This is a genomic window from Streptomyces sp. NPDC048420 (assembly GCF_040651535.1).
In the GTDB taxonomy this organism is placed as follows: Bacteria; Actinomycetota; Actinomycetes; order Streptomycetales; family Streptomycetaceae; genus Streptomyces.
The window spans coordinates 113528-169540 of sequence record NZ_JBEZKG010000011.1 but is presented as its reverse complement, the minus strand read 5'-3'; the positions used below and the strand labels follow the sequence as shown (position 1 = coordinate 169540).

The following is a 56013-nucleotide window of genomic DNA, read 5'->3' as shown; positions in this document are numbered from 1 at the left end:
CGTGGACGTGGGCCGGCTGGCCGCCGCCGTGACCGCCGTACTGGACCCCGGACTGCTTGTGCTGGGCGGCAGCACCGGTGCGTTTCCGCAGCTCCTGCCCGGTGTGCGGGCCGAGCTGGAGCGGCTCAGCTGGCCCACCGAGGTGGTCAGCAGCCAGGTCGGTGATCTCGGCACGGTCGTGGGCGCCGCCCGCCTCGCGGTGGCCCGAGGAGTCCAAACCGTGACCCAGGTGGCGCGGACGAAGGATTGACGGTTTCGGACTCGGTCTGCCAATGTCCGGACAAGCGCTTTCTAAGTCGGCCGGGACGCCGACTTGGCGCGAGCTTCCCGCCCGTACTCGACGTACGGCAACCGCACGAGGGCGTGCCCGTGCGGTGACGGCCACAGCGGCCGGGGATCCTCGCCCGTCAGGATGACGCGGCCGGGCGAGGCCGCGCCCTCGGAAAGCAAACCTCCTGCAAACTGCACCCGTGCCGCCAAGGTCGGCGCCGTGCTCCGTCCCCTACGACGAAAAAAAGGGATCGATGATGACCACTGTGGGTGTGCGGCGCTCTAGCCGTCTCGGCCGCGGCGGCATGCGCCGCCTGGTTTCCCTCGCTGCCGCTGTCACGGCGGGTGCTCTGACGCTCACCGCCTGCGGCGGGGACTCCGGTTCGGGTGGGACCTCCAAGTCCCTGACGTTCTGGATCTCCACGGTTCCGGGGCAGGACGCGGGCTGGAAGAAGATGGTGGCGCAGTACGAGAAGGAGACCGGCGTCAAGGTCAAGCTGGTCAACATCCCCTACGACGGCTACGCGACGAAGCTGCGCAACTCCGCGCAGGCGAACTCGCTGCCCGACGTGGCGGCCGTGCCGGCGCTCGACCCGATCTGGTCGAACAAGCTGATCGACCTCAGCGAAATCGCCAACAACAAGACAAACAAGATCAACACCAACTTCGTCGCCAAGGACTCCTCCGGGAAGGTGCTGTCCATCCCCTCGGACGTCACCGCGTCCGGCATGTTCATCAACAAGTCGCTGTTCGAGAAGGCCGGCGTCGACTACCCGACCTCGCCCGACAAGACCTGGACCTGGGACGAGTTCATCAAGGCGGCGAACGAGGTCCGTGAGAAGACCAAGGCCAAGTACTCCCTGACCTTCGACCAGTCGCCGTCCCGGCTGCGCGCCATGGTCTACGAGATGGGCGGCAAGTACGTCCACGCCGACGACTCCGGCAAGTTCTCGGTGGACGACGCGACCAAGAAGGCCGTGAAGACCTTCGTCGGATGGAACGACGACAAGACCATGCCGAAGTCGGTGTGGACCAGCGGCGCCGACCCGTCGGCCATGTTCCAGAGCGGTGACGTCGTCGCCTACTGGTCCGGCGTGTGGCAGGTCGCCGCCTACTCGGAGAGCATCACGAAGTTCGAGTGGGCGAGTGTCCCGACCCCTGCCCAGCCGGTGCAGGCGAGTGACGTCAACAGCGGTGGCATGACGGTCGGCTTCAACAACAACGCCGACGCGGCCGCCGCCGCGAAGAAGTTCCTCTCCTGGCTGTACGAGCCGGCCCACTACAAGACGCTGTGCGAGACGTCCGGCTTCCTGCCGGTCGAGAGCGGTCTGAACCCGAAGTACCCCTTCAAGTCCGAGGCGGCGCAGGCGGCGTTCAAGCTGTACAACGAGTCCATCCCGCTCTACGCCCCGATCTCCGGCTACTTCAACAGCGCGCAGACGAACTGGGTGCTGAAGGGCAAGAGCCTCGCCGACGACCCGACCAAGGCGGAGCTCGGCAAGGCGATCAACGGCGAGCAGTCCTCCGACAAGGCCCTGCAGAACATCGTCGACGGCTACAACCAGCAGGTCGGCGGCTGAGCGTAGGCCGGCAGTCCCGGGCGGCGGAGTCCCGACCCCGCCGCCCGGGCCCGCGGACATCACCCACGTGATGCCGGGCTCATGGCCTGAGCCTCCAGGCACCCATTCCACCAGCACGGAGTCAGGAAGATGACCAAACGCGCCCCGGACGTTTCGGACGTGTCCGTGAGCCCGCCCAGGAGACGAAGCAAGTACACCCTCGCCCCGCTCGTCCTCATCTCGGGCAACGTCGTGCTCTTCGCGCTGTTCTTCGTCTGGCCGGCGGTGATCGGGCTCGTCTACTCCTTCACGAACTACACGGGCGTGGGGGCGTTCCAGTTCGTCGGACTGGACAACTACCAGAAGCTGCTCGGGGACTCGACCTTCTACGACGCGACGACCCGCACGCTGCTGTACACCGTGCTCTTCGTTCCGCTGAACTTCGTGTTGTCGCTGCTCATCGCCAACGTGCTGGTGAGCAAGCACGCCAAGGGCGCGTCGGTCGCCCGCATCTTCTTCTTCATCCCGTGGCTGCTGTCGCCCATCATCGTGGGTGTCCTGTGGCGGTGGCTGTTCGGTGAGAACTTCGGACTGGTCAACTACTTCATCGAGAAGTTCGGCGGAAGCGCCGTTCCCTGGCAGTCGAACGCGGACCTGTCACTGATCGTGGTCGTGGTGGCGGCGGCCTGGGCCTGGACGGGCTTCTCCATGCTGCTGTTCATCGCGGCGATCAAGAACGTCCCGACGTCGTACTACGAGGCGGCCGCCATCGACGGCGCCGGTCCGTGGCGCCAGTTCTTCAGCATCACCCTGCCGAGCATCGCCCCCACGTCCTTCATCGTCATCCTGCTCAACACGATCCACGCGATGAAGGAATACGCGGTGTTCGCCTCCCTCAACAACGGTGGCCCCGGAACGTCGAACAACCTGCTGGTCCAGTACATCTACCAGACGGGGTTCAAGTCGGGCCAGATCGGCTACGCGAGCGCCGCGTCGTTCGTGCTCATGCTCATCCTGATGGCCGTCGCGCTCATCCAGATGATGGTCAACCGGCGGGTGGAGAACCGATGACAACCACAGACATGCCCCGCAAGGTCGACGCCAGGCCCGGACGGCCTGTCCGCAAGAAGCGGTCCCGTGGCTCGGCCACCGGTGGGATTCGGCGCGCGATCGCCCCGACGACACTGCTGTGGGTCCTCGCGGGCCTCTACGGTGTGCCGGTGCTGTGGTTCGTCCTCAGCTCCTTCAAACCGGCGGGAGACCTGTTCTCCCTTCCGCTGACGGTGTTCCCCGACGACCCCACCGTGTCGGGTTACAAGGAGGCGTGGGCGAGCGCCAACTTCTCCGAGTACTTCATCAACACGGCCATCGTGTGTGTGGTCGCGACGATCCTCACCGTGGGAGTCAGCTGCTGCACCGGGTACGCGCTGGCCAAGTACGACAACAAGTGGCTCAAGGCGTTCTTCCTCTGCATCCTGGCCACCACGATGCTGCCGGCCGAGGTCATGCTCGCCCCGCTGTTCCTGGTCGTTCGCGACCTCGGCTTCTACAACTCGCTCTCCGGCATCATCCTCCCGGCCCTGCTCACCGCGACCGGCTGCTTCATGTTCCGCCAGTTCTTCCTGACGGTCCCCGACGAACTCATCGAGGCCGCCCGCATCGACGGCGCGAAAGAGCTGTCGATCTTCCTGCGGATCATGGTGCCGCTCTCCCGGCCCATCATGCTGACGCTCGCCATCCTGTCGTTCCAGTGGCGGTGGAACGACTACATCTGGCCGCTGCTGATGCTGAACGACCCGGACAAGTTCACGGTGCAGATCGGCATCCAGAGCCTCGTCGGCGCGCAGAACATCAACTGGTCGGTACTGCTCGGCGGATCGGTCATCTCCATGATCCCGCTGATCGTCATCTTCCTGGTGTTCCAGAAGTACGTCATGAACGCCGACATCAACGCCGGACTGAAGGACTGATCTTGCCCCACCCGCTCGACCACGAGTTCGTCCGCTCGGCGGCCCGCGCCGCCGACCGGTCGGCCGCCCCCCTGGCGGCCGACCCGGACGTGGAACCCGTCGGCGTGCCGCACCGTGGTCTGGCGCGGCGGGTGAAAACCCTGACAGCGGCATACCGTTCCCCGGACTCGGCGCTGCACGGCAGCGGACAGGCGGTCGCCGCCGCGATGACCCACCTCCGCGCCCTGCGGGCCGTGCAGACGCCCTCCGGCCTCTTCGCGGGCGGCGACAACGTCCAGTCACCGCCCGACTCCGCGTTCACCGTCAACGACGTGTGCGACGCGTACGTCCTCGCCGCCGACGCGGGACCGGAACTGGCCGAGGTGACGGCCGCGCTCGCCGAGATCGCCGACGCCGCCACCGCCAGTCTCCTGACCGGTGGCGTGCACACCCCGAACCACCGCTGGGAGCTGAGCGCGGCGCTCGCCCGCCTGCACCGGTCCTTCCCCGACGACCGGCTGCTCGACCGCGTCGAGGAGTGGCTCGCCGAGGGCGTCGACATCGACGCGGAGGGCCTGTACTCGGAACGCAGCGCCGTCTACGCGTCCATCGTGACCAACCCGGCGCTGCTGTTGCTGGCCGAGGTGCTCGGGCGTACCGACCTGCCGGCCGCCGTCGAACGCAACCTCGCCGCGACCCTCGACCTGATCAGGCCGGACGGCACGGTGGAGACCGTCCACTCGCGCCGCCAGGACCAGAGGCTGTCGTTCGCGCTGTGGCCCTACCTGCCGCACTACCGGCTGCTCGCGATCCGTACCGGCCGGGGCGACTTCGCCCGTGCGGCCCGCCTGGCGGCCGCCGACGGCATCGACGACTCCGACCTGCTCGCCCAGACCCTCCTCACCCCGGATCTGTGCCGCGCCCTGCCGGCCCCGGACGCGGAGAAGCTCCCGCGCAGCCGGTTCCTCCCCACCGCACGCCTGGCTGCACACGTCTCGGCCACCGCGCACACCGTGGTGTACGGCGGCTCCGACGTGCCCGAGCACCGGCGCATCCGCTCGGGCCTCGCCTGCAACCCCACCTTCCTGCGCCTGTTCGCCGGTGCCGCCGTCCTCGACGCGGTCCGCCTCTCGCGGGCGTTCTTCGACCTGGGCCCGTTCCGTGCCGCCGACATGGAACAGCTCGCCGACAACCGGTACCGGCTCACCCAGACCCTCACCACCGCCTACTACCAGCCGCTCCCGAAGGACCGCAGGCGCGACGACGGTGCCTACCGCCTGGTGGACGAGGGCCGCTTCTCCGCGGCGATGGCCTTCCCCGACCGCCCTCAGGACGAGATCTCCCACACGACCCGAGTCGAGGTCGACCTGCGGGAGGACGGGGCCGACCTGCGGATCGACATCAGCGGCCCACCGGTGCCCTGGGCCCTCGAACTGACCTTCCGGCCGGGCGGCGAGCCGCAGGGCGCCGTACCGCTCGGCGACGGAAGCTGGTGCCTGACGACCGAGCCGTTGACCTACCGCGTCGGCGACGACGAGATCCGGGTCGAGGCCGCCGTCGAGAAGGGCGAGCCGCTCGCCGGACCGGACCGGACCGACGTACTGCGCTACGACCCGGGCCAGGACTACACCGTGGTCGGCGGCACCGACGCGACGACCGGACATCGCGTCTACCTCGGTGGGCACGGACCGCAGACACTGACCCTCACCCTGCGCGCCACGACCGTCCCAGTCATGAAGGACTGATTCCCGTGCACCTCCCTCGTCAGCTCGGCCCGTTGCACGACCTGCCGGACGCCCCGGAGGCCTACGACGCCGTCCTCGCCGACGTCACCGAGCAGGCCCTCGCCCGGCTGACGCCCGAGGGCAGTCTCGAACACCCCGACTGCGTCGACGACATCGGCGACACCTCGCTCGGCATCACCTCGCTGCTGGCGTTCGCCTGGCAGCGGAGCAAGGACCCGAGACTGCCGGAGGCGGTCGGCCGCAGTCTCGCCTTCCATCTGCGCGAGCGGGTGTACACTGACGACAACCCGGGCTACCCGAACCTGAAAGTCCGCAACTCCGGTCTGCCGTACGCCCGTTACACCCTGGCGGCGGGCGCGCACCCCATCGGTGACTGGCCGAGCACGGTGTGGGCGCTGCTCCAGGCGGTGAACGTCCTCGACGCGGCGGAGGGCCTGGTCGAGGACGAGCAGCGCGCCGAACTCCTCGACGTGGCGCGGGGCTACTGGCGCTGGCTGACCGAGGCGACCTTCTTCAACCCGCAGGAGGCCGGCAACCAGGCGATCGGCTGTGTGGTCGGCGGCCTGATGCTGGCGGCCCATCTGCCGGGTGCGGAGGGGGAGTCGGTTCGCGCGCGGGCCCTCAAGCTGTACAGCGACGAGATCCGCGCCCACCGGGTCACGGACCGCGGCGCGGCGCTGCCCCCCGAGCACGGCGGCGCCTACGACAACAACTACGGCCCGATCTCCCTGTCCTTCCTCGCCCAGGCCCACCGGATCAGCGGCGAGGAGATCTTCGCCGAGGACGGCGACACCCTGGCCCGCTACATCGACGCCCGCCTGACGGGCGGCGGCTTCGACAACGGCGGCCCGCGCTACAGCGAGCAGCACTCCGCCTTCGAGTCGGTCCTGGGCCTGCGCTACTTCGGCGCCCGCATCGACGCCGACCTCGGCCGCTACCGCGGCGACTCCCGCTGGGCCCGGCACGCGGTCAAGGAGGACGGCGGGGTGGACGGTCACTTCGCCTGGATGCTGGTCTGGCAGATCCAGGACACCACGCCCTGGCACCGGGAGCCGTCCACGACGACCGCACGCCACCAACTGCGCGCGGGCACGGTCTCGGTGGCCTTCGACTCCAGGATGACTCCGGCCGTGGTCGAGGCGGCGGGCACCTACTACCTGCCGGCGGCGGTGAACCGCCAGCACGGCTTCGGCCCGGTGGTCGACGGCTTCCTGCTGTGCCGTCCCATGGGCGAGGTCCGTGTCCGCGACGTCCGCGCAGACGGCCTCACCGCCAAGCTGGTCACCAAGCCGGTCGTCGGCCGCGACCACGTTCTGCGCCACATCCAGTCCCTGTACGTCACCGACGGCACCAACCTGTGGACCACGGTCACCGTGGAACGGCTCCCCGGCACGCCCTACCTGCTGGCCGGGCTGCCGTACGCGCAGGACGACGGCGACCGGGTGCGGCGGACGGCCGAGGGCCAGGTGACCGCCGTGGGGACGCTGCGGCTGACGCACCCCGAGGAACAGGGCATCGACCACTTCGACGCCCGCTCGGAGACGACCCAGGAGCTGGCCGCCTTCGCGCTGGCCGCCGACCCCCGCGGCTACGGCAACCCCGACGAGGGCTGGCGCCACCTGGTCAGCTCCACGGCCCTGGAGGCGGAGCCCGCCCCGGACGCCCCGGACGACCTGCACGCCTTCGCCGTCCGCTACGGCCCCGCGGGCGCCCCCTGCACGGCGGCCTTCGCACACGACGGCGCCGGACTGACCGTACGCACCGAGGCGTTCACGGCGAGGATCGGTGACCCGGCGGGCGACTCCCGGGGGGAGCCGGAACTGACGCTGGCGGCCTGCTGAGGCTCGGGGTGGTGCCGGCCTTCACGTCCGGCACCACCAGGTCGGCCCGGTCCCGAGTGGCCGCCACCGACTCCGCGTTGCGCTGGTCCGAGCGCAGCACCCATGCCACCGCTTCGTCGTGGGTCTTGCCGAACTCCTCGTGCCGGGCGACCAGCCGGCGCACCCGCTCGTCCTCGTCGAGTTCGCAGAACCACACCTCGTCCAGAGCGGGCCGGACTCGCGTCCACGAGCCGGTGCCGAGGAGCAGGTAGTTTCCCTCGGTCACGATCAGACGGGCGCTCGGGGGCACCGGGATCGCCCCGGCGATCGGCTGCTCCAGCACCCGCTCGAAGCCCGGGGCGTACACGATGTCGCCGTCCGGCTCCTCGCGCAGCCGCCGCAGCAGGGCCGCGTACCCGGCCGCGTCGAAGGTCTCGGGCGCCCCCTTGCGGTCGCGCAGACCGAGCCGGTCCAGCTCCACGTCGGCGAGATGGAAGCCGTCCATGGGGACGTGCGCCACCCACGGCTCACCGGAGCCGTTGAGCGCGCGCACCAGATGTTCGGCGAGGGTCGTCTTGCCGGCGCCGGGGGACCCGGCGATTCCGAGGACCGCCCGGCCCCCGGGGCGGCTCAGGGCACGGGCCCGGTTCAGGAGATCGTCGAAGGTCAGCGCCACACCGCAGAGTGTGCCATCCGGTACCGAGTCGATGACTTCGGGTCGGCCAGGCACCCTGGAGTACGGAAGGAGCCTCAGCCGTGCGCCATGACCCCCATGACTCCCGCGACCCCGACGACGAGGCGCAGATCCGCGCGCTCATCACGGGGTGGGCCGAAGCCGTCCACCGCGGTGACCTCGCCGGCGTGCTCGCCGGCCACGCCCAGGACATCGTGATGTTCGACGTGCCGCCGCCCCACCACGGCATCCGGGGCCTCGCCGCCTACCGCGCGCACTGGCCGCCCTTCTTCGCGTGGCAGGCCCAGGGCGCCCGCTTCGACATCGAGACCCTCGACATCACCGCGGGCACCGACGTCGCCTACGCCCACGCCCTGCTGCGCTGCGGCACCCCGGAGGAGTTCGACGCCCACCCCGGCTTCCGGCTCAGACTCACCTTCGGCCTGCGCAAGGAGCACGGCCGCTGGCTGGTGGCCCACGAGCACCACTCGTTCCCGCACGACTGAATCCACCTGCCTGCGACCGGGCCGACAGGGAACCGGGTGTGTATGACGGAGCTCGGTCTGCCAGAAGAGATCAAGGCCTGCCTGTTCGACCTCGACGGGGTCGTCACCAGGACGGCCGTCGTGCACGCGGCCGCCTGGAAGGAGATGTTCGACGCGTTCCTGCGCGAACGCGAGGGTGAGCACTTCCGGCCCTTCGACGACCACGACTACGACGAGTACGTCGACGGCCGCCCCCGCGCCGACGGCGTACGCACCTTCCTCGCCTCCCGCGGCATCGAACTGCCGGAGGGGAGTCCGAAGGACCCGCCGGGCGCCGAGACGGTCAACGGCCTCGGCAACCGCAAGAACGACCTCGTCCTGGAGAAGATCCGCACCGACGGGGTCGAGGCCTACGACGACACCCTGGCCTACATCCGGGCGGCCCGCGCACAGGGCCTGCGCACCGCGATCGTCTCCTCCAGCGCCAATTGCCGTGACGTACTGCGGGCGATCGACGCCGAGGACCTCTTCGACGTACGCGTCGACGGCGTCGTGGCGGCCGAGCGCGGGCTGCCCGGCAAGCCGCGCCCCGACACCTTCCTCGCCGCCGCCCACGACCTGGGCCTGGACGCACCCCGCTCCGCCGTCTTCGAGGACGCCCTCGCCGGCATGGACGCGGGCCGCGCCGGCGGCTTCGGATACGTCGTCGGCCTGGACCGCGTCGGACAGACCGACGCCCTCTACGCGCACGGCGCCGACGTGGTCGTGAAGGGCCTCGCCGAACTGGGAGGACACGCGTGATCACCCACCGCTCCTACACCGTCGAGCCCTGGGCCGTCCGCGAGACCGACCTCAACCTCGACGTCCTCGCGCAGAGCGAGTCCGTGTTCGCCCTGTCCAACGGCCATGTCGGCTGGCGCGGCAACCTCGACGAGGGCGAACCGCACGGCCTGCCCGGCTCCTACCTCAACGGCGTCCACGAACTGCACCCGCTGCCGTACGCCGAGGCCGGATACGGCTATCCGGAGTCCGGCCAGACGGTCATCGACGTCACCAACGGCAAGATCGTGCGGCTCCTCGTCGACGACGAGCCCTTCGACCTGCGCTACGGCCGTCTCGTCGCCCACGAACGCGCCCTCGACCTGCGCCGGGGCGTCCTGGAGCGGTCCTGCGAGTGGGTCTCGCCGGCGGGCTCGCGGATCCGGGTGCGCTCGACCCGGCTCGTCTCGCTCACCCAGCGGGCGATCGCCGCCGTGGCCTACGAGGTGGAGCCCGTCGACAGCCGCACCCGCGTGGTGATCCAGTCCGAGCTGGTCAGCAACGAGAGCCTGCCCGCCCCGAAGAACGGCGATCCGCGCGCCTCGAAGGCCCTCAAGTCGCCGCTGGAGCACGAGGAGGGCTTCGCCGACGGCACCCGGCTGCGGCTCGTGCACCGCACTCGGCACAGCGGACTCAGGGTCGCGGTGGCCGCCGACCACGTCGTCGACGGGCCCGAACGCACCACCACGAGCAGCGAGGAGACGGTGGACCTGGCCCGGCTGACCGTCACCTCCGTCCTGGAGCCGGGACAGCGGCTGCGGATGGAGAAGCTGGTCGCCCACGGCTGGTCCGGCGCCCGCTCCCGGCCCGCGATGAGCGACCAGGTCGACGCGGCCCTGGCGGCCGCAGCCCACAGCGGCTGGGACGGGCTCCTGGACGAGCAGCGCGGCTACCTGGACGACTTCTGGGCGCGCGCCGACGTCGAGGTCGACGGCGACGAGGAGATCCAGCAGGCGGTCCGTTTCGCCCTCTTCCACGTCCTTCAGGCGGGCGCCCGCGCCGAGCAACGGGCCATCCCCGCAAAGGGGTTGACCGGTTCCGGGTACGACGGGCACGCCTTCTGGGACACCGAGACCTTCGTCCTGCCCCTGCTCACCTACACCGAGCCGGGGGCCGTCTCCGAGGCCCTGCGCTGGCGTCAGAAGACCCTGCCCGCAGCCCGTGAGCGCGCCGAACAACTCGGCCTCCACGGCGCCGCGTTCCCCTGGCGGACCATCGAGGGCTCCGAGGGGTCGGCGTACTGGCCCGCCGGTACGGCCGCCTTCCACGTCAACGCGGCCGTCGCGGACGCCGTGGTGCGCTACACCGAGGCCACCGGCGACACCGGCTTCGAACGCGACACCGGCGTGGAACTCCTCGTGGAGACGGCCCGGCTGTGGCGCTCGCTCGGCCACCACGACCACCACGGCGTCTTCCACATCGACGGCGTCACGGGACCCGACGAGTACAGCGCGGTCGCCGACGACAACACGTACACCAACCTCATGGCCCGGGCGAACCTCCTCGCGGCCGCCGAGGCCTGCGGCCGCCACCCCGAGCAGGCCGCCGCGCTCGGCGTCGACGACGAGGAGAACGCCGCCTGGCGGGACGCCGCCGAGGCCGTGCACATCCCCTACAACGACGAGCTCGGCGTGCACGAACAGCACGCGGGCTTCACCCGCTACCAGCAGTGGGACTTCGCCGGTACCCGCGCCGACCAGTACCCGCTGATGCTCCACTTCCCCTACTTCGACCTGTATCGCAAACAGGTGATCAAACAGGCGGACCTGGTGCTGGCGATGTACCTGTGCAGCGGCTGGTTCGAGGAGTTCCACGACGAGGAGCAGATCGCCCGCAACTTCGCCTACTACGAGCCCCTGACCGTACGGGACTCCTCCCTGTCGGCCTGCGTCCAGGCGGTCGTCGCCGCCCGCGCCGGACATCTGTCCCTCGCCTACGCCTACACCGCCGAGGCGGCGCTGATGGACCTCGCCGACCTGGAGAACAACACCCGCGACGGACTCCACATCGCTTCCCTCGCCGGCACGTGGACGGCCCTGGTCGCCGGGTTCGGGGGGCTGCGCCGCGACGGCGACTCCCTCCGCTTCGCGCCCCGGCTGCCCGAGCGGTTCAGCCGCCTCGCCTTCAACCTGCGGCTCCTGGACCGCTGTCTGCGGGTGGAGATCGGCCCGGACAAAGCGACGTACACCCTGCTGTCCGGCACCCCGCTGACGATCCGCCACCACGGCACCCCGCTGACCCTGAACGGCGACGGCCCCGTCGTCCGCCCCGTCCCACCTTCCGACCACCGCCCGGCCCCGCGACAGCCCCGACACCGCGACCCGCACGCCCGCTGACCGCGCACGGGTGACCCCGACGGGCACCACTTGGCCGAACCCCACCCCGCGCTCCGTCCTGCAACGGGATACTTTGTCCGTGTTTCGCAGGCTTTCTGTGAGGGGTGGAGCATGGCGCACGGCGAAAGGGCACTGCTCGTCGGTACGCGACGACGTACGCCCGAGGCCCTGTTCGGCGCCTCCCGGCGGGCCGCGGGAGACCGGGCGATCGCCGCGGTGGCCGTCGCCTTCACCCTGGCCCAACTCGTCCTCGTCCGCCCCGGCATGGGCCTCGGCTGGGACGAGACCGTCTACGTCAGCCAGGTCGGCACCCAGGCCCCGGCCGCCTTCTTCAGCGCCCCGCGCGCCCGTGGGGTCCCGCTGCTGGTGGCGCCGATCGCGAGCTGGTCCACCTCGACCGAGCTTCTGCGCGTCTACCTCGCCGTCCTGTCCGGCGCCGGGCTGTACCTGGCCCTGCGCACGTGGCGGGGCCTCTTCCCGGCCCGCGTCGTCGCCGTCGGCGGCGCCCTGTTCGCCTCCCTGTGGATCACGCTCTTCTACGGCCCCCAGGCCATGCCCAACTACTGGGTCGCCGTCGGCGCGCTGGGCGTTGTCGGCTGCTTCCTGAAGGCCGGTGAGAACCCGAGGGCACTGTGGGGAGTCGTGGCGGGTGCCGCGCTCATGGCGTTGATGCGGCCCACCGACGCCGTCTGGGTCACTCTTCCGCTGTTCGGCGTCGCGGCCCTCGCCCGGCACTGGCGGTCCGTCATCGCCTTGGCGGCCGGGCTGGTCGTGGGGGGCGTCCAGTGGGTGATCGAGGCCTACGCCGACCACGGGGGCCTGGCCGAGCGGCTGCACGAGGCCTCCCGCATCCAGGGCGGCCTCGGCCTGCACCTCTCCGTCGACGACCAGCTGCGCAGCATGAGCGGCCGCACCCTGTGCCGCCCCTGCACCGGCCCCCTGCCCGACCTCGCCGTCATGGCCTGGTGGTTCGTCCTCCCGCTGCTGGCGGCCGCCGGCCTGGTGGTCGCGGTCAGGGCCCGGCGGACGCGGCGCACCCTCGTTCCGCTGGTCTGCGCCACCACGGCCGCCGTCCCCTACCTGTTCATGATCGGATACGCGGCTCCCCGCTTCCTGCTGCCCGCCTACGCGCTCCTCGCGATCCCGGTCGCCGACGCGCTGTTCCACCTCGCGACCACCCCGTCCGGCCGGTGGCGCCCGCTCGCGGCGACCGTGCTCGCGATCGGCCTGGCGGGACATCTCGCGGTGCAGTACGCCGTCCTGGAGCGCACAGTGCGTCGCACCACGGACCATCACCGCGACTGGGCCCGCACCGCTGCCGAGCTGCACCGCCTCGGGGTCCGCCCGCCCTGTCTGCTCACCGGCCATCTGTCGATCCCCGTCGCCCACTACGCCGGGTGCGCGTCGGCGGCGGCCGGCGGCCACAACGCCAACAGCACCGTGTCCGGGATCGTCGGCGCGTCCCGTCGTATCCCCGTCGCCGTACTCACCCGTCCCGGCGGCTCGCCACCCTCCTACGCCCGCGGCTGGCAGACCCTTCCCGCCGCCGCGATGGACATCCACCTCGCGCCCCACGCGGGCGGATCCGAATGACGAGTGAGCGGCTCGCCGTCACCCCCACCCGAAGACACGCCTACTGGCAGCTCGCGCTCACGTTCGCCGTCCTGGCCGCCGTGGGTGCTCTGGCCCGGCGTCACTGGCCGGTGCTGGAGACCGGGGCCGTGCGGCTCGCCGTCGCCGACCAGGGCTGGCTGCTCGTCGCCGCCACGGCGGCCGCCGCGACCTGGGCGTGCTCGGCGCTCGCCCAGCAGGGCGCGGTGCTACGGCCGCTGCCGCCGGGGCGCCTGGTCGCCGCTCAGTTCGCCGCCACCGCCGCCAACCAGTTGCTGCCCGCCGGTCTCGGCACCGGTGCGGTCAACCTGCGCTTCCTGATGCGCTGCGGGATCTCGGCCGGGCGCTCGGCGACCGCGCTCGCGGTCAAGGCCACGGCCGGCGGGCTGTCGCGGGCCGCCCTCATCGCCGTACTCGCGACGGCCTGGCCCGGTGTTCTCCGGCTTCCGCGTCCCGGCGCGGGGTGGCCGGCCCTGGTCGGGGCCGCCGCTGTCCTGGCCGTGTTGCTGACGGCCGCGCGGCGGCCGCGGTGCCGGACGGCCCTCGCCCTCGTCCTGGCCGACATCAAGGCGATCCACGCACGACCGCACCGGGCGGCGGCCCTGTGGGGCGGCTCGCTGGGCTTCGCCGTGCTGCACGCGCTCGTGCTGATCGCCGTGACCCGGGCCGTCGCGCTGCCGCTGGCCCTGCCGCTCGTGGCCCTGATCTACTTCGCCGCGAGCAGCGCGGCTGCCCTGCTGCCCACCCCGGGCGGACTCGGCTCCCTCGACGCGGCGCTCGCCCTCGCCCTCACCGCCGGGGGAGCGAGCGGTGCGGCGGCCGCCTCCGCGGTGCTCGGCTACCGGCTGCTGACCGTGTGGCTGCCGCTGATCCCCGGCCTGCTGGTGCTCGCCGTGCTCGTCCGCCGCAAGGCGCTGTGAGCGCGAGGGGAGTTTCCGGTCCTGGTGCTTCTGGTAGGACTTCGGATGTCGGTCCGTAGGCGAGGGGGAATGCCATGACGTGGAACGAGAACGGTGGACGCCTGGGGGAGGAGTTCTTCACCCCGGGGTCCTCGTCCTTCACCGAATTCCTGGCGGCCCACCGCCCCGAACTGCTCAGCATCCGCCGTATGTTGCCCGACGGCGTTCGGGCCGCACCGGACCAGGTGCCGCACGGCACCACCGTGCTGGCCCTGTCCTACCGCGACGGCGTCCTCATCGCCGGCGACCGCCGGGCCACCATGGGCAACCTCATCGCCCAGCGCGACCTGGAGAAGGTGCACCCCGCGGACGACTACACGGCCGTCGCCTTCGCCGGCACCGTCGGACTCGCCCTCGACATGGTCAAGCTCTACCAGGTCGAACTGACGCACTTCGAGAAGATCGAGGGCGTCGCCATGACCCTCGACGGCAAGGCCCGCAGGCTCGCCGGAATGATCCGGCAGAACCTCGGCCAGGCCATGCAGGGCCTCGCCGTGGTCCCCCTCCTCACCGGCTACGACCCCTCCGCGCCCGAGGGCGAACGCGGCCGCATCTTCAGCTTCGACGTCGCCGGCGGGCTCTACGAGAAGACCGACTTCCATGCCGAGGGCTCCGGATCGCCGTATGCCAGGGGCGCGCTGAAGAAGCTGTTCCGCAAGGGCCTCGACCGCCGCGAGGCCACCCTCGCCGCGCTCCAGGCGCTCTACGACGCCGCCGACGACGACTCCGCCACCGGCGGGCCCGACATCAACCGGCGGATCTTCCCCATCGTCTCCCTCATCACCGAGGACGGCTTCGAGCGGCTGCCGGAGACGGAGACCGAGGAACTCAGCCGCGAGATGGTCGAGCAGCGCCGCACCAGGCCGGACGGACCCAACGCGAGACCCTGACAGGGCACTTTCCCCGGCCGTGGGAAAGACGTGCCACGGCCTTTACTGCACGCTCCTTGCAGCTGCCGGTGGATGGAACAAGGCTGCTGATCGCGGCCGTACCTCCCGAAGAAGGATCCCCCGCCCGAACACGGCCGCCCCTGACCCCGCTCCGCCCCACCTCCCCGCCGCGTCCGTGGCGGCTCCATGACGCGGCAGGAGTGGGTCAGGGCGGGCGACGCGCCGGGTCCGCTCATGTCCGGCCAGGTGCGCACCTCTCAGGCCCGCACCTTGAACTCCTTGCGCCACTTGGTGAACTGCTGCTCCGGATCGCCGGTGTACGACCACGGAGTGCGGGTGCCGCGGCGGTCCAGCATCCGCAGCAGGGGCACGGCGATCTCGGCGAGGCCCGCGTGGCAGGCGGCGTGGGTGAGGTAGTTGAGGTCGCGGAGTTCGCCGGGGAGGATCTCCTGTTCGGTGCGGCCCATGATCCAGCGCTGGAAGGTCCGCCGTACGTCACTGACCGCGCCGTCGTGCCGCCAGTGCTGCCCCAGCGCCGCGGACGCCGACCGGTCCCCCTCGGCCGCGTCCACCGCGGCCCGGTACTCCTCCACGCGCGCGTACTGCACCAGCACCGGCAACGCGCACCCCGGCGGTGCCACCCCGGCCGCGTCACGGGCGAAGTCGTACATCAGACCGTGCGAGCCGTGCCAGCGGGACGAGTAGTAGTGCAGCACCTGGAGGTGTCCCTCGACGCTGTACGGATCCCGCGCGTGCAACTCGTCCCACCAGCGCCCCAGTTCCTGCCGCCGCACCCCGGACGGGTACAGCCGCGCCACCGAGATGAGGGAGGTCCACGGCGTCGGATCGTCCACGAACGCCTCGGCCGCCTGGAGACAGGCCATCACCGCCGCGTCGATACGCCGCTGGTCGATCGGCACCCCCCGCCCCGCGGCGATGGCCAGGTTGAACGCCCTGGCCGTCTCCGTGGCCGCCCGCAGCACCAGCGCGTCCCCGTTGTGCGGCTCGGCCGCCAGCCAGGACTCCACGGTCGAACTGCCCGCGCACGCCTGCCCCAGCACCCGCACCCGGTGGCCGCGCACCGGCCAGTCGGGCCCGGTCACCCGCAGCAGTTCACGCAGGCCCTGCCAGCGTCCGATGACGATGTCCTGGCGGGCGGTGGTGAGGGGGACGTCCCCGCAGTCGGGATCGAACTCGGGGGTGAATCGGTCTCTCGCCATCGCGCAACCCCTCAGAAGTCCGTGGGGAGACCCTCGTGGACGAGCGAAGGCCCGGCCGCCGGGCCGTCCGGAACGTAGTCCGCCTCGACAGTACGGCTCGCGTCGAGCCGCGCGGGCCGGTAGTAGTCGCTGCCCCGCCGCCAGTACCAGAACATCGGGACCAGCCCCACCGCCAGCCCGCCCACCCCGATCGAGATCGCGGCCGTGCTCAGCTCGCCCAGCGACTCGAAGAAGACCCAGAACATGAACAGGGCGCCCAGCAACGGCCACAGCCCGCCGAGCAGGAAGTCGGACGGAGACTTCAGCAGCATCTTGCGGTACGCGACGACGACCGCGAGCCCGGACAGGCCGTAGTAGACGGCGATCTGCAGACCGATTGCCGAGATCGCGTCGGAAAGGATGTCGCCCACCGAACCCAGGGCGTTGGAGGCGATGAACATCAGCAGCGCCACCGCGCCGACCACCACGATCGCCACCCACGGCGTGTTCCAGCGGCGGTGCACCCGGCCGAGGGCGGACGGCATCGTACGGTCCCGGCCCATCGCGAACAGCGAGCGCGTGACCTGGATCAGCGTGGTCTCCAGGGTGGCGATCGTCGACAGCATCACCGCGACGATCAGCAGCTTGCCGCCCCAGCCCGGCCAGATCTCCTCACCGAGCACGGCCAGTACGTTGGCGTCGTTGTCCTCGATCTGCTTCGAGGTGAGGATGACGTTCACCGCGATGGTGAACACCTCGAAGAGGAGGAAGACGATCCCGACGCCGATGAGGCCCGCGAGCCCCGTCGTGCGGCGGCTGTTGCGGGTCTCCTCGCTCAGGTTGCTCGTGACGTCCCAGCCCCAGTAGTAGAAGGCGGCGATCAGCGCACCCGAGGCGAAGCCCTGCATACCGTCGAAGTGGCCGAAGCCCAGCCAGGACCACTCGAAGGCACGCGCGTTGCCCGTGTGGAAGAGGGCGAGGATCGCGAACAGCGCCAGGATCGCGAGCTCCACACCCGACATGACGAGTTGGGCGCGCACGGTCAGCCGTGCCCCGCCCAGCACCACCAGCAGCATCAGCACGAACCAGGCCGCGCCCACGACGGTCGACAGCGCGGTGTTGTCCGCGAGGTCCTGGTCGAACAGGGCCAGCGTCATCGAACCGGCGGGCAGCGATCCGGCCACCATGAAGATGGTCGCCGAGATGACCAGCGCCCAGCCGCTGACGAAACCGAGAAAGGGGTGGAGCGTTCGCCCCACCCACGAGTAACTGGCGCCCGCGTTCACGTCGATCCGGCTGAGATAGCTGAACGCGAGCGCGATGCCCAGCATGGGTATCGCGCAGTACAGCAGAGCCGCCGGACTGGCCAGGCCCACCGCGCCGACCAGTACCGCGGTGGTGGCGGCGATCGAGTACGCCGGCGCGCTGCCCGCGACGGCCATCACCACGGTGTCGAAGGTACCGAGGGCATTGGCCTGCAGCCCTCTGCCCCTGCTGTTGCTCATGGTTGCGCTGCTTTCCGTAAGGCACGACGAACGGGCGGGGACGCCCGTACGGCGCAAGGAGATTGTGGGGAGTGGCTCCGCCCACGACCTCAGAGGGATGGCCTCGGCCGGGGCGGTGGAGAAACGGAGGGGCGTGGAGGGCCGTACGGTCGGTGCGTCGGCGGACGGTCACTCCGTGTGTGCGAGTGATGATAGCCCGATCCCTTGAGGCTTCAAGATTAACTGGGGGGTAACCTTCCGCACCGCCGACCGCCTTGCTCGTGCGGCCTTTTGAGGTTGGAGAGCGCGTACGGGGAAACGCGGATCAGGACCACGGATCAACCCCCTGCGCGAAGGAGGAGGCCCATGACCGGCGAACCGATGGCCGACGACGTCTACCAGCCCACCGGAACCAACGAGGAGCAGGAGGACGCGGCGCCGCTCGACCTCCAGGACGCCCTCGACGAACGGACCTACGACGACACCCTCGACGAGGGCTACTCGCCACCGGAGAAGCCCCTCGGCGTCACCCGGCACGGCACCACCGCCGCCGAGCAGCACGACGGCGAGACTCTCGACGAACGCCTCGCCCAGGAGGTCCCCGAGACGGCCGTGCCGGCCGGCGACGAGGTGGGCGACCTGCCGGACGGCGAGGGCGAGCCCGTGGACCCGCAGGCCGGCACCGACCGCGCCGGACGCCTCGTCGCCCCCGACGAGGGCGCCCACTCCGCCACCACGAAGGAGGAGGTCGCCACCGACGTCGGCATCGACGGGGGCGCGGCCGGCGCGGAGGAGGCCGCCGTGCACGTGGTCGAGGACCCAGAGGACCCAGAGGACCCCGACGGGCCCTGAGGGGGCTTCAGTCCCCGATCCGGTCGATCTGGCGGAGCTTGTTCGTGGCGTCCAGAGCCGCGACCTTGTAGGACTCCGCGAGCGTCGGGTAGTTGAACACCGCGTCGACCAGGTAGTCGACGGTGCCGCCGCAGCCCATCACGGTCTGCCCGATGTGGATCAGCTCGGTGGCCCCGGTACCGAAGCAGTGCACGCCCAGGAGGGTCCGGTCCTGCGGGGACACCAGCAGTTTCAGCATGCCGTGGGAGTCCCCGATGATCTGGCCGCGGGCGAGTTCGCGATAACGGGAGATGCCGACCTCGAAGGGCACGCTGTCCTCGGTGAGTTGGTCCTCGGTACGTCCGACGAAGCTGATCTCCGGGATCGTGTAGATGCCGATGGGCTGCAGGTGGTGCATCTGCCCGACCGGCTCGCCGAACGCGTGGTAGGCGGCCGACCTGCCCTGTTCCATGGACGTTGCCGCCAGCGCCGGGAAGCCGATCACGTCTCCCACGGCGTAGATGTGCGGCACCTCGGTGCGGTAGTGCTCGTCGACCGTGATCCGGCCGCGCCTGTCGGCGCTCAACCCGGCCTTGTCCAGGTCGAGTTCGTCGGTCAGGCCCTGCCGGCCGGCCGAGTACATCACGGCGTCGGCTGGGATCTTCTTGCCGCTCTCCAGGATCGTCAGCGTGCCGCGCGGGTGGAGTTCCACCGCGGCGACGGTCTCGCCGAAGCGGAACGTCACGGCGAGGTCGCGCAGGTGGTACTTGAGCGCCTCGATGACCTCGATGTCACAGATGTCGAGCATCCCGGCCCGCTTCTCGACGACCGTCACCTTGCTGCCGAGCGCGGCGAACATGGAGGCGTACTCCATCCCAATCACCCCGGCACCGACGATCACCATGGAGCGCGGGACGCGTTCGAGGGCGAGCACGTTGTCGGAGTCCATGATCGTGCGGCCGTCGAACTCGACGCTGTCCGGGCGTGCCGGGCGGGTGCCGGTGGCGATGACGATGTTCTCGGCGCTGAGCAGCCGTTCGTGGCCGGTGACCTCGCGCAGGGCGACGGTGTGCGGGTCGACGAAGCGGCCGGTGCCGGCGAAGAGGGGGATGTGGTTGCGGGAGAGCTGACTGCGGATCACGTCGACCTCGCGGCCCACCACGTGCTGGGTGCGCGCGGTCAGGTCGGCGACGGTGATGTCCTCCTTCAGCCGGTAGCTCTGTCCGTACAGATCCCGCTGGGTGAGGCCGGTCAGGTACAGCACGGCCTCGCGCAGGGTCTTGGAGGGGATGGTGCCGGTGTGGATGGAGACCCCGCCGACCATGTCGGGGCGGTCGACGACGGCGACCCGGCGGCCCAGCTTGGCCGCGGCGATGGCGGCCTTCTGGCCACCCGGACCGGATCCGATGACAAGCATGTCGAAGTCGGGCACCCTCGGAAGTCTGGCAGCCGCGGGGCCCCTTTCGAAAGGGTGAGCCGTAAACCGGTCGAACCCGAATCGGCCCAGGCTACGCGGAAGTTGCCCGGAGACCGCCGACGATGTTCCGCAGCCCGCGACAGCTCCGGCGGACCGCGGGACAATACGGCCATGGGCCACCGACTCGCCGACGCGAGCACCCCGTCCCGCCTCGCCGCCCCCGACGAGGGCATCGGCCGGGACGAACTGGCGCTCGCCACCCGCAACCACGGTCTGCCGCTCGAAGCGATGCGCCACGACCTCACCCCGCCCGGCCTGCACTACGTCCTCACGCACTACGACATCCCGTACGTCCCGGACGACATCCCCTGGCACCTCACCGTCGGCGGCCGGGTCCGGCGCCCTCTCACCCTGACCCCGGCCGACCTGCGGGCTCTCCCGCGGGTCACCACCCGGGTCACCCTGGAGTGCGCGGGCAACGGCCGGGCTCTCCTCATGCCCCGCCCGGTCAGCCAGCCCTGGCTGGTCGAGGCCGTCGGCACGGCGGAGTGGACGGGTGTTCCGCTGCGGCTGCTGCTCGCGGAGGCGGGCGTCGAGGCCGACGCCGTCGACGTGGTGTGCACCGGCGCCGACCACGGGGTGGAACGCGGGGTCGAACAGGACTACCAGCGGGCCCTGCCCCTCGACGTGGCGACCGGGACCGAGCCCGAGGTGCTCGTGGCGTACGAGATGAACGGCGCGCCGCTGCCCCCGCAGCACGGCCACCCGGTCCGGCTCGTCGTGCCCGGCTGGTACGGCATGGCCCATGTGAAGTGGCTGCGCGACATCACCGTCACCGACACGCCGTTCACCGGGTTCCAGCAGAGCGTCGCCTACCGGCTCAGGCAGCACCCCGAGGACGAGGGCGAGCCGGTCACCCGTATCGCACCGCGCGCCCTGCTGGTCCCGCCCGGATTCCCGGACTTCATGTCCCGCACCCGCGTGGTACGGCCCGGCACGGTGACGCTGGAGGGACGCGCCTGGTCCGGACGGGCACCGGTGACCCGCGCCGAGGTGAGCACCGACGCGGGGCACACCTGGCACACGGCCGAACTCGAACCGGACACCGGTCACCGGTGGGCGTGGCGGCGCTGGAGTCTGCCCTGGACCGCGGAGCCGGGGGAGTACGTGCTCAGCGCACGCGCCACCGACGCCGAGGGCCACACCCAGCCCCTGGAACAGCCCTGGAACCGGGGCGGTTTCGTGATCAACCTCGTGCAGCGGGTCGAGGTGCTGTGCCTGGACGAGGAGTCCGGGGAGCCGGGGGTTTGAGACGCGGCCACGTCGGTTCTACGACGCGTTGGTCGTCGTAGGGCCGACGGTGCCGGTGGTGGCTGGGGCGGGGGTCTGTCGAGTGCGGCCGGGGTCTTCGGGGCCCGGAGGCCGGGGTCTGGGGTGCGGGTGCGTTCGGCTCCGTGATGCCTTGTCGCTGTAGGGCCGACGGTGCCGGTGGTGGCTGGGGCGGGGGTCTGTCGAGTGCGGCCGGGGTCTTCGGGGCCCGGAGGCCGGAGCCTGAGGCGCGGGTGCGTTCGGCTCCACGACGCCTTGGTCGCCGTAGAGCCGAGACCGCCGGTCGTGGCTAGGGCAGCAGCTTGTCGAGTGCTGCCGGGCCCTCCGCCTCCAGCTTGCGCCGGGCCCATTCGAGACTGCGTGGGGTGATGTCCTTGCCCGAGGCAAGGACGAGGTCCTCCGGCGACACCTCGGTGCCGGTGCGGGTGTGGAGCAGGTCGTCCGGGGTGGCGCGGTCCTCGGACGGCCCGGACGCGTGGGGCTGTGACGTCGGCATGATCTCTGCTCCTCGGATCCGGATCGCTGTGCGGTCCCGGTGCTGTCAACGGGTCCGATATCACCATTCAACGCCCGGGCCGACCCTGCATCCGGAAGCGGTCCCGAACGCCGGAGGTTCCGGATGCCCCCATGACCGGACGGGCGTGTAATGGGGATATCGATCTCTCGGGGGCCCGACAGAGAGACGACGACATGACCACCACCCGAAACAGCACGAAGAAGGGCGGCCTGCGCGGACTGGGGGAATGGTGCGCCCGGCACTTCGTGATCGTCCTGGTGGGCTGGCTCGTGGCCCTGGTCGCCCTGCAGACCCTGAACCGGTCCTTCGGTGGGGACTACTCGGACAACTTCTCGCTGCCCGGAGTCCAGTCGCAGCAGGGCCTCGACGTGCTGAAGAAGCACGACCCGGCGGCCGGGGGATACGGCAGCCAGATCGTGCTGCACGACGGTGACAAGTCGCTCTCCTCGCTGTCCTCGCAGATGTCCACGACCGTCACCGATCTGCAGAAGCTGCCCCATGTTCTGTCGGCCCAGAACCCGTTGTCGACACCCGCCTCGAAGGTCGGGCCGCTGTCGTCGGACGGGAAGACGGCGTACATCACGGTCCGCTTCGACGTGCAGCCCTCGACGCTCGGTGACGGTTACCTCCACGGGGTCGACGACGCCGTACAGCCGCTGCGGGCGGCCGGTGCCGACGTCGAGTACGGCGGTCCGCTCGGCGAACTCGCCCGGCCCGCCGCCGACGACCGGGTGAGCGAGCTGATCGGATTCGCGGTCGCGATCGTCGTGCTGCTCGTCGGCTTCGGCAGTGTGATCGCTGCCGGAATCCCCCTGGTGACCGCCCTGATCAGTGTGATCGGTGGACTCGCCTGCCTGGGTCTGCTCGCCTCGGCGTTCACCTTCGCGACCGTGTCGCCGACCCTGGCCACGATGATCGGCCTGGGCGTCGGCATCGACTACGCGCTCTTCCAGCTCACCCGGCACCGGCAGAGCCTGATGGACGGCAAGGACCCGGTGCACGCGGCCGGCGGGGCCACCGCCACCAGCGGACGGGCCGTACTGGTCTCCGGCTGCACGGTGATCATCGCCCTGGCCGGACTGTCCGCCTCCGGGGTGTCCTTCATCGGGAAACTCGGGCTCGCCGCCGCCGTGACGGTCGTCTCCGCCGTCCTCGGTGCCCTGACCCTGGTCCCGGCCCTGCTGGGCCTGATCGGCACCCGCATCGACCGCTACCGGGTGCGCCGCCCGGTGGCCGAGACCGACGCCGCCGAGGGCGAGGTGCCGCAGGGGACGTGGCACCGCTACGCCCAGCGGGTCGAACGACGGCCGTGGCGCTATCTGGCCGCAGGTGTCACGGCCGTCGTGGTCCTCGCCATCCCGGTGTTCTCCATCCAGCTCGGCCATATCGGCGACGGCGCCGACCCCACTTCCTTCACCGACCGACGGGCCTACGACCTGATGACCGACGCCTTCGGCCCCGGCTCCAACGGCCCCCTCACCGTCGTCATCGACCAGACCTCCGTACCGTCCTCCCAGCGCTCCGACCTCAACACGAAGGCACAGAAGACCCTCGACGGCGTGTCCGGCGCGGCCGCGGTCACCCAGCTGACCCCCACCAAGGACGGGGACGTCCTGCTCGCCACCGTGTACTCGAAGCAGTCCCCGCAGAGCGCCACCACCACGGACCTCACCAACCGCCTGGTCGACACCACCCTGCCCACCGCGGTCTCCGGAACCGACGCCAAGGGATACGTCACCGGCACGACCGCCGCCCAGGTCGACTTCCGGGACATCGTCTCCAGCCGGCTGCCGCTGATCATCGGGGTCGTGGTCGCGCTGGCCTTCCTGATCATCCTCGCGGTCTTCCGCGGGCTGCTCGTCGCGGTGAAGGCGGCCGTCCTCAACGTCCTGTCGATCGCCGCCTCCTACGGCGTCGTCGTCGCCGTCTTCCAGTGGGGCTGGGGCGGTCCCGCGCTCGGTGTCTCCGGCAAGGTGCCCATCGAGAGCTATGTGCCGATGATGATGTTCGCGATCATCTTCGGACTGAGCATGGACTACGAGATCTTCCTGCTCTCCCGAGTCCACGAGGCCTGGCTGCGCACCGGGGACGCCAGGGCGTCCGTCGCCCACGCGCTGGAGATCACCGCGCGGGTCATCACCTGCGCGGCCCTCATCATGGTGAGCGTGTTCGCCGCGTTCATCGTGAGCGACAACATCGTGGTCAAGATGCTCGGACTGGGCCTCGCGGTGAGCGTGCTGATCGACGCGACCGTCGTACGGCTGCTGATGGTCCCGGCCGTGATGACCCTGCTGGGGAGGCACGCCTGGTGGACGCCCCGGTGGCTCGACCGGGTCCTCCCGCACATCGACGCCGAGGGGGAGCATGAGGCCGACGCGGCGGTCAGTGGGGCTCCCCGGGCGCGAGAACGAGCATCGTGACGTCGTCCTGGAGCTCCGGCGCGTAGTGCACGAGGTCGGCCCACACCCGCTCGGCGAGGGGCGGGTGACCGTCCGCGAACTCGGTGATCCGTTCGAGCAGCGGGTAGAAGGTCCCGGCGGCGTCCCGCGCCTCCCAGACCCCGTCCGAGGCCAGGAAGAGCAGGTCACCGGGGTGCAGCGGGACCGTGACCCCGGTCGGCGGCGACGCGTCCGCGAGACCCAGACCGAGCGGGGTGCCCACCGGGACGTCGAGCTCCACGGCCCGCCCGTCGCGCAGCAGGACCGGGCCCGCCTGGCCGCACGCCACGATCCGAACCGACCCCGCGTCCAGGCCGAACTCCAGCACCACCGCCGTCGCGAACAGCTCCGAGTGCCGTACGGCCGCCGAGTCCACCACCAGCCTGCGGTCGAGCCGCGCGGCCACCGACTCGGGGTCCGGCTGGTCCAGCACCGCCTCCCGGAAGGCCCCGAGCAGCGAGGTGACGGTCGCGACGGCCGACAGCCCGTGCCCCTGCACATCGCCCATCACCGCCCGCACCCCGTGGGGGCCCTCCCGTACGTCGAAGAAGTCACCGCCGACCAGCGTCCCGTGCTGTGCGGCGCGGTACAGGCCCGCACACCGCAGCGGGCCCACCCGCTCCGGCAGCGGTGGGACGACGGCCCGCTGTGCCGCCTCGGCGACGGCGCGTTCGGTCACCAGCTGGGCGTCGCGCCGACTGCGGACGAACGACACGAACACGCTGAGCGCCGCGACGAAGCCGACGGTCAGCACATCCGTGCTGCCGGGATCGTTCAGCCGGAAGGCGGGAATGTTCAGCACGGCCAGAACGGACCCGCCGAGCACGGCGGTCGCCGCCGGTCCGTACGACAGCACCGCGAGCGGCGGGATGGCGCCGAGCAGGAACCCGATGTCGAGCGGTTCGGGGCTCACGAGGGTCGCCACGCACACCCCGGCCAGCAGGGCGGCGGGCAGCACCCGCACCCAGCCCGGTGGCGGGGCGCCGCGCAGCCAGGTCCGCCGGTCCCGGTCGCGCGCTCCGCTCACACCACTACGCTGCTACGACCCGCCCGGCGCCGCACGCCGAGGCCTAGAAGGGCGTGAGCGTCAGCCGGATCCCCGTCGGCGCCGTGTCCTGGACGTAGGAGGCGAAGTCCGCCACGTCGTCGAAGGCGAAGCCGTACGCCCTGCCGTCCTCGGTGGCCGCGTGCATGGCCTTGGCGTAGTGGTTGGTGAGCGCGGTCCGGTAGAAGGACGCGGGGTCGGTGGTCGGCTGGGCGGAGGCGCTCACCAGCGTCGACCGGTTGAACCCGGCTCCGAGCACCGCGGCGACCGGCCCCGCCGTACCGTCGTTGGGCGCGGCGAGGGCGCCGTCGCAGAAGAGCACGTCCCGGGTCGACGGGCGGGCGAAGGAGACCTGCGCGGGCCCGTCGAACACGAGCTGCCCGCCGCGCACCCGGCCGGTGAACGTGCCCGCGTTCGTGGTGACGGACAGGTCCTTGCCGGTGTAGGCGCTCCACACCTCGTCGATGTACGGCGCGAAGTAGTCCGCCGGGAAGAGGCCGGCGTCCAGACCGTGACCGGGCGCGATCACACGCGTGTCGTCCACGACCAGCGGCGCGAACTCCTCGACCTGGCGCAGGGCGGCGAAGGCGTCGGCCCGGCCGGAGGCGCGTACGGTGCCCGTCGTCTGGTCCTTCGCCCCGGTCAGCCGGATGCTCAGGGGCACGCTGAACATGTCGACCATGGTGGTGTTGCAGAACATGCCGTCCGCGTTGTGGGTGAACTCGGCGCAGTCGTGCAGTACCGGGTAGTTGGGGTCCGAGGTCACCCAGCCGGCCGGGTACTGGAGGGCCGGGTTGCCGTTGCCGTCCGTGACGACCTTGAACTTCAGCTTCGCGCCCAGCGAGACATAGATCCGACCGGACAGGTGGGGGAGGGAGAGGCTGGTCTCGCCGTTGCCGGACAGGCCGATCGCGTAGTCGGTGTAGCCGTCGGCGCCGTTGTCCGAGAGGGCGACCGGAGCGAGCGTTCCGTCGGGGGTGACGCGGACCTGCCTGCCGTCCACGTTGCCCACGATGTAGACGTGGACGTTCGCGTTGTCGAAGGCACCGGTGTTGTTGACGACGGTCAGCGGCAGCGCCCCGGCCGCCGCTGTGCGCGTGGCGTCCGCGAAGGCGTGGGGGGCCAGTGCGGCTGCGGCGGGCGCGGCCACCATGGCGCCGCCGAGGGCGAGGAGGAGCTTGCGGCGGCCCGGGTCGCGCTGGTGACGAGGTGTCATGTGGGGGTCTCCTCGGGTCTGTTGAGAGCGCTCTCACGTCGTGGGCGAGGCCCGATGCTACGGACGGGCGAGGCTCCGGCAAACAGCGCTGACAGCGTTTAAGTCGGCCTTAAGGGCCCTTTAAACGGTGGGCACACGCGCGTGGACGAGCGGTGGGCACACGCGCGTGCATCGGAAAACCGATGGACGCGGTCCCGGAGAATCCCGTAGCGTCAGCCGCCACGCCCCGGAAACGACGGAAGGAGGCGAGCGCCGTGCAGTTCACCGCCATTCAGCGCTCCCCTGCCGTTGCCCCGGCGTGCCTCGTCTGACCGGGAGCGCTCCACGCAGTACGCATCCCGGAGGAATCCACCCATGACCGATCCGGTCATCCGCGCGCTCGGCGAGCGCGACGCCCATCTCTTCGACGACCTTCCCGACCCCCTGGGCGCCCGGGAGTCGCACCGGCGCACCCGCCACCGCCCCGACTGGAAGCGCGTCGCCCTGCGCGACGGCAAGGTCGTGGCCCGGGGCGCCTGGTGGGGCGGCCCCGACGACACCGAGCCCCTGACCATCAACTGGTTCGACGTGGCCGAAGGGGAGGAGGAAGCCGGCGCCGAACTCCTGCGCACCGCGCCCTGGCGGGTCGGACTCGAGATCGACCTCCCCGCCGGCTGGCGGGAAAACCCGACGTCGCGCGCCGCCGCCGAGACCCGCTTCACCGCCCTGCGAAAGGCCGGGTACGAGCCGCTGGTCGAGCGGTTCCTGTACCGGTGGACACCGGAGTGCGGGCTGCCCGAGCGGCCCGGGCGCCTGGAGTTCCGGCCGGAACCGGACGACGCGGTCTTCTTCGACCTGTTGCGCCGCATCCACTCCGTCACCCTCGACGCGCACGCTCTCAAGGCCGTCGCGGAGGGCGGACTCGACCGGGCCGCCCAGGAGGAACTCGACTTCTTCCACTGGTGCCCCTCGCCCCGCGAGTGGTGGCAGATCGCCTGGACACCGGAAGGGGACGCGGCCGGGATCCACATTCCGGCGCACAACCCGTCGGGCCCCTGCGTCGGCTTCATCGGCGTCCTACCGGAGCAGCGGGGACACGGCTACTCCTATGACCTCCTGGTCGAGTGCACCCACCATCTGGTCGAGCGGGGCGCCGAGTTCGTGTCCGCCGCGACGGACCAGGGCAACTTCCCGATGGCCGCGAACTTCGCCAAGGCGGGCTATCCCGTCGTACGGGAACGCCTGAACTTCGAGCCTACGCACACCGGCTGACCGGGGCTGCCGCCCGGTTGTCAGTGCCGGGTGCGATGCTGGGCGGCAGATCGGTCTTCGGTGCGTGGGTCACGGTCGGCTGCGTGTGTGGCTGATCGGGTTCAGTTGGAGCGACGAGCCGTTCGACAATGACGTCCCGGCAGCGTGAGCCGTTGCATTACGACGTGGCTCCACCGCCCAGCAGAGCCTCCGCCCGCGTGAGGATCTCGGTGACCCGCAGCCCGAACACGGCGTCGCACGCGTGTGCCTGCCCGGTGCGGGCAGCGTCGAGCAACGCGTCGACGGCCCGGAGCATGGCGGGGCCCACGCCCTCGGACGACTCCGGGAGCTGCGCGACTCCGCCCGCGCCCCGCAGCTCGACGCCGACTCCCGCCGCCGCCGTCGGCGCCGTGAGACTCAGCGTCAGAGTGCTCGAAGCGCCGCCGGTGTGCCTGAGGACCAGGTGGACGGTGTCCCCGGGACCGTCCGCAGCCGCGGCCACCTCACGGACCTCGCCCAGCACCGGCAGCAGCACCGACAGGGCATGCGGACCGACGTCCCACAGGGCACCCTTCTCGCGCCGCCACGGCGAGTCGGCGAACGGGCTCTCGCTGGTGAACACCGACCCGAGCCACTCGGCCCGACCGGTGAACCAACCCTCCACCCCCGCCTGTTCGGCGATCCACGCCTCGGTCTCGGCCAGGAAACGCGAGGTGAAGAACACCACCGAGGCGACTCCGGTCTCCCGTACGGCCTCGACGACCGACCGCCCCTCCTCGACCGTGGTGGCCAGCGGCTTGTCCAGCAGCAGATGGCATCCCGCCCGCGCGGCCCGCGCCGCAAGGACGGCCTGCACGGACGGCGGCAGCGCGACGGCGACGGCGTCCACGTCGGCGAAGAGCGCGTCGTCGTCGTCGTACGCACGCGTGCCGTGTTCGTCGGCCAACTCCTTGGCCGCATCCGTACGCCGGCCCCACACCCCGGCGAAGTCCAGCTCCGGATGCGCGTCGAGCGCGGGGGCGTGGGCCATCCTCGCCCAGGGACCGGTGCCGAGCAGTCCGATACGCATACCGCCGCCTCTCTCGCCTCACTGCCGAACCTCACGAGGACCGGTTCCGGATCGCCGGCCGGTCGAGGCGAGGGTGTCACAGGCTCACCGTCGCCACGCAACCCGCTCCCGCACCTCGGACGGCCGTGAGCGACACGGACCGCGATTCAGCTGCCCCATCGCTGAATCCGTTCTCATTCTTCTATTGGACCTTCGGCGCGGGAGACGGCCACCCTGGTACGAGCCAGGCTCCGCCGCGTGACAGCCGAAAGAGGTCCAAGGCCATGCACACCCGCCGCATCGGTGATGTCGAAGTCAGCTCGATCGGTCTGGGCGCGATGCCCATGTCCATCGAGGGACGGCCGGACGAGGAACGCTCCATCGCCACCGTTCACGCCGCGCTCGACGCGGGCGTGACCCTGATCGACACCGCCGACGCCTACCACCGGGACGCCGACGAGGTCGGTCACAACGAGGCCCTGATCGCCAAGGCCCTCGCCTCCCACGAGCGGGGCGGTGACGTCCTCGTCGCCACGAAGGGCGGTCATCTCCGCCCGGGCGACGGCAGTTGGACGCTCGACGGCAGTGCCCGGCATCTGAAGGAGGCCTGCGAGGCGTCCCTGAGCCGCCTCGGCGTGGAGGCCATCGGGCTCTACCAGTTCCACCGACCCGACCCCCGCATCCCCTACGAGGAGTCCGTCGGCGCCGTACGGGACCTGCTCGACGAGGGCAAGATCCTCATGGCGGGCGTCTCCAACGCCAACCCCGAGCAGATCCGGCTCGCCAACGACATCCTCGGCGGCCGACTGGTCTCCGTGCAGAACCAGTTCTCCCCGGCCTTCCGCTCCAGCGAGCCCGAACTGCGCCTGTGCGACGAGCTGGGCATCGCCTTCCTGCCCTGGAGTCCCCTCGGCGGCATCTCCCGCGCCGGTGAACTGGGCTCGGCGCACGCCCCGTTCGCGCTGATCGCCGAGAAGTACGGCGTGAGTCCGCAGCGCGTCTGCCTGGCCTGGATGCTCGCCAAGTCGCCGGTGGTCGTGCCGATCCCGGGCGCGAGCCGGCCGGAGACGATCCGTGACTCGCTCGCCGCCACCGACCTCGTGCTCGGCGCGGACGAACTCGCGGAGCTCGACGCCGCGTAGCACCACCCCGGTCCAGCCCTCGCCGGTGCCGTCCGCAGCGTCCGCCACGTCGCTCCTCCGTGGCCGCGACCCCGCGCGGACTGGCACCGGCGATCGTGGTGTCTCTAGGATGGACTCCGCGTCCTGCCAGGCCAGTTGGCGGCAATAGCTGGGGGAAAGATGAGCACCGGTAAGAAGCTGTCCACGTCGATCGACGCCTCCGTACCCACGGCCGCGCGCATGTACGACCACTATCTGGGCGGCAAGGACAACTACGCTGCCGACCGGGCCGCCTGCGAGGAGCTCGACAAGGTCGTCCCCAGCACCCGTCGGCTCGCTGTGAACAACCGGCGTTTCCTTCAGCGGGTGGTCAGGACCCTGACAGCGGAGCACGGCATCCGGCAGTTCCTCGACCACGGCTCAGGCCTGCCCACCCAGGACAACGTCCACCAGGTCGCCCAGGCGATCGACCCCACCTCGCACGTGGTCTACGTCGACAACGACCCGATGGTCCTCGTCCACGGCCGCGCGCTGCTGGAGCAGGACCAGCGCACCACCGTCATCCACGCGGACATGCGGGAGACCGAGGCGATCTTCGCGCACGAGGACACCCAGCGGCTGATCGACTTCTCGCAGCCCGTCGCCGTCCTCTTCAACTCGGTCATGCACTGCATCCCCGACAGCGACACGGACGGGCCGGCCGCCCTGGCCCGCCGGGTGCGCGAGAAGCTCGCACCGGGCAGCTTCATGGTGATGTGCCAGCTGGTCAGCGAGGACCCCGAAGTCCGCGACTTCGTCACCAACTTCATGGACCAGGCGACCCAGGGCCACTGGGGCCGGGTCCGCCAGGAGAAGGACGTCGCCGAGTGGTTCGCGGGCCTCGAGATCCTCGACCCGGGCCTGGTGGAGGTCTCCACCTGGCGCCCCGACTCCGAGGTGGCCCCCCGCCAACTGACCCACGAGTGGATCGAGTTCGGCGGCGTCGCCCGCCTTTCCTGACACGACGACGAACGCCCCCGGCAGGACGCGCAGGTCCCCTGCCGGGGGCGTACGCGTGTCGGCGGGACCTCGCGCACGGAGATCGGCAAAAAAGTCACCGCAGCGACGCCGAGGAACGCCCCACGGCGGCGCCAGGCGTTGCCGCGAACGCCGTGGACCGGGGTCCCGGCCACCGTGCCCCACGGTCCTGTCGCGAAGCCCGCCACGCGCCCGGCAAAGCCTCCGAACTTCCCCGGCGAACTGGTCCTTCGCGCAGGTCAGCCCTACGATCGAGGCAGCCGGGAAGGGGCGCGAATGGACCGCACCATGCGCACGATGGAAGACGTTCTCCAACTGCTCGACGGGCTGTTCGCTCCCCAGGCCGACCGCTGGACCGCGGACGCCGGTTCCTGGTGGGACGGCTTCTACGCGGACCGCGCCAAACCTGTTCCCTTCTTCGTGGCGAAGCCGGACGAGAACCTGGTGTCGTACCTCGACCGCGGTCTCGTCCCCGGGGGTCGCGCCCTCGATCTGGGTTGCGGTCCGGGCCGCAACGCGGTCCACCTCGCCTCCCACGGCTTCGAGGTCGACGCCGTCGATCTCTCACCCGGCGCCATCGCCTGGGCCCAGGAGCGGGCGCAGGAGGCGGACGCGACCGTCCGCTTCCTTTGCGGGGACGCCTTCGTACTGTCGGACACCGAACTCCGGGGCACCTACGACCTGATCTACGACTCCGGCTGCTTCCACCATCTGCCGCCGCACCGCCGCGTCAGCTACCTGGCACTCCTCGACCGCCACCTCGCACCCGGCGGCCGCTTCGGCATCACCTGTTTCGCCGACGGTGCCATGGGATCGGAACTGCCGGACGCAGAGCTGTATCGGCGGGGGGGACTCGACGGCGGGCTCGCCTACACGGCCCAGTCCCTGCGCCGGATCTTCTCCGACCTCGGCGAGATCGAACTGCGGCGCATGCACGACGAGCCGCCCGACTCCCCGCGCTTCGGTGAACCCTTCCTCTGGGCGGGCCTGTTCGGCCGCGACGGGTGACCGGAGTGCTCAGCCGCCGTAGCGCTGCTCCATCGTCTCGCGCAACAGCCGCAACGAGTCCCGGGGTTCGAGGGCGTCATCCGCCAGCCGGTCCAGGGCGAGGCGGTACTCCTCCGTCTCGTCCCGATCCTCCAGGAAGTTGGCGCTCTTGATGTGCTCCAGATAGACGACGTCCGGAAGATCGAGGCCGCCGAAGCGCAGATAGGTGATCGGGATGGCCGGCGCGGAGGCGTTCGTCACGTCCAGCGGCACCACCTGCACCGTCACATTGGGACGCTGGGCCATCTCGACGAGATGGGCGAGCTGTGCCCGCATGACCTCCCGGCTGCCCAGCACCCGCAGCAGCACCGACTCGTCGATCACCGCCCACAGCTGCGGGGCGTCCGGGCGCAGCAGCAACTCCGCGCGCCGGGTGCGCAGTTCGACGCGGCGCCCGACCTCGCTCGCCGCGGCGGTCGGCAGGCCGCGTTCGACCACCGCGCGTGTGTAGTCCGCGGTCTGCAGCAGACCGGGGACGTACTGGATCTCGAAGGTACGGATGGCCGCGGCCGCCTCCTGGAGCCCCACCAGCCGGTCGAACCACTCGGGCATCAGCCGCTTGTCGTACCGCTGCCACCAACCCGGTTCCCCGGCCCGCTGAAGCAGCTTGAGCAGCATCGACGACTCGTAGTCCTCGGTGCCGTAGAGCTTCAGCAGGGCGCGGACGTCGTGCTCCGTCGGGGGCCTGCGGCCCTTGCCCGACTCGATGCGGGACAGCTTCGCCGGGCTGAACCCGAGCGCCCGCGCCGCCTGGTCCTGGGCGAGTCCGGCATCCTCGCGGAAACCCGCCAACTGGACGCCGACCAGCATCTTCAGCAGCGTGGGAGCCGGTTCGGACCGGTCCAGATACGGTTCCAGGCGGGAGATGCGATGGGACGCGGCAGACATCCTGACTCCCAGTAAACCGGCACAGAGACAACTCACACTATCGCACGCAGCGTGGCCGTACCGCATCATTCCGTAGACACCGGTTGGGGCAGGGGAGTTGGGGCCAGCCGCGCCTCAGGTCTCCGGGAATCTCACAGGAGGTGGTCGAACTCACCGTCCTTCGCGCCGGCGACGAACGCCGCGACCTCGGCCGGCGTGTAGACCAGCGCGGGGCCGTCGGGATCACGGGAGTTGCGCAGCGCGACAGCGCCGTCGACCAGTGAGGCCACTTCGACGCAGTTGCCCTCGGCGTTGCTGTGACGGCTCTTGACCCAACGGGCGTCGAGCGAACTCGCCCGTACTCCGTTCTGCACTGCTGGCACCGCAGTCTCCTTGCTGTTCACGTTCTGCGCCGGGTGCTTGTCCCGGCTGCCCGGACGGGCCGGAGCACACCACCGCAACCTCCGTGGCCCCACCCGTCGTTCGCGCAATTTCTCGTGCAATTGCACGCGGGCGCCTTCAGCGTGGATAATAGCTCCAGCGTCAACCCCCGTGGTTGCGCCCCCGCCTTGACGTCGCATCAGGGAGATGCCGTGTCATCACCTGCGAAACATGTGCTCCGGCCGCGGAGCCAGGCTGTGCCGGAGGCGGGTGGTGCGGACACGGCCGGTGAGCCCGTGCGGCGTCCGAGTCCGGTCGGCGCTCGGCAACAGCCCTCGGCGCTCGGTCCCCTCGTCTCCGCCGCGCTGCTCATCAGCTGCAGCGCGGAGGGATTCGCCCGCGCCCGCGCCTTCACCCGCGAGACCCTCAGCCGTTGGTCCCTCGACCATCGCAGCGACGACGCGACCCTCGTGATCACCGAACTCGCGGCCAATGCCGTGGCCCACGCGGTGCTGGCGCCCGCGGCGGGTGGTGCCGCCGAGGTGTGGCTGGGGCTGGCGCTGGACCCCGCCCATCTACTGGTGTCCGTCTCCGATCCCGGTGACACGCCTCCCGCGTACACGCCCGCCGACGTCTCCGCCCTGCGCGAGCACGGCCGTGGCCTGTACATCGTCGACGCCCTGGCTCAGGAGTGGGGCTGGACCTCGCGGCCCCCGGCCGGCAAGACCGTCTGGGCCAAGCTGTCGACCACCTCCCCTCCCTGACATGACTGCCATGGAAAGGTCTGACGCCATGCGCACCGCTCCGGACCAGCCGAGCAACGAGCGCACCAGCCACCCCGCTCCCGCCACCGGAGTGGCGCGAACCGCGCCCCTCGTGGCGCTGAACGGGGTCCCCTGGAGCGAGATCCAGGACTCCACCGGCTGTGCGGCGGCCATCCCCCTGCTTCTCAACAGCGTGGCCTGGGGCGACCCCGACACCGCCAGCGCCGCACTCGGCGACCTGCGCAAGCGCATCTGCCAGTACGGCTTCGTCGTCGAGCAGGCCACCGCCGCCACGGTCCCCTTCCTCTGGGAACTCGCCCAACTGCCCCAGGTGACCTGCCGGGCGGAGATCATCCAGCTGCTCAGGAGCATCGCCGGGGCCCGTCAGTGGGAGAGCACGGCGGCCGTCTATCCCAAGCTGCTCAACCACCGTGAGAACCCGGTGGTGTGGGAGCGTCAGGCCCGCCAGGCGGTGCGTGCCAAGAGCGGGGCCATCGGGCGGCTGATGGCCGACGACGACACCGCGATAGCCCACGCCACCTCGGAACTCGCCCGCACCCTAAACGAGTAGAAGGCCTCGCCGAGTACCTGGTGTACTCCTTGTCGACGAGGGGGAGAAAGCGCTTGCCCCTCACATCGGCAACCGGGGAGGACCACCGACGATGGCATCGTCGCCGGCGCAACCGCTCGACCATCGCTACCGGGGCGAACACCCCGTACGCACACTCGCCTACCTGCTGCGCGCAGACCGCCGCCGACTGGCCGCCGCCGTCGTGGTGTTCACCGTCAAGCACAGCCCGATCTGGCTGCTGCCCCTGATCACCGCGACGATCATCGACACCGTCGTCCAGCACCAGCCGATCTCCCGGCTCTGGACGAGCACCGGCGTCATCCTGTTCATCCTGCTGGTCAACTACCCCCTGCACCTCCTCTACGTCCGTCTCCTGTACGGCAGCGTCCGCCGCATGGGGACGGCCCTGCGCTCCGCCCTGTGCACCCGCATGCAGCAGCTGTCCATCGGCTACCACTCACGGGTCAGCGCCGGAGTGCTGCAGGCCAAGGTGGTACGGGACGTCGAGACCGTCGAGCAGATGGTGCAGCAGACCGCGGAGACCGGGCTCGGCGCGACCACCGTGCTGATCGGCGGACTGGTCATCATCGCCGTACGGACACCTGAGTTCGTGCCCGTCTTCCTCGTCGTCGTGCCCGCCGCCGCACTCGTCGTGGCCCGCCTCCGGGCCCGGCTGCGCACCCACAACGAGCACTTCCGGCACGAGGTCGAGACCCTCTCCTCCCGTGTCACCGAGATGACCCGCCTCATCCCGGTCACCCGCGCCCACGGCCTGGAGGGCAAGGCGCTGCGCCGCATGGACGGCACCCTGCGCCGGCTGCTGACCTCGGGGATGCGCCTCGACCTGGTCAACGGGCGCTTCGGCTCGCTGGCCTGGGTCGTCCTGAACGTGGTCGGCGTGCTGGTCCTGACCGCCGCCGCGCTGGTGTCGTACTACGGCGTCTGGGGCGTGACCCCCGGTGACGTGGTGATGCTCAGCGCTTTCCTGACCACGCTCACCAACTCCACGACAACGTTGGCAGGGCTCGCCCCCGTCATCACCAAGGGCCTGGAGTCCGTCCGCTCGGTCGGCGAGGTGCTCCAGGTGCCCGAACTGGAGGACAACGAGGGCAAGACGGAGGTCGACTCGGTGCGGGGCGCCGTCGAGTTCCAGGGCGTGGGGCATGTGTACGACAGCGGCGCGGCCGCCGTGCGCGACTTCACCCTGTCCGTGACACCGGGCGAGACCATCGCCCTGGTCGGCGCGTCCGGCGCGGGCAAGTCCACCGTCCTCAACCTGCTCATCGGCTTCATCCGGCCCACCTCGGGGCGGCTGCTGCTCGACGGAACCGACATGAACAGCCTGGACCTGCGCACCTACCGGCGCTTCGTCTCGGTCGTACCGCAGGAGTCCATCCTGTTCGACGGCACGATACGGGAGAACGTCGCCTACGGCATGGACGACGCCGACGAGGAGACGGTACGGGCCGCCCTGCGCGACGCCAACGCGCTGGAGTTCGTCGACCGGTTGCCGCAGGGCCTCGACACCCTGGTCGGCGAGCGTGGCGCCCGGTTGTCGGGCGGGCAGCGCCAGCGTCTGGCCATCGCCCGGGCCCTGATCCGTGATCCGCGGGTCCTGGTCCTCGACGAGGCGACCTCGGCCCTGGACACCCGTTCCGAGGCACTCGTCCAGCAGGCGCTCGCCCGGCTGCTGCACGGACGTACGACCTTCGTGGTGGCGCACCGGTTGTCGACCGTGCGGGGCGCCGACCGGATCGTGGTGATGGGGGAGGGCCGGATCCTGGAGACCGGCACCCACGAGGAACTCCTGCACCGCGACGGGGCCTACACGGCGCTGCACGCCGGTCAGGTCGCCTGAGTCCTGCCACGGGTGCAGTTGTGCGTACCGGCTCTGGTCGCGGTCTCGACGGTGGGCGCGGCCGTGGGGCCCCGGCCGCTGTGAACTGAGCGCCGTTCAGGGCGGCACACACCCCTTGGCGTGCGTGAGCGGGCCTGGTTTCGGTCATCGCGAAGACACTCGGCGGGGGCACGTGGGGGCGTGGTCGGCCCTGCGGGCTCGCCAGGGCGGGGACGTGACCGCTCCGGAGGTGCGAGGGCCTTTCGGTGGCCGGTGGGGGCCGTAGGGCGTGTGGGTGGCTCAGGTCATTCGGCGTGTGAGCGAGGCGTCATGCCGTGCTGCTCCTGGGCGTGCGGCCGGGTCCGACAGGGCGGGACGTGACCGCCACGGAGGTGCGAGGGCCCCTCAGCGGCCGGCGGGGCCCGAGGGCCGTGGGTGGTCCGGTTCTGGGCCGGTCACCGCCTGCCTGGGACGTCACGAAGCCCGATGGCCCGCCACCGCCGGAGGCGTCACGCCGCGCTGCTCCTCGGTACCCGGCGGGGGCATGTCGAGTCGTGGTCGGTGCCGCAGCTCGTCCACCAGCGCTCGCAGCACGCGGTGTCGAGTTCGGCGCGGACGATGTCGTCGGCGGCCCCCGCACCGGACCCGCCGGGACAGACCGCCGGCCTGCGGATTTCGGCCAGCGCGCGGCGCTGGTCGCCGAGCACGCTCTCGCGTACGACGGCGATGACCGGGACCAGGGCAGCGGCGGCGAACAGGCACGCGGCCCACGGGGGGCCTTGGCGCAGCGCGATCACCGCGGTCCAGGCGAGTCCGGTGCTCGTGGCGAGGTAGAGGGCGCTGAGGAAACCTGCGGAGCGGTTCATGGGCGTATACCGTTCATGGTGCGAGGGATGCCCCTTGTTCAACGGTTTGCGGCCCTTGGGGAAGCGGGTCCGGTCGCACGCTATTGCGCCAATCGCGTGTCCTCGGGCACCCGATGGGATTGGTCCCGGGGGGACGGGGCATAGGCAGCGAAAATCGAGAGAGGGGCGCTACGTGCTCGTTCCGGACCCGAAGGTGGTCAGACGGCTGCTGACCCGCTACGCATCGCTGAGGATCGCCCAGGCGGAGAGGGATAGGCCTGCGACGGCTCGTGAGCTGGACGACGTCAGCTACACACTGTGCGTGATGATGGGGACCACCGACGTCGGTGAAGCGGTCGCCAGGGCGGACGCCCTGCTGCCGGCCGCCGGGCGTACGGAACCGGAAGGCGAGAGCGGCCTGCCACTGGCCGGCTGACGCGATGCCGGCCCCGGCGGACGGTCAGGATCGCACCGCCGGGGCGGCGTCCTTCGCGTGGAAGGCCGCGCGATACGACTGCGGGGTGGTGCCGACCACCTTGCGGAAGCGCTCCCGGAACGCCGTGGGGGAGCCGAACCCCGCCTGCCGCGCGACCCGTTCGACCGGATGACCGGTGTTCTCCAGCAGGTACTGTGCGCGCCGCACCCGGGCCCGCAGCAGCCACTGCAGCGGAGTGCTGCCCGTCTGCTCGCGGAAACGGCGGCTGAAGGTGCGCTCGCTCATGCCCGACCGGGCCGCCATCTCCCCGAGGGTGATCTCGTGGGCCAGGTTGTCCCCGATCCACTCCAGGAGCGGTTCCAGCGTCGAACCCCGGGGCACCGGCGGGTGGTCGTACACGATGAACTGGGCCTGCCCGCCCTCCCGTTCCAGGGGCATCACCGACATCCGGGCGGCGTGCGCGGCGACCGCCGACCCCAGGTCCCGGCGGATCATGTGCAGACACATGTCGAGGGCCGCCGCAGCCCCGGCGGAGGTCAGGATCTGGCCGTTGTCGACGTACAGCACGTCCGGCTGGACCTCGACGGCCGGGAAATTCCGGGCGAGTTCGTCCGCGGCCACCCAGTGGGTGGTGGCGCGCAGCCCGTCCAGCAGGCCGGCCTCCGCGAGGACGAACGCGCCCACGCACACGGACGCGATCCGGGTACCGGCCGCCGCCGCTTCCCGCAGTGCGGCCAGGACGCGCGGGGAAGGCGGTCCTGCGGCGGGTGAGCAGCCCGGCACGATGATCGTGTCCGCCTCGGCGAGAATCTCCAGGCCCTGATCGATCCGCAGGCCGAAGCCGCCGTCCGCGCGCACCTCGGGCGACTCGGCGCACACCCGGACCCGGTACGCGGGGCGGCCGTCGGGCAGCCGTGTCCAGTCGAACGCCTGCATGGGCGCCGCCATGTCGAACGGCACCACATCGTCGAGAACGAGGATCGCCACGGAGTGCATGAACGCCACGATAGGTGGATTCCCGCCAGAGCCGAAAGCCAGGGCACACGGAGAGAAGCAGTGCCTGTCGTGTTGGCGGGAATCCGTTGGAACCTGTCGTTTCAGCCCCTGTGTGATCATCGGGAGCCTTTCTAGGGTGGGCGCACCGCCGACCGCACCGGAGAAGGACACCCCACCCCATGACCAAGTTCCTGCTGACCCTGCACGTCCTCGCCGCCATCGTCGCCGTGGGGCCGGTCACCGTAGCGGCCAGCATGTTCCCGCCGGCGGCCCGCCGGGCCCACGAGGACGAGGCCGGGGTCGGCACGGTGCGGCTGCTGTACCGCATCTGCCGCGTCTACGCGGGCATCGGCATCGCGGTGCCCGTCCTCGGCCTCGCCACCGGTGCCGCCATGGGTGTCCTGGGCGACGCATGGCTGACCACGTCCATGGCCCTGACCGCCGCGGCCGCCGGAGTCCTCGCCGCTTTCGTCCTGCCCCGGCAGGGCGAACTTCTTGAGGAGCTGACCGGGCAGGGGAGCGTCGAACGCCGGAGCACTGTCCAACTGGCCATGTTCACCGGCGTCTTCAACCTTCTGTGGGCCACCGTGACCGTCCTGATGATCGTCCGCCCGGGGTCCACCACCGGGGCATGACGGCTCGGGGCCCGTCAAGCCCGACGCCGGAATTCGCACGTCGGTGCGTGGGGGCGCCTAGACTCGTCAACGGTGCCCATGCGCGTGGGCCGCGAAGAACGAAAGGCGCGTTGACGGGTGTTCCAGGATTCCCCCATCTACGACCGACTCGTCGCCGAGCGCGGCGACGTCCCCGCTGTAGCCCGCAGGGAGGCCGAGCGCGTACGCAGGGAGCTGGAGTACGTCATGCGGCCGCTGCAGTCCCTCATGCCCCCGCCCGTCCCCGAACGCCCCGCGCAGCCGGGGCAGGGATGGATGCCCGCCGCCCTTCCGCCCGCCCCGCGGCCCTACTGATCCGGAGTCAGGACACCGCCGTGTTGGCGCCGTTGGCCGAGGAGCGGTGGTCCGGGCCGGGCCAGCCACTCGGCGATGCTGCGCGCTATCGGCTGGCCCGTCTCCACCTCGACGAACCCGAACTGCCCCGACTGGTTGCACTCCAGAAACCACCAGGTCCCGTCCCCGTCCTCGGCGAAGTCGAAGGCGCCGTAGGCCAGTTCGGCCGCCCGGAGATAGTCCTGGACGGCCGAGGCCACCCGTGGCGGGACGTCGGCGGGGTGCCAGGACGACGTGGGCGGGGCGAAGCGGACGTCCACCTCGTCGTCGGCCCCGGTGACCTTCCGGGCGGCCAGCATCGTCTCACCGACGGCGGTCAGGCGTATGTCGGCCCGTTTGGCGACCCGGCGCTGCAACAGGGTCGGGCCGAAGGCGACGGCCGCGAAGTCGGTGTCCGGGTCGACCCGGCTGGTCGGCACCGCCCGCGGCGGGTCCTGCGGATGCGCGCCGGAGACCGGCTTGACCACCAGGTCGGGGTAGCGCTCGGCGAACTCGCGCGCGGCCTGCGGGAACGTCGTCACGATCGTAGCCGGGACGGGCAGCCCGCAGCGCTGGGCGAGCCGCAGCTGCCAGGGCTTGTGCCGGGCCCGCAGGGCCGCGTCGGGGTGGTTCATCCAGCGGGCGTCACTGCCGCGGAGCATGCCGTACAGCGCCTGGGCGGACTCCTCGGTCAGCCACTCTGAGGGCACGGCGGCCCGCGCCGCGGGGCTGCCCGGGCGGCGGACCCAGATCGAACGCAGGCCGGAGATGCCCACCAGGCGTCCGCCGACCGACAGGTGGCCGCGGAAGGATCCGTGCACGTACTCACCGGACAGCGCCACCCCGTCGGTCAGGTCGGCCGGGTCGAGCCGCACCACCGGTATCCCCGTGGCGTTGAGGTGCACGACGACCATGTCGGCCGTCACGTCCTCTTCGCAGGTCAGAATCAATACGGTCATCTTCGGCGACCTGTGTTCAGTCGTCGAAGTGAGTCTTGGAACCCGCCGTGGACGTGGTGGTCCCCAGTTCTCTCATCAGGGCGTGGTCGCGGGCGGCGACCCGGCCGTCCATGAGCACGTTCAACTGCAGCCCGGAGTCGTAGACGTACGGAGTGGTCGACTCCAACGTCACTGCCGGACGTGCGTAGTTGAGCGCGAACGGTTGCATCGTCTCTCCCTCGCCAAAACTGCCTCTCACCGACGGCCGTCTCCCCACGACGCCGTCAGGTCAGCCGAATTGCTTCGGCTTCCAGAGACTTATACGAATCGAACGAGTGATTGGTTTCCTTACGCTGCGTAGTCACGGGCGGCGGGGCACCTCATGCTCCCGTTCGGCGAGCCGTAGCGCGGCACGGTCGCTGGGAGAGCCGCGCAGGGTGCGCAGCGCGAGCAACAGCACCCCGATGTCGTCGAGATACACCGGGTCCGGCAGCAGATCGGTGGGCAGTACGAAGTACAGCAGCGCGCCCCAGAAGACCCAGCGGGGCCCGGTGGGAAGTCCCGCCCGCCGCAGACCGCGCCGGGTTCTCACCAGCCGTACCAGCAGTCCCACGGCCACCGCCAGCGCCAGCGCCGCGAGCACCGCGGCGACGACGATCAGTGCTGTGGTCGAATCCACGGGCCGACCTCCTCCTCCGGGCGCCGTGCGGCGCGCTGTCTGACGGATTCCCGTATCCGGCCCTGCTAGGCGCGCGGAAGGGCGGCACTCACACCCGTGGCCCATCCAAGTGGCACGCCGTCGCGCACCCGCTTACGCATGGGTGACCTGAATGTCGCGGTCGCACGACGGGGGCGTGCAGGAGCGACCGCACTCTTTGTCTGGAGCACAGCATGACCACCGGTCCGTCAGCAGATCGCCCGAACGAACCCGTCATATCGAACGAACCGTCGTACGGCGATCCCGTCGGCGACCTGGTGCGCGCAGCGGTGGCCGACCGTCCCCTGGAGGACGTCGTCCACCTCATCACCCTCCTCGAACACTCGCCCCAGTACGCCGAGGCCACGGTCGAGGCACTCCGGGCGATCGGCGTCGACCGGTCCGTGGAGGACGTCACCCGGCTCGTGGCCCTGCTGACCCGGCCGCCGCGGGACGCGGACAGCGCCGACGAGGCGATCCGGGCCGCCGCGGAGTCCCGTCCGGTGGAGGACGTGACCCGGCTGGTCGCCCTGCTGAACCGGTCCGAAGTACAGCCGCACTGCGGCCAGGAGGCGGTGCGCGCCGCCGCGACCGGCCGTCCGGTGGAGGAACTCGTCGAGCTGATCGGGCGGCTGGCGGCGGAAAGGCCCCAGCAGCCGTCGTACGGGCCGTTCGAGGCGCACGAGCAGGACTGGCGGCAGGAGCCGGAGGCCCCGGGCGTGGACGCCCTGCCGGCCCCGCCGCCGCATCCCCCGACGCCGAGCCGGGCCGTGCGTACCTCGGTCGGGCCGAGCCGGCTCGCCGCACTGGTTGTGCTGGTGTGCGGTCTGCTCTGCTTCCCGGCGCACCGGGACGGGGCCTCCTTGCAGGTGTACGGGTTCGCTGTCGGGGTGTCGGCCCTCTGCGGCGTGCTGGCGCTTCTGCTCGCGATCCGGCCCGTGGTCGCGCTCCTCGCCCTGGCGGTGGTCGTACCCGCCGCTGTGGCCGCGGGCCAGCTGTTCGACGGCCGTTTCGGCTCGGCGGGTCTGTCCCGGGCCCTGGAGCTCCCGCTCGCCCCGGCCTGGCTCGCCGGTACGGCGGCCGTGTGCGCGTCCCTGACGGCTCTCACCGTGCTTGTGGTGCACCTCGCGGTACCGACACGGCCGGAGCGTGTGCTGACGCAGCGTCCGATGGCGGAGGCCGTGCGCGAGGCGGGCTGACACCGCCGCGTCGGCGGGCCACGAGCGGAGGCGCGTCGGCTTGGGCGGGGCCTCGCGGACCGGGAAGCCGGGGCGCGTCTGCCGGGCCCGGGGGCGCTGCGGTATCGGAGGTGCGGCGTCGAGCGTGCGCCGGCCGACCAGGGCTTCTCGGAAGGGGAGCCGAGTGCGCGTTCGGCGTGGCGAGAGGTCGCAGTGCGGCGTCGAGTCGAACGTGGGCCGACCAACAAGGCTTCTTGAAAGACAGGTCGAGCGCGCGTCCGGCTTGGCGGGGACCCGTAGTGCGGAGTTGAAGGTCCGCCCGGTCGGCAAGAGCCCGCGCTGCAGCCTCGGAGTTGCGCCCGCCGGACAACGGTTCCTCGCTGCTGGAGTCGAGGGCGACGCGCCAACCCCGGCAGCCTCGCCCCCGCGCCACCCCAAGCCGCTTCCCCCCTCAGCCGCTCTGCTGGTCCGGGGCCTCGTCGCGGGTCGTGGGGCGCCGGGTGCCCTTCCAGCGTTCGAACGTCCGTGAGAGCTGCTGCAGCGGTGACGTGGCCTGCGGATCCGTCGGGAGCTCGGGTGTCGGGGCGTTCTCGCGGTAGATGGCCAGCGCCTCGTTCGCGCGCTCGGCGGCCTCCCGGTACAGGTCCCGGGACTTGGTCATGGCCTCCAACGCCTCGGAGTACATCGTCACGAGCGCCCGTTCACGCGCGAGCTGCTCCTCCAGCGTCAGCAGCTGCCACTGCTCCCGCAGCGCGGTCACGGCCGCCTGCCCGCCGTCCGGCAGCGGCTTCGGCATCGCTGCGTAGCGCGTCACGGTCGCGATCAGCTCGGAGGGTTCCGAGCCGTCGAGGAACACACTGCGCACGGAGAAGTCCCGGGTGTCGTAGCCGGGCGGCACCGGCGTCCCGGGCAGCACCACGGCACCGCCGCGCGGCACCTCCACGCCGAACTCCTTCACCGCCCAGTTCAGGACCCGCAGCTGGTGCGGCTCCGCCCGGTGCTCGACCACCCGGTGACGCAGGCTCGGCGGCAGCATGTCCGCGAGCGGGCGGCGACCGCGCTGATCGGTCGTCATGGCCTCGTGGACGACGACATGCACGGCCCAGCTGCCGCGCACGGCCTGCCGCAGCACCCGCCGTACGTCCTTGTCCTCCTCGGGCAGCACACTCAGGTCCCGCAGCCGCAGCCCCGTGGCGGCATCACGGTCCCAGAAGACGTCGTCGCTCTCGGGCCAGAACATGGTCGCGGGGGACGGCCACCGCAGGTCCCACGGCTGCTCCGCCTCCGCCGCCAGGACCCACTCCTGCCCGCCGCTCGACACGGGGGCGAGCGAGAGCCGGGCCCGGACGGTCACGTCGTCCCCGGCCCGCCAACGGGCCTCGAAGATCCGTTCCGGGATGCCCTCGACCTCGGACGGTTCCTTGAAGTCGTCGAGGACCGCACTGTCCTTGAGCCGCGTCAGGTTGCGCCGCAGGACGTCCGACGCGTCGGATCCGAGATGGCGGCCGTGGGCCAGCCAGACGGTGGAAGGTGCCGTTGAGTCTGCCGTGGGAGTGCTTGACATGGGTCCATCTGTGAGAGGGAGTGGTGCGTGCCACAGCCAAGTATCGTCGCCGCCGGTCTGTGCCGACCAGGCGGGGTCCGGCAGGCGGACAGGCTCCGCGCACACGGGGCGCACAAGTTCCACACCGAGCAACCGCCTTTCACGCGTGCCCTGTTCGGCCCCCGCACGCCAAAATGACCTCTCGAACAGGGCCTGCCCACCATCCGCATTGGGGCAGGCCCTGTTCGCGTTTCCCGCCCGATCGTGTGTTTCGGCCCGCTGAATATATCGGGAGCCGATATATTCGTGTTCATGGCACCGAGGAACATGACACAGGCGGCGTTCTTCGTACTGACCGCCCTCGCTGATCAGCCGCGGCACGGCTACGGCGTCCTGCGCGAGGTCGAGGAACTGTCCGAGGGGACCGTCCGGATGCGGGTCGGAACCCTCTACGGCGTACTGGACCGGCTCACCGCCGACGGACTGATCGTCCTGGACCGCGAGGAGGTGCAGCAGGGCCGGCTCAGGCGCTACTACCGGCTCACCGACGAGGGGGCCGCGGCGCTGGACGCCGAGGCGGAGCGGCTGGCCGCCGGGGCGAGTGCCGCCAAGAGGCGGATCGCCGAAGGACGGCGTACCCCTGGCCACGGACTCGCCGGAGGTCTGGCATGACGACCCTGCTGGAGACCCGCTACCGCGCCGTCCTGCGGCTGCTGCCCGCCTACTACCGGCGTGAGCACGAGGAGGAGATGGTCGAGACCTACCTCTGGGACGTCGACCCGGAGACCCAGGAGCAGAGCCGGCCCACCCTCGGCGAGGTGGCGAGCATCGTCGCGCTGGCCGTGCGCAGCAGGCTCGGCGCGGGCGGCGCACCCCGCCGGTACGCCGTGCTCGGCTCGGCCGTCCGTCTCTTCGCGCTCTTCGCCGTCCTGCTGCAGGCGACGGCCGCCGTGGTCGACCGGGTCCTGGGGCTGACCTGGGCGTCGACCCGTGGCGGGCGACAGTGGGACATCTTCGTGGACGGCTTCACGGGCCATGGTGTGTGGGACGGTGTCGGCGCGACCGCCCAGTGGTTTCTGCCGCTGTTGTGGACCGTCGCCTACTTCGCCCTCCTGCGCGACCGCCGCTGCCTCGCCCAGGCCTCCGCGGTCCTCGCGGCCCTGTCGACGCTCTGGCCGCTGCTCGATCTCTGGGCCCTCGGCTTCGCCCCCTCGGACTCCGCCTATGTCGTCGCGGCCGCCCTGCTGGCCTGGTCGTCGGCGCTGGCGCTCTGCGCGGCCCACCACCGGGACGCACCCCCGCCGGCCCTCCCCGCGGGCGCGCCCGGCCAGGTCTTCGCCGCCTGCTGTGTGCTGATGGGCGGCTCCGTGGTGGCTCTGCCCGACGGGGTCGACACCGCCTGGGCGCTCGTCACCTGCTACCTCGTGACGGCCCTCGCCTGGCTGGTGTACCGCGTCCGGGGCGGGAGTCGCACTCCCGTCCCCGGAGAGGTTGCCGCCCTCGCGGCCCTGGGCCTGCTCCTGCTGGCTGTCCGGATCACCGCGGTCTACCCGTGGCTCGACGCCCTCCCCGGCACCCTGCGCGTGGGCGTTCTGACCCAGGCGGCGGCCCTGGTCGCGCTGACCGCCGCGCTGGCCGTCGTGAGCGGACGCGACCTGCTCAGCCGTGGAAGGTGATGTACCCGTTGCCGTCCCGGTCGTTGGCGCTCTTGGTGTAGGCGTGGGTGTCCGCGTGGGCGCCCGACGGCTTGTACAGGTAGATCGTGTCCTTGTCGTTGTTCCACATGAAGTTGCAGTTGTCGCGGTACACGACGTTCTTCGCGTCGGAGTCGTCGCCGCGTCCGCCGCGGAGTTTGACGTAGTCGCCGGGCTGGAGGGAGTGGCCGGCGGTGAAGGTGAACTTGTTGCCGGCCGCGTCCTTCACGACGTACCCCTTGAGGTTCACCGTCGCGGTCCTCGAGTAGTTCTTGATCGTGAGGTACTCCTCGTCGGTGTTGCCGGTGGCGCAGTTGTTGGAGTCCCGGCCCGGGGCGTCGTACTGGACGCCCTTGATCTTGAGCGCCGACGAATACTCGGCGGCGTGGGCCGGGACCGCGCCCAGCACCGTCAGCGCGCCCGCGGCGGCCACGACGGCTATGTGTCCTCTGCGCATAAAAAAGCCCCCCTGTGAAGGTCTGGTGAAGAAGATCTGGAGCGTATACAACGCGGAGCGCCAGGGGGGCTTTTCGGTTGAATCAGTAACCGACTCGGAATGTGGCGTCCTGCTGCTCTGTCGCCGTGGAAACAGGGTCGATGCGCAGGACGTAGTTGGAGTGCCGGATGTAGCGGGTCGGGTTGTTGTACGAGCGGAAGGAGGCCCAGCTCGCGTCCGCGAGGCCCGCCGTACGGTAGAAGGTCGCGTCACCGGCGAACGTCGACGTGCCGTCGTTCACGTCCAGCTGGAGCGCGTAGTTGTAGTGCCGCAGATACCGGGTGGGGTAGTTGACCGACCGGAACGAGACCCCGGAGCTGTCGGCGAGCCCCGGTACGAGGGTCCACAGCGAGTCCTTGTACGGCTCGACCGGGTACTCGTCGATCCGGCCCACGTAGTTGGAGTGGCGGACGTAACGGGCCGGGTAGTTGTAGGACTTGAGCCGGTTCCAGGCCGGCGCGCCCCACTTGGCGAGCAGGTTGTTGTACTCGGCTGTGGTGATCGTCGCGATGCCGCAGTGCTTGGAGTTGACCGGCTGGGTGTAGGTCTTCTGGTCCAGCGCGGTCCAGGTCCCGGTGGCCGGGCTGCTGGACTGCCAGGCGTAGAACACACCGTTGGGTGTGTAGGTGTCCCCCCACAGCCACCAGGTGTTGGACGTCAGGGACTTCACGACGGTCGGCGCCTCGGTGCCGCCGTGGGCCACACCGGCGCTGAACTCGATGAAGCTGCCGGGGTTCAAGGTGGTGGACCTCGCGCTCACCAGGGTCTGGTTCTTCTTGAAGAACAGGTAGTTGTAGCCGCTCACGCCCACGGCCATGTCGCCGTCGATGACGTCGTAGCCCGGGTCGAAGAAGACCTGCGGGGCCGAGGCGGTCACGAAGTCGCTGGTGTAGTTCACCATGATCACGTTGTGGCCGCTGGAGTTCACCGAGGAGTAGATCACCGCGTACTGGCCCCGGCCCGCGTCCCAGAACGCCTCCGGCGCCCAGCTGTGGGTGGTCATGTCGTGCAGCTTCAGGCGCCGGTAGCCGGTGAAGGTGCGCAGGTCGGCGGAGTCCCAGACATGGATGTACTGGCTGTTGTAGCTCCAGTCGGTGCCCTTGAGGTCGGTGGCGAGGACCACGAAGGTGCCGTCCTGCTTGCGCATCATGAACGGGTCGCGCAGGCCGAGCGCGCCGGCGGTGGGGGTGACCAGGGGGTTGTTCTGGTTGAGCGGAGTCCAGTTCAGCCCGTCGGGGCTGACGGCCAGGTGCAGGCCGTAGTCGGTGCCGTCGCCGAGGTTGGTCGACTCGGTGAAGTAGACCATCGCGTACGCCGAGTCGGCGGCGTGCGCGGTGCCCGCGCCCAGGGTCAGGGCGAGGGGGACGGCGGCGGTCATGCCCAGAAGGCCGCGACGGGACAGGTGGGGGTGTGTGCTCATCTGGTTCTCCAAGGTGGCGTGCGGGGGGCACCTCAACGACCGGTATTTCGAACAGAGTTCGGTAAATCGATCAGAAGGTAGGGCCTGGCCATGAGCGCGTCAATCGTCCGGCCGGTTCTTTGTGATTCCTGTGCACCCGGGGCGCCGGAGGGCGCCCCGGGGCGGGTGGGTCAGCGCTGGGTGTAGACAAAGCCGATCTTGTCGACCTCGTCGCCGGCCCGCCCGTGGAATCCGGCGATCTGCCAGCCGCTGGGCGCCGTGCGCGTCACACAGTCCGAGGTCGTGGTGCCGCCGGCCAGTGTGCGGCCGAGGTTGGTCGTGAACTTGGCGTAGAAGATCCGCGTGTGGTCGTTGTACTCGCCCTGGCAGAGCCGGGCCGTTGTCACGTACTCGCCGCTGCCCAGTGTCAGCGAGGACGCGGTGCCGCCCGTGCCGCCGTGGGCGAGCGTGGTGCCGCCTGCCAGGGTCACGCTCATCTGGTCGACCCGGGAACCGGCCCGCAGCCCGATGGTGGTGGCGCGGGCGCTCGCGGGGACGCCGGTGATGTCGTTGAAGTAGTCGCCGTGCGGGCCGCCGAACTGGTCGCTCAGCTGGAAGGCGGAGTTGCGTGACCAGGTGAAGCCGACGGTGATCGGGTCGTGGTCGGAGAGCATCAGCCCGGCGTCGGTGAGGAACCTGGAGTGCTCGTTGTTGTACGACGTGGCGTTCAGCGAGACCAGTTTGCTGCTGCGGTAGAGGACCTTGTCGACGACCTCGCAGGTGTTGGGGACCGTGGTCCCGGTCTGGTCGCACACCAGGGCGTCGCTGCCCTTGGCGGGCGGGGTGCCGCCGCGGATCAGCTGGACCCAGGGATCGGTGAGGCCGTTGGTCGCGGCGAACTCGGCGATGGTGTCGCCGGAGCGGGTGTAGCGGGTGTTGGTGTCGCCCATGACCACGACCGCGTTGCCGGCCGAGTGGGCCTTGATGAATGCCGTCAGCTGGTTGAGGTTGTCCGCGCGCGAGGCGAGGTCTCCGTCGTTGGTGCCCGCGTTGGTGTGCAGGTTGTAGAAGTCGACGTACACCCCCTCGGCCAGGCGCTCGCGCATGAAGGTGAAGCCCTTGGGGGTCAGGCAGTCGCCCGAGTCCACCTGGCACGAGTTCCAGCGCACCCGCTCGAAGTCGTCCGCGTCGTAGGGGATCTTCGACAGCGTGTTCAGGCCACTGCCGATCCCGGCTCCGCCGCTGGTGGGGGTGCGGTAGGCGTGGTTCGTGTCGGCCGCGTAGAGGTAGGAGTGGTAGTTGAAGTCCTCCTCCACATGGACGATGTCGTACGGCGCTATGCGCTGACCGATCGTCGTCGTGCTCGACTCGCGGGGCGTCGGCGCGCTGGAGATGGCCTCTGGCAGGCCTGCCACGTTGTAGGTGAGGACGTTGAAGCTGCCCGAGTCGGCGGCCGTCGCGGTCGGGGCGGCCGCGGTGAGTCCGCCGAGGACGGCGGTGGTCGCCGCCAGAGCGGCGAAGAGTCTGCGCATGGGGAGTGTCTCCTGACGGAGTGGCGCGGGTGGAGTGCTGCGGGTGAGCCGTGCGGGACAGAAGTTACCGCCGGTTACCCGAAGTTGTCGCGATCGTGCGGGCTTCTCGGTCGTCAAATTCCCCGCACCTGAGGGGGTGTTGGGGTGCACTGCCCGCCACTGTTCATCTCCGCTTCACGCGCGGTGGCTGGTTCTCGGCCCTGCGGATGATGTGGTTCCAGATCGATAAGCCTTGTGGAATTTCCGCGCGGCATATCTGTCTACGATATGAAGATCGTACGGAGAGGGATCGCGCGTGAGTGAACCACCAGTCCTCGTCTGCCCGGAGTGCGGGGCGCCCAGGGCGGCGGACGGCACTCCCTCCTGCTCCTGTGCGCACCGCGCGTCGGAGGCCCATCTGGAGTCCCGTACGGCCGAGGCGGCGGCCGCGGAGGACTTCGACCCGGTACGGATCCGGCCGTACGTGGAAGTCGGCGACGAGCCCGCCGATCCGGCGGCGGATCCGGAACGGCCGGACGCCACAAGTGAGTTGACCTCACTGCCCATGGCCGTTACGGAGGTGGGGACGGCCGACACCTCGCCCCCCGGTGAGCCGCCCGCGGAGCTCTCGGCCGCCGCCGGCCCGGACCGTCGGCGGCGACGGAAGGCGGTCGTCGCCGGGGCGGGAGCGGCCGCCGCCGTGCTGGTGACCGGCGGATTCGTCAGCGGGCTCTTCGCCTATGACAGCCCGTCACGGGACGGTTCCGTGGCAGGCGGCGTACGGGCGGGTGTGCCAGAGGAGAGCCCGTCGTCGAGCACTCCGTCCGCCACGGTCTCCTCTCCTCCGGCGACCTCGATGCCCTCGTCCCAGCCGCCCTCCTCCTCGCCGAGCGCGGAGTCGAGCGACAGCGCGGCTCCGACGGACACCGCCACACCGACCGGCGCCCCTTCCAGCGCCGCCGCCACCGCCACGGTTGCTCCGGGGCCGACCGTGTCCGACGGCCGTCCCCCTGTGCTCGGATACGGCGACCAGGGGCCCGAGGTCGTCGAACTCCAGCTCCGTCTGAAGCAGGTCGGCTACTACGACGGTGAGGCCGACGGCGACTTCGACGAGGACGTCCAGAGCGCGGTCCGCACCTACCAGGTCACCCGCCTGGTCTTCCAGGACGAGTCGGGCGTCTACGGTTCGGCGACGCGGGCCTCGCTCGAGTCGGAGACCACGGAACCCTGACCGGCGGAGGCTACTTCCGGTGCCCGTCGGAGGGGTGGGACCGGTCGTAGGGGCGCGGGTAGGCGCTGGGGGTGTACGGGATGAAGCGGGCCTGGGACGCCGGATCTGCCTTCGTGGCACGGGAGTTGAGGGCGGCGGACTCGCTGCCGCGCCAGTGGCCGCTCGTGATCCGGTCCTCCAGGGTGTGCAGGGCGGCGATCTGCTCGCCGGGGCTGAACGTGCAGTGGCCCGCGTTGTCGGCGTAGCGCTGACGCGCGTGTCGGCGTGGGTGCGCGGGGCCTTGCCCAGGGCGGCGAGGTCGGACTTCAGGGACAGGCCGGCCTTGTTGTAGAGCTCCTTGACCTCCTTGAGTAGGGGGAGTTGCGGAGCATTGCGTGGTGGTCGACTCCGGCGTTCCATGACATGTGAAGGGTCGTTCCCGCCAGGCCGGTCAACGGGATGCCGAGCCGGGGGCGAGGAGCGTCTTCAGCGCGAAGAGCGGGTCCAGCGTGCTGTTCCAGTTGGTGACACCGCCCTTGGTGACGAGGCCGCCGTAGGAGGTGCCCCAGGCGATGGTGCGTCCGGCGCGGGCGTGAACACGTCCAGGGTGGCGAGCTGGTCGGGCACGGTCTCGGTGACCGCCCAGCCGGTGGTGGCGTACGAGGACCCGACGAGCGCGTAACCCTTTTCGAGGAGAAGGGACTTGGTGGTGTCGTCGGGAGCGTTGCGCGCCGGGTTGGGGGCAGCGGCCGGCGTGTAGCCGTGGCTGTAGAGGAGGGCCGTGCCGTTCCAGTCGGCCGGTACGTCCATGAGGTAGGCCGCGCACGACGGCAGAGGGCCGGGGTGAAGGGGGCGGCGAGCGTACGAGTGTGGATGCGGAGCGTCACGAGACGTGGGCTCCTAGGCGGCAGCCCGGCTTTGTTGCGGTCGGAGGGACTGACACCGCGAAGGTAGGCGTGTACATTGCGGGCGTCAATGATGTGCACAACATCAGTGAACGGCTCATGAGGCTTCTGCCGCCTCGTCAGGAGGGCCCCATGCGAAGGCACTTGCTCGGACTTGCCGTGGCGGTGGTGACCCTCGCCGGGGCCGCCGGATGCGGATCGTCGGACTCCGGCAGCGGCGGCTCGTCGTCCGCGAGCGGAGCGAAGAAGACACAGGTCACGGTCGGGGTGGTCCCCATCGTCGACGTGGCGCCGATCTACCTGGGGCAGAAGAAGGGATTCTTCGCCAGTCGGGGCATCGAACTGAAGATGGTGACCGCGCAGGGCGGCGCGGCGATCATTCCCGGGGTGGTGAGCGGGCAGTTCCAGTTCGGCTTCAGCAACACCACGTCCCTGATGCTCGCCCAGACCAAGGGCGTTCCCGTGAAGTCCGTGGTCAACGGGGCGGCTTCCAACGGCAAGGTGGGAGGCGACGTCACCGGTGTCCTGGTGAAGAAGGACAGTCCCGTCAAGTCGGCGAAGGACCTGGCCGGACGCTCGGTCGCCGTGAACACGCTCCAGAACATCGGGGACACCACCGTCCGTGAGTCGGTGCGCGAGGACGGCGGCGACCCGGCGAAGGTGAAGTTCGTCGAGATCCCCTTCGACCAGATGCCGGCCGCGCTGGACGGTGGCCGCGTGGACGCCGCGTGGATGGGAGAGCCGGCCCAGACCGTCGCCAAGGCGCAGGGCGCCCGGGTCATCGCCTCACCCTTCGCCGAGACCGACCCGAAGCTGACGGTGGCGACCTACTTCACCTCGACGAAGATCGCGCAGCAGAACCCCGCGCTGGTCAAGGACTTCGCCGAGGCCATGGCGGAGTCGCTGCAGTACGCCACCGAGCACCCGGACGAGGCCCGGCAGATCCTGACCACCTACACCAAGATCAGCGGCGATGTGCTGACCAAGCTGATCCTGCCCGGCTGGCCGGCCCAGGTGGACATGGCCTCGCTGGAGAAGCTGGCCGCGCTCGGTGAGGAGGACGGCATCTTCGGCGGCGAGAAGCCGGACGTACAGGCGCTGTTCTCCTGACCGGGCTCAGGCTGCTTGGCGTGGCCGTCGATCACCGGCCCTTCTCCACCTGCTGATCGGCCCAGAGATCGGCACCCCACTCCAGCAGCCGCACGAGGTCCTCGTCGGAAGGGCGGGCGGCGGCCGAGGGCTGGTGCGTGCCCCGGGAGATGTTGCCGCTGACGGTGATGTTGTGCTCCACGCGAGGGCGGCGCAGTGTCTCGTAGAGGGTGAGCGCGGTCTCGGTGTCCGGGGCGTCCCGCAGGGACTTGGCGAGGACGACGGCGTCCTCCAGGGCCATCGAGGCTCCCTGCCCGGTCGCCGGGGAGGCCGCGTGGGCGGCGTCGCCGACCAGCAGGGTCCGTCCGGAACGCCACGGGGTGCCGGTGGGGATCTCGGTGGCGTTGGTGACCATGAGCTCGTCGCCGGTGGCCTCGACGATGTCCGCGGCCTCGGTGGAGTCCTCGCGCAGCAGTGGCAGCAGGAGGTCACGCAGGCGCGCGGGCGTGGACCGCGTCAACTCCTGGGCGGGCAGCGGGTCGCCGGTCACCCGGGCGAACCAGTACGTCTCACCGCCCGGCGACACCGCATGGCCGAAGGCGGCCCCGCTGCCGCGGACCATGGTGATGCACGCGTCCGTGACGGGCGCGGACGCGGTGCGCGTGTAGCCGTAGAAGACGTACTGGCCGGCGTAGAACGGCCGGGTGCCGGGCGAGATCGACCGGCGTACGGCGGAGTTCAGGCCGTCGGCGCCGATCAGCAGGTCGCCGGTCTCGGTGCCGCCGTCGGTGAAGCGGGCGGTGACGCCGTCGGGGCCGTCCTCGACGGAGGCGAGGCGTGCGCCGTGCCGGACCGGGATGCCTCGGCGCACCGCCTCTGCCTGGAGCGCCGTGTTGAGTTCGCCGCGGCGCAGGCACCGGTAGTGCAGGAGCGGGTCTGAGGTCTCGCCCATGGGGGCGTGCGCCACCTCGGTGCCCTTGTCGTCCACGACCCGCAGCGAGGTCAGCGGGAAACCGGTCGCCGTGACCGCCGCGGAGGCGTCGAGCTGGGCCAGGGCCCGCATGCCGTTGCTCGCCAGGGTGAGGAACGCGCCGATGTCCTCGGCCGAGTCGGGATGGGCTTCGTGCACGGCGACCTCGACGCCCGCCTTGTGCAGGGCCAGAGCCGTCGCCGTACCGGCGACTCCGCCGCCGATGACCAGTACGCGTCCCACACCCGCCCCGTTCGTCCCGCGTCCGCCCGCACGGTCGTACGGCCACGGAGGGAACGACCGGACGCAGGCCGGGGTTCCGTCGACAACAGGCCGACAGCAGTCCGACAACAGGCTGACAACAGAAAGCCGGTCGTGCCGCCCATGGTGGGCAGTGGCACGACCGGCGTCCCGTGGTTCGGATCAGGCGCCGCTCTCCCGCAGCATGTCCTCGCGCTCGACGAGCTTCACGCGCTCGCGGCCCTGGGGCTCGCCCAGCGCCTTCTCGGCGGCGTCCAGCTTGTACCAGCCCTCCCAGGTGGTGAAGCGGACGTTCCGCTCGGCGAGGAACGCCTCCACGGCCTCCGGCTCGGGCGAACCCGGGGTCTGGAGGCGGTCGTTCGCGAAGTCGTCCAGCAGGTTGGACACCGTCTCGTTGGCGTCGCCCTTGGTGTGGCCGATCAGGCCCACCGGGCCGCGCCGGATCCAGCCGGTGACGTACGTCGACTGCAGGTGCTCGCCGCTCTCCTGCATGACCCGGCCGCCCTCGTCCGGGACCGTGCCCGAGTCGATGTCCCAGGGCAGCTTGGGCAGCTTGTCGGAGAGGTAGCCGACCGCGCGGTAGACCGCGGTGACGTCCCAGTCCTTGAACTCGCCGGTGCCCTTGACGTTGCCGGTGCCGTCCAGGGCGGTGCGCTCGGTGCGCAGGCCGACCACCTGGCCGTCCTCGCCGAGGATCTCGGTGGGCGACTCGAAGAAGTGCAGGAACAGCTTGTGCGGGCGGTCGCCGATGTCGCGGATCGCCCAGTTCTCCAGGGTCTTGGCGACCATGTCGGCCTGCTTGTTGCCGCGCCGGGTCTCGATCGAGCCCTCGTCGTAGTCGATGTCCTCGGGATCGACGATGACCTCGATGTTGGGGGAGTGGTCCAGCTCCCGCAGCTCCATCGGGGAGAACTTCGCCTGCGCCGGGCCACGGCGGCCGAAGACGTGGACCTCCAGCGCCTTGTTGGCCTTGAGGCCCTCGTAGACGTTCGGCGGGATCTCCGTCGGCAGGAGCTCGTCGGCGGTCTTGGCGAGGATGCGGGCCACGTCGAGGGCGACGTTGCCGACGCCCAGCACGGCGACCTTCTCGGCCTCCAGGGGCCAGGTGCGCGGCACGTCCGGGTGGCCGTCGTACCAGGAGACGAAGTCGGCGGCGCCGTACGAGCCGTCGAGCTCGATGCCCGGTATGCGCAGCTCACGGTCGGCGGTCGCGCCCGTCGAGAAGATCACGGCGTCGTAGAACGCGCGCAGGTCGTCGAGGCTGATGTCGGTCGGGTAGTCGACGTTGCCGAACAGGCGGATCTGCGGCTTGTCGAGCACCTGGTGCAGAGCGGTGATGATGCCCTTGATCCGGGGGTGGTCCGGAGCCACTCCGTAACGGATCAGTCCGAACGGGGCCGGCATCCGCTCGAAGAGGTCGATGGAGACACCGGGTTCGGCGGCCACATCGGACTTGAGCAGCGCGTCGGCGGCGTAGATCCCGGCGGGGCCGGCTCCGACGATGGCTACCCGCAGGGGGCGGGGCATGATCAGGTTCCCTTCGAGCGGTGACAGATCAACTCGAGGGAAGCCTAAGCTAAGGCAAGCCTAAGTCGGTACGCGGGTCCGGTCTATGGGCTCATAAGATCGGCTTATGACTGGGAAAGCGTTCAATTGGGGTCACGGCAGCGGCTGTTCCGCCCAGATGACCTTGCCCGCCGGGGTGTACCGGGTGCCCCAGCGCTCGCTGAGCTGGGCCACGAGGAACAGCCCCCGGCCCCCCTCGTCCGTCATGGCCGCGTACCGCAGATGCGGTGAGGTGCTGCTGCTGTCGAAGACCTCGCAGACCAGGGCGCGGTCGTAGAGCACCCGGACATGGATGGGATCGCCGCCGTAGCGGATCGCGTTGGTGACGAGCTCGCTCAGGATCAGCTCCGTGGTGAACCCGAGGTCGTCCAGGTCCCAGCGGGACAGTTGCCGGGACACGGCCGACCGTACGTTCGCCACGGCCGCCGGGTCCGCGGGGACCTGCCACTCGGCGATCCGGTCGGCGGCGAGCGCCTGGGTGCGCGCCACGATCAGGGCGATGTCGTCGGTGGCCCGGGACGGGGGCCGCGCGTCGAGCACGGCCCGGCAGGTGTCCTCGGGCGAGGGCCCCGCCTGCTCCAGAGCGGTGCGCAGGAGTTCCAGGCCTACGTCGATGTCGCGCTCCCGGTCCTCCACGAGCCCGTCCGTGTAGAGCACCAGACGGCTGCCCTCGGCGAGTTCCAGGTCGACCGTCTCGAACGGCAGGCCGCCGAGGCCGAGCGGGGGCCCCGCGGGCACGTCGGGGTACTCGACGCCGCCGTCGGGGTGGATGAGGGCGGGCGGCGGATGACCGGCCCGGGCGATCGTGCACAGCCGCG

The 56013-nt window shown here is 70.8% G+C and carries 52 protein-coding genes and 1 pseudogene (2 of these 53 only partly in view); 30 read left to right on the top strand and 23 right to left on the bottom strand.

All coding sequences use genetic code 11. The features are described from left to right. From AB0D34_RS21890 to AB0D34_RS21865, 6 genes are all read left to right on the top strand, one after another. Positions 1-250, top strand: the 3' portion of a protein-coding gene (locus tag AB0D34_RS21890; RefSeq protein WP_362663797.1) for an ROK family protein. It extends 872 nt beyond the left edge of the window; only the last 250 of its 1122 coding nucleotides appear in the window; the start codon falls outside the window, past its left edge; the stop codon is at positions 248-250. 277 nt (positions 251-527) lie between these two features. Next, the gene (locus tag AB0D34_RS21885) at positions 528-1850 is read left to right on the top strand and encodes an extracellular solute-binding protein (RefSeq protein ID WP_362663795.1); all 1323 of its coding nucleotides are present in this window, start codon (positions 528-530) and stop codon (positions 1848-1850) included. A gap of 129 nt (positions 1851-1979) precedes the next feature. Then, entirely contained in the window at positions 1980-2900 is a 921-nt protein-coding gene (locus tag AB0D34_RS21880) for a sugar ABC transporter permease (RefSeq protein WP_362663793.1), read from the top strand. Beyond that, positions 2897-3799, top strand: coding sequence for a carbohydrate ABC transporter permease (locus AB0D34_RS21875; RefSeq protein ID WP_362663792.1), 903 nt, complete (start codon positions 2897-2899; stop codon positions 3797-3799). The genes AB0D34_RS21880 and AB0D34_RS21875 overlap by 4 nt, the downstream gene beginning before the upstream one ends. 2 nt (positions 3800-3801) lie before the next feature. Next, positions 3802-5523, top strand: a complete 1722-nt coding sequence (locus AB0D34_RS21870) for a hypothetical protein (RefSeq protein WP_362663791.1) — start codon at positions 3802-3804, stop codon at positions 5521-5523. 5 nt (positions 5524-5528) lie between these two features. Beyond that, positions 5529-7364, top strand: a complete 1836-nt coding sequence (locus AB0D34_RS21865) for a hypothetical protein (RefSeq protein ID WP_362663789.1) — start codon at positions 5529-5531, stop codon at positions 7362-7364. Here the strand turns inward: AB0D34_RS21865 and AB0D34_RS21860 are convergent. Further along, positions 7294-8019: a nucleoside/nucleotide kinase family protein gene (locus AB0D34_RS21860; RefSeq protein ID WP_362663787.1), complete on the bottom strand. Its 726-nt coding sequence runs from the start codon at positions 8017-8019 to the stop codon at positions 7294-7296. The two genes, AB0D34_RS21865 and AB0D34_RS21860, sit on opposite strands and share 71 nt — an antisense overlap. A gap of 80 nt (positions 8020-8099) precedes the next feature. Here AB0D34_RS21860 and AB0D34_RS21855 point away from each other — a divergent pair, with 80 nt between their 5' ends. The 6 genes from AB0D34_RS21855 to prcB all read left to right on the top strand — a co-directional run bounded on the left by AB0D34_RS21855 (position 8100) and on the right by prcB (position 15116). Further along, positions 8100-8522 carry an SgcJ/EcaC family oxidoreductase gene (locus AB0D34_RS21855; protein ID WP_362663785.1) on the top strand — a complete coding sequence of 141 codons (423 nt, stop codon included), beginning with the start codon at positions 8100-8102 and terminating at the stop codon, positions 8520-8522. A gap of 42 nt (positions 8523-8564) precedes the next feature. Beyond that, entirely contained in the window at positions 8565-9302 is a 738-nt protein-coding gene (locus AB0D34_RS21850; RefSeq protein ID WP_362663783.1) for a beta-phosphoglucomutase family hydrolase, read from the top strand. After that, positions 9299-11656: a glycosyl hydrolase family 65 protein gene (locus AB0D34_RS21845; protein WP_362663781.1), complete on the top strand. Its 2358-nt coding sequence runs from the start codon at positions 9299-9301 to the stop codon at positions 11654-11656. The genes AB0D34_RS21850 and AB0D34_RS21845 overlap by 4 nt, the downstream gene beginning before the upstream one ends. Positions 11657-11767: 111 nt before the next feature. After that, positions 11768-13249 carry a hypothetical protein gene (locus AB0D34_RS21840; RefSeq protein WP_362663779.1) on the top strand — a complete coding sequence of 494 codons (1482 nt, stop codon included), beginning with the start codon at positions 11768-11770 and terminating at the stop codon, positions 13247-13249. Next, positions 13246-14187, top strand: coding sequence for a lysylphosphatidylglycerol synthase domain-containing protein (locus tag AB0D34_RS21835; protein WP_362663777.1), 942 nt, complete (start codon positions 13246-13248; stop codon positions 14185-14187). Before AB0D34_RS21840 ends, AB0D34_RS21835 begins: the two co-directional genes overlap by 4 nt. A 74-nt stretch (positions 14188-14261) precedes the next feature. Beyond that, on the top strand, positions 14262-15116 hold the full coding sequence (prcB, locus tag AB0D34_RS21830; protein ID WP_362663775.1) for a proteasome subunit beta: 855 nt from the start codon (positions 14262-14264) through the stop codon (positions 15114-15116). Between the two features lie 257 nt (positions 15117-15373). On the opposite strand, the gene AB0D34_RS21825 is transcribed toward prcB, so the two are convergent. Together AB0D34_RS21825 and AB0D34_RS21820 are read right to left on the bottom strand one after the other, a co-directional pair. Further along, positions 15374-16336, bottom strand: a complete 963-nt coding sequence (locus tag AB0D34_RS21825) for a hypothetical protein (protein ID WP_362663773.1) — start codon at positions 16334-16336, stop codon at positions 15374-15376. Positions 16337-16347: 11 nt separating this feature from the next. Further along, entirely contained in the window at positions 16348-17820 is a 1473-nt protein-coding gene (locus tag AB0D34_RS21820; RefSeq protein ID WP_362663771.1) for an APC family permease, read from the bottom strand. Positions 17821-18165: 345 nt separating this feature from the next. Here AB0D34_RS21820 and AB0D34_RS21815 point away from each other — a divergent pair, with 345 nt between their 5' ends. Beyond that, complete coding sequence (locus AB0D34_RS21815) at positions 18166-18651, top strand: DUF5709 domain-containing protein (RefSeq protein ID WP_362663769.1); 486 nt, start codon at positions 18166-18168, stop codon at positions 18649-18651. A 7-nt stretch (positions 18652-18658) separates the two neighbouring features. Here the strand turns inward: AB0D34_RS21815 and sthA are convergent, their stop codons facing one another. After that, positions 18659-20062 (bottom strand): Si-specific NAD(P)(+) transhydrogenase, encoded by a 1404-nt coding sequence (gene sthA / locus AB0D34_RS21810; protein WP_362663767.1) that lies wholly within the window; start codon positions 20060-20062, stop codon positions 18659-18661. A 156-nt stretch (positions 20063-20218) separates the two neighbouring features. On the opposite strand from sthA, the gene AB0D34_RS21805 reads away from it, so the two are divergent. After that, positions 20219-21358, top strand: coding sequence for a sulfite oxidase (locus AB0D34_RS21805; protein ID WP_362663765.1), 1140 nt, complete (start codon positions 20219-20221; stop codon positions 21356-21358). A gap of 307 nt (positions 21359-21665) precedes the next feature. On the opposite strand, the gene AB0D34_RS21800 is transcribed toward AB0D34_RS21805, so the two are convergent. After that, entirely contained in the window at positions 21666-21872 is a 207-nt protein-coding gene (locus tag AB0D34_RS21800) for a hypothetical protein (RefSeq protein WP_362663763.1), read from the bottom strand. A 194-nt stretch (positions 21873-22066) separates the two neighbouring features. Here AB0D34_RS21800 and AB0D34_RS21795 point away from each other — a divergent pair, with 194 nt between their 5' ends. After that, positions 22067-24313, top strand: a complete 2247-nt coding sequence (locus AB0D34_RS21795; RefSeq protein ID WP_362663761.1) for an MMPL family transporter — start codon at positions 22067-22069, stop codon at positions 24311-24313. On the opposite strand, the gene AB0D34_RS21790 is transcribed toward AB0D34_RS21795, so the two are convergent. Together AB0D34_RS21790 and AB0D34_RS21785 are read right to left on the bottom strand one after the other, a co-directional pair. Further along, positions 24276-25358, bottom strand: coding sequence for a PP2C family protein-serine/threonine phosphatase (locus AB0D34_RS21790; RefSeq protein WP_362663760.1), 1083 nt, complete (start codon positions 25356-25358; stop codon positions 24276-24278). The two genes, AB0D34_RS21795 and AB0D34_RS21790, sit on opposite strands and share 38 nt — an antisense overlap. Before the next feature lie 43 nt (positions 25359-25401). Continuing rightward, positions 25402-26592 (bottom strand): glycoside hydrolase family 64 protein, encoded by a 1191-nt coding sequence (locus tag AB0D34_RS21785; RefSeq protein WP_362663758.1) that lies wholly within the window; start codon positions 26590-26592, stop codon positions 25402-25404. Between the two features lie 354 nt (positions 26593-26946). Here AB0D34_RS21785 and AB0D34_RS21780 point away from each other — a divergent pair, with 354 nt between their 5' ends. Further along, a complete protein-coding gene (locus AB0D34_RS21780; protein ID WP_362663756.1) occupies positions 26947-27843 on the top strand; it encodes a GNAT family N-acetyltransferase in 897 nt (298 codons plus the stop codon). Between the two features lie 157 nt (positions 27844-28000). On the opposite strand, the gene AB0D34_RS21775 is transcribed toward AB0D34_RS21780, so the two are convergent. Next, entirely contained in the window at positions 28001-28891 is an 891-nt protein-coding gene (locus AB0D34_RS21775; RefSeq protein ID WP_362663754.1) for a Gfo/Idh/MocA family oxidoreductase, read from the bottom strand. A 263-nt stretch (positions 28892-29154) separates the two neighbouring features. On the opposite strand from AB0D34_RS21775, the gene AB0D34_RS21770 reads away from it, so the two are divergent. The 3 genes from AB0D34_RS21770 to AB0D34_RS21760 all read left to right on the top strand — a co-directional run bounded on the left by AB0D34_RS21770 (position 29155) and on the right by AB0D34_RS21760 (position 32016). Beyond that, the gene (locus AB0D34_RS21770; protein WP_362663752.1) at positions 29155-30012 is read left to right on the top strand and encodes an aldo/keto reductase; all 858 of its coding nucleotides are present in this window, start codon (positions 29155-29157) and stop codon (positions 30010-30012) included. A gap of 159 nt (positions 30013-30171) precedes the next feature. Then, entirely contained in the window at positions 30172-30990 is an 819-nt protein-coding gene (locus AB0D34_RS21765) for an SAM-dependent methyltransferase (RefSeq protein ID WP_362663750.1), read from the top strand. A 294-nt stretch (positions 30991-31284) separates the two neighbouring features. Then, entirely contained in the window at positions 31285-32016 is a 732-nt protein-coding gene (locus tag AB0D34_RS21760) for a class I SAM-dependent methyltransferase (protein WP_362663748.1), read from the top strand. A 9-nt stretch (positions 32017-32025) separates the two neighbouring features. On the opposite strand, the gene AB0D34_RS21755 is transcribed toward AB0D34_RS21760, so the two are convergent. Both AB0D34_RS21755 and AB0D34_RS21750 read right to left on the bottom strand, forming a co-directional pair. After that, a complete protein-coding gene (locus tag AB0D34_RS21755) occupies positions 32026-32943 on the bottom strand; it encodes a helix-turn-helix transcriptional regulator (RefSeq protein ID WP_362663746.1) in 918 nt (305 codons plus the stop codon). A 131-nt stretch (positions 32944-33074) separates the two neighbouring features. Then, complete coding sequence (locus AB0D34_RS21750; RefSeq protein ID WP_362663745.1) at positions 33075-33305, bottom strand: DUF397 domain-containing protein; 231 nt, start codon at positions 33303-33305, stop codon at positions 33075-33077. A gap of 294 nt (positions 33306-33599) precedes the next feature. On the opposite strand from AB0D34_RS21750, the gene AB0D34_RS21745 reads away from it, so the two are divergent. The 3 genes from AB0D34_RS21745 to AB0D34_RS21735 all read left to right on the top strand — a co-directional run bounded on the left by AB0D34_RS21745 (position 33600) and on the right by AB0D34_RS21735 (position 36496). Then, positions 33600-34067 (top strand): ATP-binding protein, encoded by a 468-nt coding sequence (locus AB0D34_RS21745; protein ID WP_362663743.1) that lies wholly within the window; start codon positions 33600-33602, stop codon positions 34065-34067. A gap of 28 nt (positions 34068-34095) precedes the next feature. Continuing rightward, entirely contained in the window at positions 34096-34638 is a 543-nt protein-coding gene (locus AB0D34_RS21740) for a hypothetical protein (protein ID WP_362663741.1), read from the top strand. A gap of 91 nt (positions 34639-34729) precedes the next feature. Next, positions 34730-36496 (top strand): ABC transporter ATP-binding protein, encoded by a 1767-nt coding sequence (locus AB0D34_RS21735; RefSeq protein ID WP_362663739.1) that lies wholly within the window; start codon positions 34730-34732, stop codon positions 36494-36496. 488 nt (positions 36497-36984) lie between these two features. Here AB0D34_RS21735 and AB0D34_RS21730 read toward each other — a convergent pair whose 3' ends face one another. Beyond that, on the bottom strand, positions 36985-37341 hold the full coding sequence (locus AB0D34_RS21730) for a hypothetical protein (RefSeq protein WP_362663737.1): 357 nt from the start codon (positions 37339-37341) through the stop codon (positions 36985-36987). A gap of 172 nt (positions 37342-37513) precedes the next feature. On the opposite strand from AB0D34_RS21730, the gene AB0D34_RS21725 reads away from it, so the two are divergent. Beyond that, a complete protein-coding gene (locus tag AB0D34_RS21725) occupies positions 37514-37756 on the top strand; it encodes a DUF5133 domain-containing protein (RefSeq protein ID WP_362663735.1) in 243 nt (80 codons plus the stop codon). 24 nt (positions 37757-37780) lie between these two features. Here the strand turns inward: AB0D34_RS21725 and AB0D34_RS21720 are convergent, their stop codons facing one another. After that, on the bottom strand, positions 37781-38752 hold the full coding sequence (locus AB0D34_RS21720; RefSeq protein ID WP_362663733.1) for a helix-turn-helix domain-containing protein: 972 nt from the start codon (positions 38750-38752) through the stop codon (positions 37781-37783). 179 nt (positions 38753-38931) lie between these two features. On the opposite strand from AB0D34_RS21720, the gene AB0D34_RS21715 reads away from it, so the two are divergent. Further along, entirely contained in the window at positions 38932-39387 is a 456-nt protein-coding gene (locus AB0D34_RS21715) for a hypothetical protein (RefSeq protein ID WP_362663731.1), read from the top strand. A 117-nt stretch (positions 39388-39504) separates the two neighbouring features. Beyond that, a complete protein-coding gene (locus AB0D34_RS21710) occupies positions 39505-39720 on the top strand; it encodes a hypothetical protein (RefSeq protein ID WP_362663729.1) in 216 nt (71 codons plus the stop codon). On the opposite strand, the gene tgmB is transcribed toward AB0D34_RS21710, so the two are convergent. The 3 genes from tgmB to AB0D34_RS21695 all read right to left on the bottom strand — a co-directional run bounded on the left by tgmB (position 39714) and on the right by AB0D34_RS21695 (position 41355). Then, positions 39714-40697 carry an ATP-grasp ribosomal peptide maturase gene (gene tgmB, locus AB0D34_RS21705; protein WP_362663727.1) on the bottom strand — a complete coding sequence of 328 codons (984 nt, stop codon included), beginning with the start codon at positions 40695-40697 and terminating at the stop codon, positions 39714-39716. The genes AB0D34_RS21710 and tgmB overlap by 7 nt on opposite strands. Before the next feature lie 16 nt (positions 40698-40713). Further along, positions 40714-40905 (bottom strand): putative ATP-grasp-modified RiPP, encoded by a 192-nt coding sequence (gene tgmA / locus AB0D34_RS21700; RefSeq protein ID WP_362663725.1) that lies wholly within the window; start codon positions 40903-40905, stop codon positions 40714-40716. Between the two features lie 132 nt (positions 40906-41037). Next, the gene (locus tag AB0D34_RS21695; protein WP_362663723.1) at positions 41038-41355 is read right to left on the bottom strand and encodes a YkvA family protein; all 318 of its coding nucleotides are present in this window, start codon (positions 41353-41355) and stop codon (positions 41038-41040) included. 212 nt (positions 41356-41567) lie between these two features. Between AB0D34_RS21695 and AB0D34_RS21690 the strand changes: the two genes are divergently transcribed. Next, positions 41568-42572, top strand: a complete 1005-nt coding sequence (locus AB0D34_RS21690) for a hypothetical protein (protein ID WP_362663721.1) — start codon at positions 41568-41570, stop codon at positions 42570-42572. A gap of 430 nt (positions 42573-43002) precedes the next feature. Here AB0D34_RS21690 and AB0D34_RS21685 read toward each other — a convergent pair whose 3' ends face one another. Next, positions 43003-44115: a hypothetical protein gene (locus tag AB0D34_RS21685; RefSeq protein WP_362663720.1), complete on the bottom strand. Its 1113-nt coding sequence runs from the start codon at positions 44113-44115 to the stop codon at positions 43003-43005. Positions 44116-44421: 306 nt separating this feature from the next. Between AB0D34_RS21685 and AB0D34_RS21680 the strand changes: the two genes are divergently transcribed. Then, a complete protein-coding gene (locus AB0D34_RS21680; RefSeq protein ID WP_362664148.1) occupies positions 44422-44766 on the top strand; it encodes a PadR family transcriptional regulator in 345 nt (114 codons plus the stop codon). Then, a complete protein-coding gene (locus tag AB0D34_RS21675; RefSeq protein ID WP_362663718.1) occupies positions 44763-45770 on the top strand; it encodes a hypothetical protein in 1008 nt (335 codons plus the stop codon). Before AB0D34_RS21680 ends, AB0D34_RS21675 begins: the two co-directional genes overlap by 4 nt. Here AB0D34_RS21675 and AB0D34_RS21670 read toward each other — a convergent pair. The 3 genes from AB0D34_RS21670 to AB0D34_RS21660 all read right to left on the bottom strand — a co-directional run bounded on the left by AB0D34_RS21670 (position 45754) and on the right by AB0D34_RS21660 (position 49215). Beyond that, complete coding sequence (locus AB0D34_RS21670) at positions 45754-46245, bottom strand: lamin tail domain-containing protein (protein WP_362663716.1); 492 nt, start codon at positions 46243-46245, stop codon at positions 45754-45756. The two genes, AB0D34_RS21675 and AB0D34_RS21670, sit on opposite strands and share 17 nt — an antisense overlap. Positions 46246-46327: 82 nt before the next feature. Then, a complete protein-coding gene (locus AB0D34_RS21665; RefSeq protein ID WP_362663714.1) occupies positions 46328-47704 on the bottom strand; it encodes a glycoside hydrolase family 43 protein in 1377 nt (458 codons plus the stop codon). Positions 47705-47874: 170 nt separating this feature from the next. Further along, complete coding sequence (locus tag AB0D34_RS21660; protein WP_362663712.1) at positions 47875-49215, bottom strand: jacalin-like lectin; 1341 nt, start codon at positions 49213-49215, stop codon at positions 47875-47877. Between the two features lie 295 nt (positions 49216-49510). Between AB0D34_RS21660 and AB0D34_RS21655 the strand changes: the two genes are divergently transcribed. Next, positions 49511-50425: a peptidoglycan-binding domain-containing protein gene (locus AB0D34_RS21655; protein WP_362663710.1), complete on the top strand. Its 915-nt coding sequence runs from the start codon at positions 49511-49513 to the stop codon at positions 50423-50425. Between the two features lie 10 nt (positions 50426-50435). Here the strand turns inward: AB0D34_RS21655 and AB0D34_RS21650 are convergent. Continuing rightward, a pseudogene (locus AB0D34_RS21650) lies at positions 50436-51244 on the bottom strand (hypothetical protein); the annotation flags it as partial. Between the two features lie 197 nt (positions 51245-51441). On the opposite strand from AB0D34_RS21650, the gene AB0D34_RS21645 reads away from it, so the two are divergent. Beyond that, a complete protein-coding gene (locus AB0D34_RS21645; protein ID WP_362663708.1) occupies positions 51442-52419 on the top strand; it encodes an ABC transporter substrate-binding protein in 978 nt (325 codons plus the stop codon). Between the two features lie 31 nt (positions 52420-52450). On the opposite strand, the gene AB0D34_RS21640 is transcribed toward AB0D34_RS21645, so the two are convergent. From AB0D34_RS21640 to AB0D34_RS21630, 3 genes are all read right to left on the bottom strand, one after another. Then, the gene (locus AB0D34_RS21640; protein WP_362663706.1) at positions 52451-53611 is read right to left on the bottom strand and encodes an NAD(P)/FAD-dependent oxidoreductase; all 1161 of its coding nucleotides are present in this window, start codon (positions 53609-53611) and stop codon (positions 52451-52453) included. Between the two features lie 180 nt (positions 53612-53791). Next, positions 53792-55156: an FAD-dependent oxidoreductase gene (locus AB0D34_RS21635; protein ID WP_362663704.1), complete on the bottom strand. Its 1365-nt coding sequence runs from the start codon at positions 55154-55156 to the stop codon at positions 53792-53794. 132 nt (positions 55157-55288) lie between these two features. Beyond that, positions 55289-56013, bottom strand: the 3' portion of a protein-coding gene (locus tag AB0D34_RS21630; RefSeq protein ID WP_362663702.1) for a SpoIIE family protein phosphatase. It continues 2068 nt past the right edge of the window; the window shows 725 of its 2793 coding nt (coding positions 2069-2793); the start codon falls outside the window, past its right edge — the gene reads right to left on this strand; it ends in the stop codon at positions 55289-55291.

Excerpts from the sequence above, each read along its gene's own strand:
- AB0D34_RS21885 (WP_362663795.1), top strand. The coding sequence starts at position 528 with ATGACCACTGTGGGTGTGCGGCGCTCTAGCCGTCTCGGCCGCGGCGGC.
- AB0D34_RS21880 (WP_362663793.1), top strand. The coding sequence starts at position 1,980 with ATGACCAAACGCGCCCCGGACGTTTCGGACGTGTCCGTGAGCCCGCCC.
- AB0D34_RS21875 (WP_362663792.1), top strand. The coding sequence starts at position 2,897 with ATGACAACCACAGACATGCCCCGCAAGGTCGACGCCAGGCCCGGACGG.
- AB0D34_RS21850 (WP_362663783.1), top strand. The coding sequence starts at position 8,565 with ATGACGGAGCTCGGTCTGCCAGAAGAGATCAAGGCCTGCCTGTTCGAC.
- AB0D34_RS21840 (WP_362663779.1), top strand. The coding sequence starts at position 11,768 with ATGGCGCACGGCGAAAGGGCACTGCTCGTCGGTACGCGACGACGTACG.
- AB0D34_RS21835 (WP_362663777.1), top strand. The coding sequence starts at position 13,246 with ATGACGAGTGAGCGGCTCGCCGTCACCCCCACCCGAAGACACGCCTAC.
- prcB (WP_362663775.1), top strand. The coding sequence starts at position 14,262 with ATGACGTGGAACGAGAACGGTGGACGCCTGGGGGAGGAGTTCTTCACC.
- AB0D34_RS21825 (WP_362663773.1), bottom strand. The coding sequence starts at position 16,336 with ATGGCGAGAGACCGATTCACCCCCGAGTTCGATCCCGACTGCGGGGAC.
- AB0D34_RS21820 (WP_362663771.1), bottom strand. The coding sequence starts at position 17,820 with ATGAGCAACAGCAGGGGCAGAGGGCTGCAGGCCAATGCCCTCGGTACC.
- AB0D34_RS21815 (WP_362663769.1), top strand. The coding sequence starts at position 18,166 with ATGACCGGCGAACCGATGGCCGACGACGTCTACCAGCCCACCGGAACC.
- AB0D34_RS21805 (WP_362663765.1), top strand. The coding sequence starts at position 20,219 with ATGGGCCACCGACTCGCCGACGCGAGCACCCCGTCCCGCCTCGCCGCC.
- AB0D34_RS21800 (WP_362663763.1), bottom strand. The coding sequence starts at position 21,872 with ATGCCGACGTCACAGCCCCACGCGTCCGGGCCGTCCGAGGACCGCGCC.
- AB0D34_RS21795 (WP_362663761.1), top strand. The coding sequence starts at position 22,067 with ATGACCACCACCCGAAACAGCACGAAGAAGGGCGGCCTGCGCGGACTG.
- AB0D34_RS21785 (WP_362663758.1), bottom strand. The coding sequence starts at position 26,592 with ATGACACCTCGTCACCAGCGCGACCCGGGCCGCCGCAAGCTCCTCCTC.
- AB0D34_RS21780 (WP_362663756.1), top strand. The coding sequence starts at position 26,947 with ATGACCGATCCGGTCATCCGCGCGCTCGGCGAGCGCGACGCCCATCTC.
- AB0D34_RS21775 (WP_362663754.1), bottom strand. The coding sequence starts at position 28,891 with ATGCGTATCGGACTGCTCGGCACCGGTCCCTGGGCGAGGATGGCCCAC.
- AB0D34_RS21770 (WP_362663752.1), top strand. The coding sequence starts at position 29,155 with ATGCACACCCGCCGCATCGGTGATGTCGAAGTCAGCTCGATCGGTCTG.
- AB0D34_RS21765 (WP_362663750.1), top strand. The coding sequence starts at position 30,172 with ATGAGCACCGGTAAGAAGCTGTCCACGTCGATCGACGCCTCCGTACCC.
- AB0D34_RS21760 (WP_362663748.1), top strand. The coding sequence starts at position 31,285 with ATGGACCGCACCATGCGCACGATGGAAGACGTTCTCCAACTGCTCGAC.
- AB0D34_RS21755 (WP_362663746.1), bottom strand. The coding sequence starts at position 32,943 with ATGTCTGCCGCGTCCCATCGCATCTCCCGCCTGGAACCGTATCTGGAC.
- AB0D34_RS21740 (WP_362663741.1), top strand. The coding sequence starts at position 34,096 with ATGCGCACCGCTCCGGACCAGCCGAGCAACGAGCGCACCAGCCACCCC.
- AB0D34_RS21735 (WP_362663739.1), top strand. The coding sequence starts at position 34,730 with ATGGCATCGTCGCCGGCGCAACCGCTCGACCATCGCTACCGGGGCGAA.
- AB0D34_RS21730 (WP_362663737.1), bottom strand. The coding sequence starts at position 37,341 with ATGAACCGCTCCGCAGGTTTCCTCAGCGCCCTCTACCTCGCCACGAGC.
- AB0D34_RS21720 (WP_362663733.1), bottom strand. The coding sequence starts at position 38,752 with ATGCACTCCGTGGCGATCCTCGTTCTCGACGATGTGGTGCCGTTCGAC.
- AB0D34_RS21715 (WP_362663731.1), top strand. The coding sequence starts at position 38,932 with ATGACCAAGTTCCTGCTGACCCTGCACGTCCTCGCCGCCATCGTCGCC.
- tgmB (WP_362663727.1), bottom strand. The coding sequence starts at position 40,697 with ATGACCGTATTGATTCTGACCTGCGAAGAGGACGTGACGGCCGACATG.
- tgmA (WP_362663725.1), bottom strand. The coding sequence starts at position 40,905 with ATGCAACCGTTCGCGCTCAACTACGCACGTCCGGCAGTGACGTTGGAG.
- AB0D34_RS21690 (WP_362663721.1), top strand. The coding sequence starts at position 41,568 with ATGACCACCGGTCCGTCAGCAGATCGCCCGAACGAACCCGTCATATCG.
- AB0D34_RS21685 (WP_362663720.1), bottom strand. The coding sequence starts at position 44,115 with ATGTCAAGCACTCCCACGGCAGACTCAACGGCACCTTCCACCGTCTGG.
- AB0D34_RS21680 (WP_362664148.1), top strand. The coding sequence starts at position 44,422 with ATGACACAGGCGGCGTTCTTCGTACTGACCGCCCTCGCTGATCAGCCG.
- AB0D34_RS21675 (WP_362663718.1), top strand. The coding sequence starts at position 44,763 with ATGACGACCCTGCTGGAGACCCGCTACCGCGCCGTCCTGCGGCTGCTG.
- AB0D34_RS21670 (WP_362663716.1), bottom strand. The coding sequence starts at position 46,245 with ATGCGCAGAGGACACATAGCCGTCGTGGCCGCCGCGGGCGCGCTGACG.
- AB0D34_RS21665 (WP_362663714.1), bottom strand. The coding sequence starts at position 47,704 with ATGAGCACACACCCCCACCTGTCCCGTCGCGGCCTTCTGGGCATGACC.
- AB0D34_RS21660 (WP_362663712.1), bottom strand. The coding sequence starts at position 49,215 with ATGCGCAGACTCTTCGCCGCTCTGGCGGCGACCACCGCCGTCCTCGGC.
- AB0D34_RS21645 (WP_362663708.1), top strand. The coding sequence starts at position 51,442 with ATGCGAAGGCACTTGCTCGGACTTGCCGTGGCGGTGGTGACCCTCGCC.
- AB0D34_RS21635 (WP_362663704.1), bottom strand. The coding sequence starts at position 55,156 with ATGCCCCGCCCCCTGCGGGTAGCCATCGTCGGAGCCGGCCCCGCCGGG.